We start from the raw sequence: 49,434 nt of genomic DNA, 5'->3' as shown, positions 1-49,434 counted from the left end.
CGGGGTCGTCCTCGCCGTGCCGGCCGCGGCCGCCGCGCGGCTGCTGGCCGCCGCCGCGCTCGCCGCCGCCGGCGAGCTGGCCGCCGTCGAGTACGCCTCGATGGCGATCGTCACCCTCGCCTTCCGCCGCGCGGACCTCGCCACGCTGCCGCGCGGCAGCGGCTTCCTGGTGCCTGCCGTCGACGGCCGCGTCATCAAGGCCGCCACCTTCACCAGCGGCAAGTGGGACTGGGCCGCCGCCGCCGACCCAGGCCTCTTCCTGCTGCGTGCCTCCGTCGGCCGCTACGGCGACGAGGGCCCGCTCGACTGGGACGACACCGACCTGGTGCGGGCGGCCCTCGACGACCTGGGCGAGGCCGCCGGGCTCACCGGCAAGCCGGTGGACAGCGTGGTGACCCGCTGGCACCAGGGCCTCCCGCAGTACACCGTGGGCCACGCCGACCGCGTCGCCCGGGTGCGCGGCTACCTCGCCGGGCTGCCGGCGCTGCGCCTCGCCGGCGCCTCCTACGACGGCGTCGGCATCCCCGCCTGCGTCGCCTCGGCGCAGCGGGCCGTCGCCGAACTGCTGCGCGGTGCCCCCGTGACCGGCCCGCCGGCGGAGGCGGGAGAATAGCGCCATGACTACCGCACCGGAGAAGTCCGCAGGCAAGCGCGCCAAGGAGCTCAACGACACCATCCGCTACACCCTCTGGTCGGTGTTCCGGCTGCGCGAGCCGCTGCCCGAGGACCGGGCGGGCCAGGCGGACGAGGTCACCGAGCTCTTCGAGCAGCTGGCCGCCAAGGACGTGGTGGTGCGCGGCACCTACGACGTCTCCGGGCTGCGCGCCGACGCCGACGTCATGATCTGGTGGCACGCCGAGACCTCGGACGCCCTCCAGGACGCCTACAACCGCTTCCGCCGCACCCGGCTCGGCCGGGCCCTCGAGCCGGTCTGGTCCAACATGGCGCTGCACCGGCCCGCCGAGTTCAACAAGTCGCACATCCCGGCGTTCCTGGCCGACGAGACGCCCCGCGACTACGTGAGCGTCTACCCCTTCGTCCGCTCCTACGACTGGTACCTGCTGCCCGACGAGGAGCGGCGCGAACTGCTGGCGGAGCACGGGAAGATGGCGCGCGGCTACCCGGACGTCAGGGCCAACACGGTCGCCTCGTTCTCGCTCGGCGACTACGAGTGGATCCTGGCCTTCGAGGCGGACGAGCTGCACCGGATCGTGGACCTGATGCGGCACCTGCGGGCCTCCAGGGCCCGCAAGCACGTCCGCGAGGAGATCCCCTTCTTCACCGGCCGCCGCAAGACCGTGGCCGAGCTGGTCGCCGACCTGGCCTGACCCGGCCGGGAGCCGCGGGTGGCGCGGCCGGCGGCTCAGCCACCGCCGCCGCAGCCGCCACCACAGCCTCCGCCGCCCCCGCACGAGCTGCCGCCCCCGCAGGAGCTGCCGCCGCCGCAGCTCGAACCCCCGCCGTCGCCGCCCCCGCTCGATCCGCCGTCACCGATGGTGGCGCCGGTGGCACCGCAGGCGTAGCCCCAGGAGTTACCGGAACCCGACGAGCCGGTGCCGGCCGGCAGCCCGGGCGCCGCGGCCGCCGCCATGAGCTGCGTCCGCAGCTCCAGCTCGTACAGGGCCACGAGGCCGCCCACCGCGACCAGTGGGGCGAGCGCCGTCGCGCCCGCGTGCGCCTTGCGGTACCGCGAAAGCGCCACGGTGCCGGGCGCGGGCAGCGTGTACCGGCCGGGGCCGAGCACCAGGCTCGTCATCAGCACCCCGGCGGCCACCACCAGCATCACGGCCATCCCGGCCGTCCCCGACGAGTCGGACGCCGCGAGCACCACGAGCACGACCAGCGTGGTCAGGAACCCGACCGCACCGAACCCGGCGGCGCTCCTGGCCGCCGTCCGCCACTTCCGCCGCTCGTTCGGGTGCAGCAGCAGCCCCCGTGCCACCAGGGCCTTGCCGATCGCCGCCACCGCGGCCGAGTCGGCGACCCCGCGCCTGACGGCCCGCAGCGGCGCCTCCCAGATGCCGCCGCACTGGGCCAACACCTCGCGCTCCAGGGCGTCGTCGGCGACCGGCTCCACGACGTGCAACGTGGTGCCGTCGACCAGGATCCGCTCCTTCTCGTACAGCGCGCACAGCACGGTGTCCGCCACCCTGCCGGGACCGCCGGCGAGGAACGCGGCCTCGTAGGGCGAGGCCAGCGACGGTTCGGCCGGCGCCGGCAGCGAGCCGAGCGCCCGGCCCCTGGCGAGCAGCAGCCGGGCCAACACCAGGGCCAGCACCGCGCTGGCCACCACTATGTAGACGATCATGGCAATCACCGCATTCTTCTGAGCAGTCGGCCGAGCCGCCCCCTGGGCTCGTCCGTGTGCTGGCGCAGCCACGCCTCGACGGCGCGCCTGGTCGCCGCGTCGGGCAACCGGCCGTCGGCCAGCAGGTGTCGGGCGAAGGCGACGGCGTCCTGCCGGTAGCCGCCGGTCATCGGCCGGGTGCGGACGTACGCCAGCACCGCGGGCCGATAGCCCTCGCCCAGGATCTCGGGCAGTTCCGGCGCCACCCGCGCCAACACCCCAGCCCGTTTGGCGGCCAGCGCGTCCCGTTGGACCCGCAGCCGCACCGCGTCGAAACCCTCGGGCACCGGCCCGCCGGCGGTGAGCGCGACCAGCAGCTCCTCCTGCCGGGCCGCCAACCGCCGTCTGGCGGCGTCGAGTTCGCCGGACTCGGGCGTCGACTCAACCATGCCGGACCCCCGACACCACCTCGCGGATGGCCGTCAGCTCGCCGGCGAACTCCGCCAACGGCCCGAAGTTCTCGTCCCGTTCGAGCAGCACCCCGGGCGGCTCCGTCCGCGCGCACAGCTCGCCGAGCACGTCGAGCACCGCGGGCGGCACCGGATGGGCGTGACTGTCGTGCCAGACGCCGTCCCGCTCGACGCCACCGGCCACGTGCACATAGGCCAGCGCGTCGAGCGGGATGCCGTCCAGTGCCGTGGCCGGGTCCTCCCCGCGGTTGACGTGATTGGTGTGCAGATTCGCGACGTCGATCAGCAGCCCGACCCCCGTACGGTCCACCAACTCGGTCAGGAACTGCCCCTCCGTCAACTCGTCACCCGGCCACCCGAAGAGCGCCGCGATGTTCTCCAACGCCAGCGGAACGGGCAGCGCGTCCTGGGCGATCCTCACGTTCTCGCACAGCACACGCAGCCCGTCGCGGGTGCGGGGCACGGGCAGCAGGTGCCCCGCCTCCACGGCCGGCGTCCCGGTCAGCGCCCCGCCCCCGCGGACGAAGGCGATGTGCTCGGTGACCAGCGGAGCGTCGAGCGTCTCCGCCAGCCACGCGAGCGACACCAACCGGCCGGGCGAGGGCCGCTCGGCGCCCCCGAGCCCGAGCGACACCCCGTGCGGCACCACCGTGATGCCGCGCCCGACGAGCCTTCGCAGGCTCTCCGGCAGATGGTCGGGGCAGACGTTCTCCGCGACCACCTCGACCCATTCGATACCTGGCAACTCCTCGACGACGGCCGCGATCTCCGGCCGCCATCCGATCCCCATCCCCAGTCGCGGCACGCTCTCCCCCTACGACCTCGGTTGCCGGAACCGTTCCTCGTGAACTTCGGTACTTCGGTACTCCGTGGCAGAGTTGTCTCCGGCCCCGGGGGTCGGGAATCCCTTTGGTCGATGTTCAGAGCTAGATCTGAGGTTTGGGCTCAGGAACGGGCCCGGATGTGGGATGAGGTGCTGGATGCGACTCGAGGGGGTCTCGCGGCGCTACGGCCGCCGTGGGCCCTGGGTGCTCAGCGGCGTCGACCTGGAGCTGCGCCCCGGCACACTCACCCGCGTCGACGGCGGCAACGGCTCGGGCAAGTCCACGCTGCTGCGCCTCGTCGCCGGCCTCGACGTGCCGAGCCAGGGCCGGATCACCGGCCGGCCGCGGCGCGTCGGCTACGTCCCCGAGCGGTTCCCGCCCGCGCTGCCGCTGACGGCCCACCGCTACCTCACCCTCCCCCAGCTAACGCTGGGAGGTGCCCCCATGGCCGGGTCCACGGCCTCGACGGGCGCCGCGCGGCCGCCGAGGGGGAGCGCTGGCTGGCGCTGCTCGGCGCGGCCGAGCACGCCGACACGCCCATGAGCGAGCTGTCCAAGGGCAGTTGCCAGAAGGTGGCCGTCGCCCAGGCGCTGCTCGCCGGGCCCGATCTGCTGGTCCTCGACGAGGCGTGGACCGGCCTCGACCGGACCGCGCGACGGGCCCTGGACGCGGCCGTCGAGGACCGGACCGCGGCCGGCGGCGCGGTGCTCTTCGTCGACCACGACCCCGGCAGGCTCGCCGGCGCCGGCGCCAGGGTGTGGCGGGTCGAGGGCGGCCGGCTCACCGACCCCGGGCGGTCGGCGGCCGCGGTGCTGATCGAGGCCGTGGGCCCGCCGGGCCACGAGCCGCCGCCCGGGCTGCCGGGCGAGCCGCGAACCCGCCGACTCCCGGACGGCGCCGTCCGGTTCGTCGTGCCGCCCGGCCACTCGGACGCGCTCCTCGCGGCGCTGCTCCGGGCGGAACCGGCCTGGCACATCCGGTCGCTGGAGTCCCGCCCGTGACCGTGCTGCTCGCCCTCGTCCGCTACCGGCTCGCCCTGGTGGTCCGCTCGCACCGCTGGCTCCCGCCGCTGCTGCTCTACGCGATGCTGCTGGTGATCGGCGTGCCGGCCGGCGACCCGGTGCTCGAATCGCTCGGCCTCGCCGCGGCGGCGCTGCTGCCGACGGCGGCCTGGCTGGTGCGGGTCGGCCAGGCGGCGGAGCCGCCGGCGGTCCGCGCCCGCGCGGTCGCGGCCGCCGGCCGCGCCAGGGTCAGGGTGGCCGGCGTGCTGACGGCGCTGACCAGCTCCGTGGCGCTGGGCGCCGGCGGCACGCTGCTGGTGCTGCTGATCGGCGACGCGCACGCGGCCGACCGCCACACCGCCCTGCCACTGGCGGCGGCCGCGGCGGCCGGCACGCTGGCGATGCTGACGTGCGCGCTGCTCGGCACGGCGCTCGGCGTGCTCTGCAACCGGCCGCTGCTGCGCAGCCCCGCCTGGTCGATCCCGGTCACCGCCCTCTCCGCGATCGCCCTCCTCGCGGGCGCCGCGTCGCCCGCGAACGCGGCGGTCAGCACGCTGATCGACGGGTCGCAACAGGGGGCGGTGGACTGGCCGTTGCTGCCGTGTGGTGGGGCGGGGGTGTTGTTGGGGGCGGCGACGGCGGTGGCATGCGCGACGCGGCGGGCGGACTGAGCGGTTTCCCCCACCCACCCGCCCTTTCTCGCGCTCCGCGCGGGGTGGCCTCGCGCGGGGGCCGCCGGCCAGGCGGCGCGGCCGCACTCTCCTGCGCCACCCGCCGCCCCGACCGAAGGTGCTTGGACGACAGCGTGGCGTACCCGGCGGCGTACCCTCTTCTGCAGGTGAACTCTCTCCGGATATTCCGGAGTTGAGATGATCTAGGGGATGGGGATCTTCATGGGGAGCGTGGCACGCATGCCGCTGGAGGGCGGGGGCGCGGTTCTGTTCGAGGCCGGGCCGGCGGAGCTGGGGGAGGCCGGGCTGGTGAAGGCCGGGCACGTCGCGGACGCGGTACGCGAGTTGCCGCGAACCCTCCAGAACGCACTGGCTCCCGTCCGGGAGACGGCCCGGGTCGTGCTGGAACAGTTGCGGGAGTCGGGCCCGACCGAGGTCGAGGTGGAGTTCGGGGTGGACCTGTCGGCCGAGGCGGGCGTCGTCGTCACCCGCGCCCAGTCCGCGTGCCACGTGAAGGTGCGCTTGTTGTGGAGCAGGGAGGAGGACATCGAGGGAACGCGCTAGAACCATGGACGATGGGGTGGGGATACCGAAAAGAAACACGCCTCGGGCGGGTGCTTCGACGCTGACCGAGGCGACGGCGCAGATCATGACGGCGGACGGCCGTGTGGTGGGGGCGGGTTTCCTGGTCGAGGAACAGTTGCTCGTCACGTGCGCGCACGTGGCCGAGGCGTGCGGGGCGGGTCCCGGAGGCACGCTCGAGGTGGCCTTTCCCGCCCTGCCGAGCGCGCCGCGCCGTCGAGGGCTGGTCCTGGCCGAGGGCTGGCGGTCGTCGGACGGCGACGACGTGGCCATGGTGGGTCTCACGGGTTGGCCGGTGGACGCGCCCGTGCTGCGGCTGGGCTCCGCAGCCGAAAGCTCCGGGCATCCGGTGATCACGTTCGGCTTTCCTGCGGACATGAACAAGCACGGCCGTTTCGGGCGCGGGACGGCTCTCCATCTCCTGCCACCCACGGAGGAGATGGGCAGGCGTCTGCAGCTGAGCGACGCGAACGACATCACCGTGGGGTTCAGCGGCTCCCCGGTCCTGGACCAGGTGACCGGCCTGGTGATCGGCATGGTGAAGGAGATCACCAGAGCGGACCCCATGGGTCGGGTCATGGACGTCACCGTGGCCACTCCCGCCGAGGAACTACGCGGGATCTGGCCGGCCCTCGTCGAGCGGCGGTTCTCCCCTTACCGGGGCATGGAGCCGTTCACCGCCGACGATGCCCGCTGGTTCCACGGGCGTGAGGCGGTGGTGGAGACGGTGCTGTCCACGTTGACCACTCAACGGCGGGCGCTGCTGCTGGGCCCGTCAGGGGCGGGGAAGTCCTCACTGATCCAGGCCGGCGTGCTGCCGGCTGTCGCCGGCGCCAAGCCGTCGGCCCCGCCCCGCGGCAGCCGATGGCTGCCGGTCGTCGCGCGGCCCCGCGGCAACCTGCTGGCCGAGCTGGAAAGAGCCGGCCTGCCGGGTGCGGCGGCCGACGGGATCGTGCCCGCCATGCGGCGCCGGCTCGCCGCCGAGCCCGACGGCGAGCATGTCCTGCTGGTCGTCGACCAGTTCGAGGAGTTGCTGGCGGCGCTCGACGCCCATCCGCCCGCGGCCGCGGGGAGCGGTCCCGTCGACGAGTTGCTGGCGGCGCTCGACGTCCCGGACCTGGCCAGTGTGATCCTGGTGATGCGTAACGACTTCTATCCCCGGCTCGCCGAACTCGCTCCGGGGCTGCTGGCGGCCATGGGGCCCGGCGTGGTGGACGTACCCGCCACCCTCAGCGTTCCCGAGCTCCGCGCCGTCATCCGCGAGCCGGCCAAGGCCGCGCGCGTCGAGTTCGAGGAGGGCCTACCCGAGCGGATCATCGATGACCTCCTGGGGAAAGCCCCCCTGGGCCAGACGGGGCATCAGGTGCCGGTGACGTCGCTTCCCGTGCTGGAGGTGACGCTCACCCAGCTGTGGGAAAAACGCAGCGACGCCTTGCTGACCCACAGTTCCTACCGCGGGATCGGTGGGGTGACCGGGAGCATGACCGCATGGTGCGGTGCTGCCCTGGCCGCCCTCTCCGAAGCGCAGCGCACGACAGCCCGGCAGGTTCTGACGGCACTCGTCCGGCCGGGAGGGCACAACACCCCGGCAACCCGCGTGCAGAGGTCTCTGGACGATCTCCGTGCCCTGGCCACCGAAGGCCCGTCGGCCCCCGGCGCGTTCGACGAGGTCCGCGCCGTCCTGACCAACAGCCGCATCGTCGTCACTCGCATCGAGGCCTCGGGACAGCCGGTGGCGGAGCTCATCCACGAGGCCCTCATCCGGGACTGGTTCACGTTACGAAAGTGGGTCGCTGCCGACCACGAGTTCCATAGCTGGCTGCATCGCGTCGGCGAACGACAGGCGCACTGGGCCAGGACCCGACATCCCGGTGATCTGCTGGACGGCAGCGACCTGGCTGCCGCACGTGACTGGACCAGGGCCCGTGGCCTCCCCCGCCACATCACGGCCTTCCTCGACGGAAGCCGGGAACGCCGGCGGCGTGCCGCTCGCATACGCCGCGGACTCGTCGCGGCGCTGGCCGGCGTCCTCGCGCTTGCTGTCCTCACCGTGGGGCTTGTCCTGTGGGAGTGGGGAAACGAGAACGAGGGACGCGGGCGAGTCGCCCTGTCCAAGGAACTGGCCGCCGAGTCCTCGCGCCTCTTCGAGAGTGACCCGGAGCTCGCCGCGCTTCTGGCTGTGCGGGCCTACCGGATCAGCGACACCCCCGAGGCCCGGCACAGTCTCCGTGTGGCCGCCGGACAGCCGATGAGAGACGTCATCAGTGGTTTCTCGGCACCCGTGTGGGCGGTCGCGTACAGCCCCGACGGGAGCATCCTGGCCGCGGGCGGCAACGACGACACGGTCCACCTGCTGGATGCCGTGACCGGGGACACCGTCCAGACCCTCACGGGGCACGAGAACAACGTGACGGATCTCGCGTTCAACCTGGACGGCACCACACTCGCCAGCAGCAGCGACGACGGGACGGTTCGCTTGTGGGACATGACCACCGGGGACAAAACCGTTCGCGTCCTGAGACACGCTGAGGGCCGTGACGTCGCTGGCTTTCAGCCCGGACGGCGACTCCCTCGCGACCAGCAGCGGCGGTACGGTTCGGCTGTGGGACACGGGCACCGGGGAGATCCTGCGCTCCTGGGACGGCCAACGGGGCAGGTGGGCCATGGAGTTCAGCCCTGACGGAACCATCCTGGCCACGGGCGACGAAGAGGGCGTGGTCCTGCTCACGGACGTGGCCACCGGCCGCACTCTTGACACTCTCAGTGATCATGAGGATACCGTGTGGTCGCTGGCCTTCAGCCCGGACGGCAGGACCCTGGCCACAGGGAGTGAGGACGGCACGGCTCGGCTGTGGGATGTGGCGAGCGGGCGGAGCACACGGAGCCTCGACGGCCGGGCTCTGTCGGTGGACTTCAACCCCGACGGCACCCAACTCGTGGTGGGCCACCCGGACAACACCGTCTCGCTGTGGGAGGTGGACACGGGCCGGGTTCGCGGCACGTTCACGGGCCACACCGACCAGGTCTGGTCCGCCGTGTTCAGCCCGGACGGCACCATGGTCGCCACCAGCGGCCGGGACGAGACGGTCCGCCTCTGGGACCCCACCGCCGTCGAGAGCCGAACTGTGCTGACCGACCACGAGGACACCGTGTGGTCCACCGCCTTCAGCCCCGACGGCACCTCCCTGGCCACCGCCAGCGAGGACGGCACGGCCCGAGTGTGGGACACGACATCGGGCGAGCTCGTCACCACCTTCGACCATCCGGGGCCGGTGAACGCGGTGTCGTTCAGTCCGGATGGCGCGACTCTCGCCACCGCCAGCGACGACGGCAGGGTTCGCCTGTGGGATCTCTCCACCGGCCGTGTCTTACGCACCATCGACGCCCACGACGATGTCGTCATGTCCGTCCTCTTCAGTCCGGATGGTGCCACCCTCGCCACCGCGAGCTTCGACAACACCGCAGCGGTCTGGGACGCCGACTCCGGGGGGCACATCCGGACCTTCAGAGGCCATGACGACAACCTGTGGTCCGTCGCGTTCGGCCCTGACGGTGCGACCCTCGCTACCGGTAGCGAGGATGGCACGGCCATCCTCTGGAACACCGACACCGGACGGCGGATCCACACTCTCACCGGCCATGACGACGACGTGTACTCCGTCGGGTTCAGCCCTGACGGCGCCACCCTCGCGACCGGGGGCGGCGATGGCACGGCCATCCTCTGGAACACCGACACCGGAGAGCGGATCGACACCCTTTCCGCCGACGCGGCGGCCATCAACGGGGTGGCATTCAGCTCCGACGGCGTCACGCTCGCCACCGCCAACTCGGACAGGCGCACGACTCTGTGGGACGTGCACACCGGTGAGCCCGTCGTCTCACTCGAAGGCCACAGCGAGGGCGTGGCAATGGTCGCCTTCAGTCCTGACGACAACACCCTGGCGACGAGCAGCTTCGACGCCACGACCGCGCTGTGGAGCCTTCCCCCCACTGCCCCGGAAGCGGCGATCGATCAGATCTGCGCAAGCGTCCACCGAGACCTCACCCCGGACGAACGCGCGACCTATTCCTCGAACGTCCTGACAGGGCCGGTCTGCCCCGACTGAGGACGCACCTCGGAGAAGGAGAAGCTCGCACGCCAACCGGAGCGCGCAAGATGGGGGTGGGTGCCCGACGGGTCAGGTGCGGAGCAGGGCGGCTCGGGCCTGTTTCGGGTCGAACGTGCCCGGGGGGTACTTCGGGTCCAGGTCGCGCAGGTGGTGAAGCAGCAGATGGCTGACCGCCCAGTTGCGGTACCACTTGTGGTCGGCGGGGACCACGTACCACGGTGCCGCGTCCGTCGAGCAGCGTTCCAGGACGGTGGTGTACGCCGTCCGGTAGTCCGGCCAGAGCGCCCGCTCGCGGACGTCGTTGGCGCTGAACTTCCAGTGCTTGTCGGGGCGGTCGAGCCGGCGGAGCAGTCGTTTGCGCTGTTCGCCGCGGCTGATGTGGAGGAAGACCTTGATCCAGGTGACGCCGTCGTCGGCGAGCGTCCGTTCCCAGTGGTTGATCTGCTTGTAGCGGCGCGACCAGACCGGCTCGGGCACCAGTTCGTGCACCCGGACCACCAGCACGTCCTCGTAGTGCGAGCGGTCGAAGATGCCGATCTCGCCGGCCTGTGGCAGTCCCTTGTCGATCCGCCACAGGAAGTGCTGCCGCTTCTCCTCCTCGCTCGGCGCCTTGAAGGCGCGGATCCGGCAGCCGGCCGGGTTGAGGTGGCTGATGACGTGCTTGACCGTGCCGCCCTTGCCCGCGGTGTCCATGCCCTGGAGCACGACCACCACCCGCCGTCGGTCGCCCTCGGAGGCGGCGGCGTAGAGCCGTTCCTGGAGGTCGCCCAGTTCCTTGCCCATGTCGGCGACCTCCCGGACGGCCTGGCTCTTCCTGCCGTCGAAGCCGGGGGTCGCGTCGGCCGGGAGGTGGGAGAGTTTCACATGATCGCCCGGCTGGATCGCCAGCAGGCCACGGACGTCGCTCGCCTTGTTCCCGTTGCTCGCCATGTTCCCCATGATTTGGCCGCGGGCGGCGGCCCGCCACCGGAGGGGGCGGGTCAGGCGGTCAGCCGTTCGCCGTCCCTGGCCAGCGAGGTGAGGCGGGAGATCGCCCGGAAGTACTTCTTGCGGTAGCCGCCGGCCAGCATCTCCTCGCTGAACAGCCGGTCGAACGGCACGCCGGCGGCCACCACCGGGATCTCCCGGTCGTAGAGCCGGTCGGCGAGCACCACGAGCCGCAGGGCGGTCGTCTGGTCGGGCACCGCGCGGACGCCCGTCAGGCAGACGGCCGTGACGCCCTCGCACAGCGCGCCGTACCGGCTGGGGTGCACCCGGGCGAGGTGGTCGAGGAGCCCGCCGAAGTCGTCGAGCGAGGCGCCGGGGTGGCGGTGGGCGAGCCGGGTGACCGCTGCCTCCTCGTGTGGGGCGGGCGGTGCCGGCAGGCCGCGGTGCCGGTAGTCCTCGCCGTCGATCCGCAGCGGGCGGAAGTGGGCGGCCAGGCCCTGGATCTCGCGCAGGAAGTCGGCCGAGGCGAAGCGGCCCTCGCCGAGCTTGCCCGGCAGCGTGTTGGAGGTGGCGGCGAGCGCCACGCCCTCGGTGACCAGCCTGCTCAGCAGCGAGGAGACCAGCACCGTGTCGCCCGGGTCGTCGAGCTCGAACTCGTCGATGCAGAGCAGCCGATGGTCCGAGAGGGTGCGCACGGTCCCCTGGAAGCCGAGGGCGCCGACCAGGTTGGTCAGCTCCACGAAGGTGCCGAACGCCTTGATCTCGGGCGCCGCCGGGACCGCGTGCCAGAGCGAGGCGAGCAGGTGGGTCTTGCCGACGCCGTAACCGCCGTCCAGGTAGACGCCGCGCGGCTCGGGCGCGCTGGGGCGCCGCTGGCGGCGCGGCCACAGGCCGCGCCGGCCCTCGCCGGTCGCGTGGGCGCCGCCGAGCCCGGACGCGAACTCGTCGAGCACCTTGACGGCTGACCGCTGCGACGGCTGGTTCGGGTCGGGTATGTAGTTGTCGAAGCGCACGGTGTCGAAGCGGGGCGGTGGCACCAGCTCGGCGACGAGGCGTTCGGCCGGGACGTACGGTTCGCGGGAGCACAGGGCCACGGGCCCGGCGTCGGGCCCGGATATCGGGCCGCCGCGCTGACCGGCGGATTGGCCGGCGGGGTCGCCGGTGGGGTCTGGGGTGGTGCTGGCTGACACAGTCTCCCACTGTAAACCGGGACGGCGGGTCGCCGCCGCGTCGTGTGCCACACTGCGCCCCATGCGACGCCTGTATCCCGGCCCCGAGTCCCCCCGTGAGCCCGATCGCGAGTGGGCGCTCGACGAGCTCGCGGAGGCGTACGTGTATCCGGCGGCCGCGGCGGCCGGCACGGGCTGGCTGCGGGCCAACATGGTGTCGTCGCTGGACGGCGCGGCACACCACGGCGGGCGGTCGAAGCCGCTGTCCAACGCCGCCGACATGCGGATCTTCGGGGTGCTGAGGGCCCTGGCCGACGTGGTGATCGTGGGCGCGGAGACCGTGCGCGAGGAGCGTTACCGGCCCGCGCGCCGGCGCGCGGAGTTCGCCGAGCGCCGGGCGGCGGCCGGGCAGACGACGGTGCCGGCCATCGCCGTGGTCAGCGCCAGCCTGCACCTGGACTTCTCGCTGCCGCTGTTCACCGAGCCCGAGGTGCCGACGCTGGTGATCACCGGCGCCATGGCCCCGCACGCCGGGCTGCGCGCCGCCAGGGAGGCCGGCGCCGAGGTGATCACGGCGGGTGACCAGGCGGGCGTCGACCCGCGCCGGATCAAGCCGGAGCTGGTCAGGCGCGGGCACACCAGGCTGCTGACCGAGGGCGGCCCCCGGCTGCTCGGCCAGCTGGCCGCGGCCGGCGTGGTCGACGAGCTGTGCCTGACCGTCTCGCCGCGGTTCACGGTGGGCACCGCGCCCCGGGTGATGAGCGGTCCTGAGATCCCGGATCCGGTCGACCTGGAGTTGACGGACCTGCTCGCCGAGTCCGGTTTCCTGTTCGGCCGCTACCGCAGGACCTGATCAGGGGCGTGCCGGCCGCCCGTCCGGCGCCGGATCCGCCGATCCGCGGACGATCTGCGGACGATCTGCGGAATGAGACGTTCCGCTTATCCTGAGGTGGGCAGACTCAACAGCGCACACCCCTCGTGCGACGCGGGCGACCGCACCGGGACCGCCGGCGGCCACGGGGATGACTTTCGCCGGGATGCGCGGGTCCCGGCCCCCGAAGAAGGGCGCTCACCGTGATCACGACAGTCCTGATGATCGAAAAGCCCATGGTGCCCACCGACGTTCAGCTCGTCACCACCCTGCACGGCGACGAGCAGCAGTCCTTCGTGGTGCTGATGCAGCCACGCGGCGACCAGGACCGGCTGCTCCGGGCCCTGGACGACGTCGCGCTCGGCGAACTCCGCGACGCCGTCCAGGAGGCCGACGTGCCCGAGGGCGAGGCGGCCGAGGGCCCGGCCGAGGCCGCGCTCGGCCACTCGCTCGACGCGCTGCGCGCCACCGGCGCCGAGGCCGTCGGCCGCCTGATCGACGACCATCCGCTCGACCTGCTGACCTCGGTGGTCGAGGAGACCGGCGCCGACGAGGTCATCGTGCTCACCGCCCCGCACTACGTGGAGGAACTGTTCCACCGCGACTGGGCCTCCCGGGCCCGGCACCGGGTCGGCGTGCCGGTGCTCAAGCTCTTCGCGCACGCCGAATGACCCCACGCGAACCCGCCTCGTCCGAACCCGCCTCGTCCGAACCCGCCTCGTCCGGTGCCACCGGACGACGCGGCGGACCGACCCGCCACGGCCAGGGTGCGACAATCGGGGGGCACGCCGCCCGTCAGGGAGACCAGGGAGACACACGCATGCCCGCTTCACCGGCACCGGGAACCTCGCCGGCATCGGATGAGGCCGTCCCGGCGATCCCGCCGACGATGGAACGGCCCCACTTCATCGGCATCGGCGGCGCCGGCATGTCGGGCATCGCCAAGATCCTCACCCGTCGCGGCGCCCTGGTCGCCGGCAGCGACTCCCGCGACTCCGAGACCGCCGCCGCGCTCCGCGACCTCGGCGCCCTGGTGCACGTCGGCCACGACGCGGCGCACCTCTCCGAGGCCGCCAGCTGCGTCGTCGTCTCCAGCGCCATCCGCGAGGACAACCCCGAGCTGGCCGAGGCCGCCAGGCGCGGCATCCCCGTCGTCCACCGCTCCGACGCGCTGGCCGCGCTGATGACCGGCCGCCGCACCCTCGCCGTGGCCGGCACCCACGGCAAGACCACCACCACCTCGATGCTGGCCGTCAGCCTCACCGCCCTCGGCCTCGACCCCTCGTACGCCATCGGCGGCGACCTGGACGCGCCGGGCTCCAACGCCGAGCACGGCGCCGGCGAGCTCTTCGTCGCCGAGGCCGACGAGAGCGACCGCAGCTTCCACCGCTACCGGCCCGAGGTCGCGATCATCCTCAACGTGGAGCTCGACCACCACGCCAACTACGCGTCGATGGACGAGATCTACGACTCCTTCGAGACCTTCGCCGACCGGGTGGTGCCCGGCGGCACCCTGGTCGTCAACGCCGACCAGGAGGGCGCCCGCAAGCTGACCGCCCGCCTCGCCGGCCGCGAGCAACTGCGCCTCGTCACCTACGGCGAGGCCGCGGACGCCACCGTGCGCGTGCTGCGGGTCGTCCCCGCCGGGCTGACCAGCACGGTCACCGTGCTGCTCGACGGGCGCGAGTTCACCTTCCGGGTCTCCGTGCCCGGCCGGCACTACGCCCACAACGCCGTCGCCGCGCTCGCCGCCGGCGTGGCCGCCGGCGTGCCGGCCGAGGAGCTGGCCCGCGCGCTCGGCGCGTACACCGGGGTCCGCCGCCGCCTCCAGCCCAAGGGCGAGGCGGGCGGCGTCCAGGTCGTCGACTCCTACGCCCACCACCCCACCGAGATGTCCGCCGACCTGGAGGCCATCCGCGGCGCGGCCCAGGACGGCGGCCGGATCCTGGTCGTCTTCCAGCCGCACCTCTTCAGCCGCACCCGCGAGCTGGCCCGGGAGATGGGCGACTCGCTGGCGCTGGCCGACGCCTGCCTGGTGCTCGACATCTATCCGGCCCGCGAGGACCCGATCCCCGGCGTCACCAGCCGGCTGATCATCGACGCCGCCCAGGCGGCCGGCGCCGACGCCCGCGCCGAGCACGACAAGGCCGCCGTCCCCGACGCCGTCGCGGGAATGGCCAGGCCGGGCGATCTCGTTCTCACCATGGGCGCGGGCGACGTCACCGACCTCGGCCCGCGGATCCTCGCCCGGCTCGCCGAGCACTGAAGGCACCGCCGACCCGACGACTCTTCGAAGGAGCACCCCATGGGATACAAGGTCGAGAAGTCCGACGAGGAGTGGCGCGCCCAGCTCTCTCCCGACGAGTACCAGGTGCTGCGCCAGGCCGGCACCGAGCGGGCCTTCACCGGCGAGTACACGGACACCAAGAGCATCGGCGTCTACAACTGCCGTGCCTGCGGCGCCGAGCTGTTCCGCTCGGCCACCAAGTTCGAGTCGCACTGCGGCTGGCCGTCCTTCTACGACCCGGCGAGCACGGACGCCGTCGAGACCCGCGAGGACCGCTCGCTGCCCGGCCGGCCCCGCACCGAGGTGCTCTGCGCCACCTGCGGCTCCCACCTGGGCCACGTCTTCGAGGGCGAGGGCTACGGCACGCCCACCGACCTGCGCTACTGCATCAACTCCATCGCCATCCGGCACGAGCCCGCGGAGTGAGCCGCGCGCGGTGCCCCGGCTTCACGCGCCCGGGCATCGCGCCCGTCACGCCCTGTGCGTTGTCATGTCCCCTCCGTAGGGTGTGAGGTGTTCTTCCCTCGCACTCCCGGAGGCCGAGATGAGACGCGGCAGAATCCTCGCCCTGACCACCATCGCTGTCCTCGCGGCCGGCATGACCACAGCCGGCGCCACCGTCGACCATGGCGGTACCGCCGACGCCGCCAAGCCCGAGGCGGCGCCGCTGGCCGCGCACGGCCAGTACATCGGCCCGCCCGAGAGCATCACCCCCGGCTCCTTCAGCTTCGCCTACGCCACCTGCCCGGCCGGGCAGGTGCCCACGGGGGGTGGCGGCGGAACCAGCAACGTCCACATCTACCTCACCGACTCTCACCCGACCCCCAACGGCTGGGTGGTCGGCGGCGTGAACACCGGCTCCCTCAACGAGTCGCTGACCGCTCACGTCGTCTGCACCGTCCCGTAAACCAGGCGGATCCGGCCACTCGCGAGGCGGCGGTGGCCCCTCCTCCGCATGGCCCGTTTCCCGCTTTCCCCTCACTGCTCCCTCACCTCACCTCGACAATGGACGGGATGGGCAACGGCCCGCCGCCCCGGGGCTGTTGAAACGTGTTCGGACCTGCTGGTTGCCGTATGGTCGAGGGCTCAGTACGTCGTTTGATCTTCACGGGGGAAAAGAGCGTGGCACGTTCGTCTGACTGGTCACCGGTGGACATGGACTCGGATCCGACGCCGGGAAGTCCGGACGACGTCCGTGAACTCGCCGACGGGCTCCAGACGTTCGCGGACGACGTGGGCGAGGCGCTGGGCCGGGTGCGGAGGATGGCGGACGACCGGGCGGTGATGGACTGGGCCGGCCTCTCGGCCGAGGCGTTCCGTTCGGAGTTCGACGGGGTGCCCGGCAACCTGGAGAAGCTCCAGACGTCGTACGACCTGGCCGCGCAGGCGTTGGGGACCTACTGGCCGAAGTTGGAGACGGCGCAGGGCATGGCCGACCGGGCGCTGGACCGGGCGATCGCGGCGCAGGCCGATCTGTCGTCCGCGCAGGGCGCGTTGTCGGAGGCGCAGGACTGGGTCTCCCGGGCCGGTGACGAGGCCGAGCGTCTCGAACGCGAGGGCGAACGCGACGACGTGGAGCCGCCGTCCGAGGCGGAGGTCCGGGCCGCGACCCGGGACGCGACGGCGGCGGGGGAGGCCGCGTCCTCGGCGCAGGGGCAGGTGAACTCCGCCGAGGAGGCGCTGTCCGCGGCCCGTGAACTGGCCAGGCAGGCACAGGAGATGCGCGAGGAGGCGGCCAGGGCCTGCTCGGACGACCTGGACGAGGCGTCCGACGCCGGTATCCAGAACCGCAGTTGGTGGGAGAACCTGATCCGCTGGCTCTCGGACGCCTGGGACACCCTGGTCGCCATCTGCAAGATCGTCGTCGCCGTGCTCGGCGTCATCGCCATGATCATCGGCGGCCCACTCGCCCTGATCGTGCTCGCCGCCGCCGTCGTGGTCCTCGCCGACACCCTCATCAAGTACGCCAACGGCGAAGGGACGTTGCTCGACGTCGCCTTCGCCGCCCTCGACTGCATCCCCGGCATGCGCGGCCTCACCACCCTCGGCGGCCTGGCCCGCATGGCACGCGGCGGCGCGGCCGCCGTGCGGAACGGGGTCGGCAGGATCAGCACGACCATTCGCGGATTCCGCGGCGCGCTGCGCCGGGAGTCCGTCCCGATGCTGGTCCGGGTCTGCCGGAACGACCCGATCGACATCGCCACCGGGGCGATGGTGATGTCGCAGAGCGACGTGGTGCTGGCCGGCGCGCTGCCCCTCGTGCTCGAGCGGTCCCACGTGTCGTCCTACCGGGCCGGCCGCTGGTTCGGCCCCTCCTGGACCTCCACCCTCGACCAGCGCCTGGAGATCCACGACCACGGCGTGCTCTACGCCTCCCCCGACGGCATGCTGCTGCGCTATCCGGTGCCACGCGCCGACGGCGACGTGTACCCCTTCGAGGGCCCCCGCTGGCCCCTGTCGTGGGACGGCACCCCGGGCGGCGACTTCCGCGTCACCATCCCCGAGGAGCGGCGAACCCTCCGTTTCGGCCTCTCCCCCGAGGCCCGCCCGCGCGACGCCGCCGACGTGGTGCCGCTGCTCCGCGTCGAGGACCGCAACGGCGACTCCTACGACGTCCGCTACCGGGACGGCGTGCCGACCGAGGTCAGCCACAGCGGCGGGTACCGGGTCGCCGTCGCCACCGCGGGCGGCCGGATAACCGCGCTCCACCTGCTCACCGGCGACGACGAGACACCCGTCACCCTGGTCAGGTACGGCTACGACGAGCACGGTCACCTCACCGAGGTCGTCAACTCCTCGGGGCTGCCGCTGCGCTTCGGCTACGACGACGAGGGCCGCATCACCGGCTGGCGCGACCGCAACGACTCGCACTACGGCTACGCGTACGACGAGCGCGGTCGCTGCGTGCGCACCGAGGGCGCGGACGGCTTCCTGAGCGGGGCGTTCGGCTACGACGACGAGCAGCGGGTCACCACCTACACGGACTCGCTCGGCGCGACGACGACCTTCCAGCTCAACGAGAACCTCCAACTGGTGCGCGAGACCGACCACCTGGGCGCGGTCACCCACCAGGAGTGGGACGCCGGCGACCGGCTGCTCGCCAGAACCGACCCCCTGGGGCGCACCACCACCTACGACTACGACGCGGCCGGGAACCTCGTCGGCGTGCTCCGCCCCGACGGGGTCCGCACCACCGCCGACTACGCCGAGGCGGGGCAGCCCTCGGTCCTTGTCGCGCCCGACGGCGGCGAGTGGCGGTACGAGTACGACGACCGGGGCAACCTCGTCTCCACGACCGACCCGGGCGGCGGCGTGACCGTCCACGCCTACAACTCCCGCGGCCACCTGGTCTCGATCACCGACCCCCACGGCGCCACGCGGACCTTCGATCCGGCGGCCTCCGGCCTCCCCACCGCCACGACGAACGCCCGAGGGGCCACCACCCGCTACGAACGGGACGCGTTCGGCCGGGTGACCGCGATCAGCGAGCCCGACGGCGGCGTGATCCGCTTCGCCTGGACCGTCGAGAACGGCCTCGCCGCACGCACCATGCAGGACGGCGCGACCGAGACCTGGGCCCACGACCCGGAGGGCAACGCGCTCTCCCACACCGCCGCCGACGGGGCCGTCACCCGCTTCGAGTACACGCACTTCGACCTGCCGTCCGCGCGCGTCGACCCCGACGGCACCCGCCTCGAGTTCGGCTACGACACCGAGCTGCGCCTGACCTCGGTCGGCAACTCCGCCGGCGAGACGTGGCAGTACGCCTACGACGCGGTGGGCCGGCTGGTGCGGGAGACCGACTTCGGCGGCGCCGCCACCGACTACGCGTACGACGTGGCCGGGCAACTCGTCGAACGCGTCAACGCCGTGGGGCAGACCGTCCGCTACGAGCGGGACATCGGCGGCCGCGTCGTGGGCCTCGACAAGGACGGCGCGCGCACCAGCTTCGTCCTCGACGGGGCCGGGCGCATCCTTCGGGCCGCCAACCCGGACGCCGAGATCGCCTTCGAGTTCGACGCCGCCGGCCGGATCACGGCCGAGAGCTGCGAAGGACGCGTCGTGGCCAGCGGCTACGACGGCGCCGGCCGGCGCACCACCCGCCGGACGCCGTCCGGGAACCTGGTCGCCTGGCAGTGGACCGCCGAGTCGGACAGCACCCCGGCGAGCGTGACCACTGCGGGACACACCATCGACTCCCGCTACGACCCGCTCGGCAGGGAGGTCGAACGCCGGCTCGGCTCGCCCGCCGTGCTCACGCAGCGGTGGGACGACAACCACCAGCTCGCCGCCCAGGCGCTGCTGGCCGCCGACCCGGACCAGCTGCGGGAACGCTCGTACGGCTACCACCCCAGTGGCCGGCTCTCGGTGATCGACGAGCCGGGCGTCGGACCGCTCCACCTCGGCTACAACGCCTCGGGCCGCGTGACGGAGGCCCGGGCCGCCGACTGGGTCGAGCAGTACGCCTACGACTCGGCGGGCAACATCCGGCACGCCAGCTGGCCACCGGCCTCGGAACACGACGAGGCCGCCCAGGGCGAGCACGCCTACGCGGGCTCGCTGCCCCGCCGGGCCGGCCGCACCGCCTACGAGTACGACGCGCAGGGACGGCTCGTCCGCCGCACCCAGCGGCTGCTCTCCGGCGGCAGCCGCACCTGGCTGTTCTCCTGGGACGCCGAGGACCGGCTGACCGAGGTCACCACGCCCGACAAGGCGCGGTGGCGCTACCTCTACGACCCGCTCGGGCGCCGCGTCGCCAAGCTGCGGCTCGACCAGGAAGGGGCGGTCACCGAGCGCACGGACTTCGCCTGGGACGGGACACACCTGGCGGAGGAGTCCCGCCAGACGACCGGCTCCGACGAGATCCACAGCACCACCTGGGTCTGGCAGCCGGGACTGCCGCGACCCGTGGCCCAGACCGAACGCACCACGCTGCGCGACGCCCCGCAGGACGAGATCGACGAGCGGTTCTACGCGATCGTCACCGACCTGGTCGGCAGCCCCACCGAACTGGTCGACGCCGAGGGGCGGGTCGCCTGGCGCCGCAGGTCCACCCTGTGGGGCAAGGACCGCCCGGGCACCGACCGCCCGACGCGCTGCCCCCTGCGGTTCCCCGGCCAGTACCTCGACGCCGAGAGCGGGCTGCACTACAACTTCTTCCGCTACTACGACCCGGACACCGCCCGCTACTGCTCGCCCGACCCGCTCGGCCTGCTGCCGGGGCCCAACCCGCACGGCTATGTGCACGACCCCCTCACCTGGATGGACCCGCTCGGCCTCTCCGGCTGCAACGAGCTGTTCTACCGGGCGATGTCGAAGAAGGAGTTCCAACGGCTCGGCCCCAACGGCGAGATCAACGTGCGCGGCGAGAACTTCGTCACCCGGAACCTGGAGTACGTCGAACAGCTGCGGAACCGGTTCCTCCGCCAGTCGGGCAGGAAGGGCGAGGCGTACTCCCACCTCGTCCAGTACGAGATGCAGCCCGGCACGTTCGACGCGCTCGTGCAGGCCGGTCGGGGGTCAGGCGACAACGTCCGCCAGATCCGGACCCAGTTCCCCGACCTGCCACTCGAGTTCGCCGACGAGATCGGCAGCAGCACGAACTTCGTGCACGTCAAACTCGAACTCGGCGGCCTGAACTTCGGGCTCCGTGAAGGATCGGTCGACGTCTTCAACTCGAATATCATCAGCCACACGGTGATGGATGTGGCGGGCAGGAAATGAGTTCGGGCGACGACGGCGACGGCGGGAACGGAATCCGGGACGACGACCGGGCGGCGGTGGAGCGGGTCGACCGCCTCCTCGGCGCCGGCTTCGTCGGGGACGAGCGGGCCGCCGAGGTCGTCGAGGCGGAGCCGGAGTCCGCCGCGCGGCTCGTCGACTGGCTGCGGGGGTTCGCCGCCGCGGGGGACTGGCCGCGGTTCGGCCGGTTCGTCCTGCTCGCCGCGTTCGTCAGGCCCCCGGGCCTCGGGCCCGTCGTCCGGGGGGTGCTGGAGCGCGCCCCCGAGGGCGTCAACCGGGGCGACCTGGTGGAGGTGCTCCGCGAGATCGGAGACCCGGAGGCCGTCCCCGTCCTGCTGCGCTACCTCGACGAGGTCTGGCCCCGCGAGGCGCCGTTCCACTCGACAGGACCGAAGATCGTCGAGGCCCTGGGCGCGATCGACACCGCCGACGCCCGGCGCGCCCTGCGCGACATCGCGACCGGCGACCGCCACCCCGCCCCGCTGCGCTGGTACGCCGCCGTCGAGTTGGACATCGAGGACGAACTCGGCTTCGACGAGGACGAGATGCTGGGCGGCCCGTGACCGGGCCGACCGGGACCGCCGCTCACTCGGTGGGCGGCGGTGGCCCCTCCTCGGCCTCGCCCATCTCCCGGTACCGCTTGTAGGCCGGACGCTGCATCAGGATCCGCTGCATCACATGGATCGCGTCCACCACGTCGGGGCGGTCCGACGGGTGGATCTCGGGCAGCGCGAAGAACGCCGCACCGGCCCGCGCCACCAGCAGCCAGCAGTCGGCCTCCTCCTCCGTGAACCCGAGCGCCAACACCCGGCGCCGGTCCCGGAGTTCGGCCTCGGTCCAGTCCGCTCCACCGGGCTCGGTACGGGCCGCCTGCGCGGCGGGCGCGGCGGCGGCCCCCAGCGCTCCGGCACCCGCCAACGTGGCGGCACCCCGAACCGCGGTGCGTCGTGTGATCGGTGTCATGCGCGCAACCATGCCAGCTCGGCGCGTGTCGCGGAACTCGTTGGCACCCGAAATGATCGCCGCCCACAATGGCCGCCATGTGGAGCCACCTTCCCGCCCTTCCCGCCTTCCTCGGCGCCTGCACGCTGGTCGCGCTCTCGCCCGGGCCCAGCACCGTGCTGATCATCCGCAACTCGCTCCGCGGCCGCCGGTCCGGGATGCTGACCGTGTTGGGCAACGAGAGCGGCATCTTCCTCTGGGGCGTCTTCGCGGCCCTCGGCCTGACGGCGGTGCTCCAGGCCTCGGAGCTGGCCTACGACGTCATGCGGATGGTGGGCGCGGCGGTGCTGCTCGCCTTCGGCGTCCAGGCCATCCGCGCCGCGCGCCGCCAGGACGGCGCCTCCCTCGCCGACCAGGCCGCCGCGCCGGACGCCGCCGGGTCCGGCTGGCGCGACTACCGCTCGGGGCTGCTGCTCAACCTCGCCAACCCCAAGGCCGGCATCTTCGCCATGGCCTTCCTCCCGCAGTTCGTCCCCGAGGGCGCCTCCCACCTGCCGGCGATGCTCACCCTGGCCGCCGTCTGGGCCGGCTACGAGACCGGCTACTACGCCACCTACGTCTGGGGCGTCCGCCGCCTGCGCCACGTGCTGAGCCGCCCCGGCGTCCGCCGCCGCCTCGACCAGGCCTCCGGCGGCATCCTGATCGCCCTCGGCGTCCGGCTGGCCGTGGAACGCTGACCGGTGGTCGGCTCTGCGGGTGCGACGTTGGGCCCATCCCCACCGGCGTGTCGTGGGCGCAACGTCGCAGGAGATCGGCGGAACTACTCCTCCACCTTCGGCACCGGGTCCACCCACTCCACGCGGGTCGACTCCCCGGTGAACCGCCCCCACAGCGCGGCGGCCCGCTCGGCGCTCCCGACGAACGCCACCCGTCGGCCGCCGCCGGCCCCCACCGCGAGCACGTCCCCCTGCGGATCGGCCAACCCCCAGGCCGCCACGGCGGCGTTGGGCACGCCATCGCTCTCGAACTCGCAAACCACCGCGAACCGACTCGGCGCGGTCTCCCGCACGAGCGCCCGCACCTCCTCGGCGAACGTTTCGGGCGCGACGTCAAGAAGGGGCCGCTGAGCAGGGGAGTTGGCGTCCTGAGTGGACATGATGGATGCTCCGATCTGTACGCGGGGTGACCGTGTCATCATCGACGGTAGGTGCCAATCCTGATCCCGATCAAGGCTGGCACCCGACTTCATGCCAACGGGTGGTGCGTCGCGCGCATGGGCGAAATGTGTGATCGGTGAGGGGTGCCATGGGACGCAGGGTGAACATCACGAGTCGACAGGCGCGACTTGGGAGCGAGTTGCGCAACCTCCGAGAAGCCGCGGGGTTGTCCACGCGGGAGGTTTCGCTTGGTCTTAAGATCGACGCCACCAAGATCTCCCACATCGAGGCCGGGCGCACGGGACTGAGCGCGTCGCGGCTCCGTCTGATGGCCGCGTACTACGGATGCGAGGACGCCGCTCTGATTGACGCCTTGGCCGCCATGACGGGCGACCGGCCCCGCAACTGGTGGGAGGACTTCCGTGGCGACCTGGGGCAGTCTGCCCTCAACCTCGCCGAACTAGAGCACCACGCGGTGGAGTTGCGCACCATCCAAGGCGCCTACATTCCCGGACTCCTACAGACCGAGGCCTACATGCGGGGCGTGATGTCGTATCCGCTGCCGTATCCGACGAAGCCCGACCTCGACATCATGGTCGCGTTCCGCCTGCGCCGCCAACGGATCCTGGATCGCCTTCCGACGCTCCCCTTCCGGGCCGTAATCCATGAGGCAGCCCTACGCACTCATGTCGCGGACCGCGCGGCTACACGCGAACAGTTGGACTCCATCCTGGCGGACTCGGAGCGCGACAACGTCGCGATCCGTGTGGTGCCGTTCCAGGCCTACCACTTCGGCGCCGGAGGTACGTCCATCCTCCACGCGCGCGGCCCGGTGCCTCGGCTCGACACGGTGACCATCGACGCACTGACCGGTACTGTGTGGCTGGACGATGAAAGCCAACTCGCTGAGTTTCGAGCTTTGTTGGACAAGGTCAACAGTTCGGCGCTGTCCGTGACCGAGTCACGGTCGCTCATCACTCGGCTGATCCGAGAGCTGTGAGAGGCGGAACGATGACCGTGCACGCGTCGTGGCAGAAATCCTCCTTCTCCGGGATGGGGCCGGACAACGACTGCTTGGAGGTGGCCGCCAGGGACGGCGGTTTGCTCCTTCGTGAGGGCGAAGCCCCAGGCGATGTGTTGACCACGAATGCTCGTCGGTTCGCGGGCCTACTCAGGGCAACCCGCAACGGGACGGCGGAGATATGGGCCGACCGTCAGGAAACCGTTTGATCGCGGAGCAGCGTGAGCACACTCCAGACCAAGCGCCCATCCTGGCATGGCGCCTGGCAACTCAACTCACGAGCCGCACTGGTACTCGGGAATGAGGTCGAGGGCCGCAGCCATGTAGGGCTCGATGAGATCGGACAGCACGCGCGCGGACTCCTCCTCGTCTTCGGGATACTCGGCACGCAGGACAACCATGAAAGAACTGATCATGTTCTCCGGGGGGCAAGGCACTTGAGCCATGGCTACACCGGGCCAGACCACGGCGTTGTAATCACCCGGAACCGGCTCGCCTTCGTGCATCTCGACGGGGAGATCGAGATAGTTGATGAAGGTCTGGAAGTCCTCGGCCCCCCTGGTCCGGGAGTAGACGACCTCGTCTCCGTCGACGGTCAGCTGACACTCATGACCGACGGGAGTGCTACGCATATCTGTGAATGACGATTCCGTCTCTAGTTCCGTCCCATTCGGAAACAGCGGATCGTACAGCTCATCGGCTATCTCCAGGCCGCACAGATCGTCCGGCAACGCGTACTCTCTGCCGTTCGGCCCGCCGCATGCCAGAGTCATCCCTGCCACGGCCGACAGAGCGACCATCTTCTTGAGTGCAGAGCCCATGGCGTTCTGAGCCACCCTGCTTTCTCGCGTCACTGAGGGGGCTCCCATTCAATCATTGAACCGAAATCGCCTCGCACGCCAATGGTCACGGCGTTCCAAAGGCCATTGAGCGTATCGTCGTTATGCCCTTGACCTGCAGTGGAGGCATTGACCGCGCCGCGGGCCGCATCCAATGCTGCATTGTATCCAGCCGTGTAATCGGCGCTCGCGTCTGTGGCGTACTGCTCAGCGTTGTCGCGCCGCAAGGTGTCGAACACGGTATCAGTTACGAATCCGACACCGAATTCAACTGCCGGGCCGGCGGCCGGATATCTTTCGGCCACTCGCCCCACTGCCTCGTCGAGAACGACACCAGTCCACTCCTGTACCATGTCGAGGTTACTGTTGAACGCCTCGTCGGACGCGAGTCCCGCCTCGTAGACGGCATTCGCACGGGCCTCGCTCATGAGTCCCGCTATCACCGTACCAGGAACAACTGCTTGCTGAAGCCGGGCCGTCACATCCAAATCGGCCTCTGAGGCGTTAATCTCGTAATTCACAACAGCCGCCGTGTAAGCCTGCTGCGCACCGGTGACGACCCCGTAAGCTTCCGGATCCCTGCCCAGTTGTGAAAGGAATTCGGCGAGGCGCATACTCCCGAGGTCGGCGCTGATCGCTGGCGCGGGCTCCAACCTCATCTGATCGCCGATCGAATACTGGAAGTCTGCCATGTAGGCCGCTGTCATGCGCGCCAGCTCCGGCCGCATGAAGCCGAAATCACCGCCGTTGCTGATCCGACCGGTGTTGGTGGAGAACTCCTCCATCGCGTCGTGCATGATCCGGGCCCCGGCCTCCGTGCGCTCCAGGCCGGTGGCAGAAGGCGAGGCGCCGGCCGGGACTCCGGTGGTCGCGGACTGGAGGGCCGCGGCGAAGCCGGTGCCGGAGTCGTCGCCTCGGGCGATCGTCGAGGACGTACCGGGACCGGCCATCTCCAGGTGTTCCCAGGAGCGTTCGTTCAGCAGGTACTCCAGGCGGTCGTTCCCGCCGGCCGGGTCCAGGTAGGCCGCGGCTACGTTCGGCTGGCGGCTCATCGCGTCCAGCGCGGTGTCCATGGGGTCGAGCGCGAGCCACGCCAGGTCGTCGTCATCGAGCCCGTCGGGTCCCGTGGCGTGGGCGCGTAGTCGCCACAGCCCCGGGTCTGCGGTCTCGGCCGCGCGGATGTCGTCGGCAAGGTCGTGAAGGAACCGCTGTGCGTACTCGTCGTCGGCCCGGTCGGGCCCTGACTCCATGAGGGTGGCCAGGAGTTGGTAGCCGCGCACGGCCTGGGCGGTGACACCGTTGACGGCGTACTGCGCCGTACCCGACTCCCGCAGGCCGGACATGAAGCGGGTGTAGAACTGTCCATCCGGCGTCCGTGACCACTGGCCCCACTCCGAGGAGCCGGGCTCCAGCGTCGGGACGCGGGTGGCCGTGGCCAGGGCCGTGGCCATGTGGTCCTGGAGGTGGGTGTAGTTCAGCCGGGTCACGGCGTCGCCGTCGCCGGTCAGCTGAGAACCGATCTGGGCGGTCATCCGCAGCAGGCCGTCAGCGCCGAGGTCGTCCAGGAGGAGCCGGGTGAACTCTGGGTCGTCGTCGTTGAGCTCCACCAACTGGCGCAGCTCGGCCAGCACCGACGCCGACAGTTCGTCGCCGGCCGCCACCCTGCCGGCGAGTTCGGCGGCTCGCTCCGCCAGCACCTGGTCGGCGTCGTCCGAGGTTCCGCCGTTGAAGATCCCGGCACGCCGTGCGTCCCGGCCCTCGACCACCTGTTCAAGGGCCAGCCGTAGGTTGCGGTCAGCTTCCTCGAACAAGCCGAGCAGGCGTGACGCCTCGGCCTGCAGTTCGTACCTGGCCTCGGCCCGCTGGTCCGCCAGTTCCGGGATGTTGGACCGGTCGAGCGCGTCGGCGATCCGCCCGTGCCCGTCGACCACGAACCCGGCCTCGCGCACGTCGATCGCCAACCGTACCACCTGTGCCCGCAGCCGCGTGAGCTCGGCGTATCCGTCCCGGAAGAGCCCGGCCAGCGCCCGTGCCTCGGCCTCGGCTGCGCCGAACTCGCCCTCGGTGTTGGAGAACCGCTGGCTCGCCGCGTCCGCCGCCTCACCCGCCCAGACGCTGCCGGTCCGGGAGACACACGCCACCCGCTGCGCGTAGTCGACCTTCACCTCGGCGAGTTCACCGGCCGCCGCGTCGAACGCCTCAGCCGCCGACTCCAAGCCGGTCAGCTCCTGCCTTACGATCTCGCTGAACGTCGGCACGGTGGCTCACTCGAACCCGAGGAGCCGCGTGGGCGCGATGCCGTCCGTGGCCTGTCGCATCTGGTACCCGGCCTCCGCGTCCACGCCCTGGAACCCCGAGGCCACCTCGCGCAGCAAGCCGGCCTCCGCCTCCAACTGTTCGTCCAGGGCGCGCACCTTGCCGACCCAGCGCTCCAGCACCGTCCGCGCCCCCTCCGCCGTCTCGAATCCCGCCAACCGGGCGGTCACCCTGGATACTTCCTCTTTCGGTCCAAGGCCGGCCCGCAACGTGCGCGGCCGTACCTCCTCCGTCAGATAGCCGGCGGCGGCGCGCTTCGCCTGCCAGTCCGCCGCCAATGTTCCGTTCGGCCCGGCGCCCCCGCCCTCGTTCGAGTTCAACCGCGTGCGCGCCGACTCCTCACGAGCCCGTGCCTGCAGCTCCGCCCACTCCTCGCGAAACGAGCCCATGTGCGTCATCCTCCCCCTCGTTCGCGCCCCCAGGTAGACCGTAACGAGCCGGCACCGAGGGTAACAAGCCCTGGACGGCCGTGGTCAGGACCTCGGCAGCGCCCTGAGGCTAGGGTTGGTATGGCCAGGGTGGGCGTCGCTTCGGGAAGGGGCGGGTGTGGTGGTGGGCGAGTTCGAGCACTACGCGCACGAGCAGTTGGTCGCGATGCTGGCGGGTGGGGACCCCGAGCTGTTGGCGGCGCGAGCGGACGAGTTGGTGGCGATGGCCGACGCGTTCAAGGGCGCGAACGCGGACGTCTTCCACCGGATGGCGCAGGTGGAATGGCAGGGGGAGGGGGCTGACGCCTTCCGGGCGTGGGGGCGGCACCTGTTGGACGAGTCCGCGGTGCTGGTCGACTACGCGCACACCGTCGGCAGGGCCATGGGGGACGCGGGTGAGGCGTTGCGGGTGGCCAAGTCGGCGATGCCGCCGGTGCCGGAGCGCCCGGTTCCGCTCGTTGGGGGCGCGGTTCACTCGGTGGGCGAGGAGTTGGAGCGGCAGGAGGCCATGCGCGTGCTGGAGCAGCTGTCGTCCAGCTACCGCACGGTGGCCGACGACATGGCGAAGGCGCCGGAACCAAGTTTTCGACAGTTGAGCGGGGTCGACAATCCCCTTGAGGGGAACGTCCCCGGTGGGTCGGCCGGGAGCTTTGGGCCTGGCGAAGCGCAGCCTGGGTTGAGGGAGTCTTTCACCGTGGCCGCTCCGGGAGGCGGCTTCCAGACGAGCGAGGGCCATGAGTCGTCGACTGTGTCTCGCAGTGGCTATCCAGTCGATGACGGGCTCGGTGCTGGTCTGATCGCGCCCCAGGGCAACGCGGTGGACGGTCGGGTGGGAACGTCGCTTGACTCGATCACCCCCGTGGCGGATCGTCCCTTGCCGGTCCGGGAGCCGGACTTTCCCCCCGCTGTGGAGGGACGAGGGCTCGCGGGCAGTCAAGGAAGTGAGTTGCCCGGTCGGGCGCCGGCAACGATTCCGGGGCAGCTACCCCAGCGTTCCGGCGCCCCACGACCGGGCGTGCCCGGCGTGCCTCAGCCATCTGGCGGCAGCCAGACGCCTCAAGCCGCGCGGTCTCTGGTGCCCCCGTCGCAGGACGCGTACCCGGCGGGGCGTCCCAGCGGGGCTGGGACGACAGGTCCTGGTGGACAAGGGCCCGTCGGTCGCCCACCCATGCAGGGCGGTGCGGGAGCCTGGGGGAACGGGGTGCCACCGAGAGCGCAGCCGCCCGGCGCGGTCATCGGCGGTGTCCGACGGCCTCCGGCCAGCGCCAGTCGCGGCCTGCCACCCAACACGTCGATAGGTACGCAAACGCCGTTCGCCTACCGGGACCCCGCCACAGGGCTCGTCTCCGGCCCCGGAGGTGTGCCGGTGATGAGGCATCCCGGCGAAGCGGGCAACCGTCCGACACCGGGTGAACAGCGGATCAACTCTTCGCGGGTAGGGGGTCGTTCACCCCGGTGGAAGCGACGGCGTGACGGGCGTGACGATGTACAGGACAGGAACGGTTGAACAGATGACAGACGCCAACGGAGCGCCCGCACACCGACGTTGGGCCAGGTGCGCGTGGGCGCTGGCCGCGGTGCTCGGGAGTCATGGGTTGCTGACGCCAGGCGCGGTGGCCGATGAGTCTATGGGCCCGTGGTATCTGGACGCCTCGCGGGCCGAGGAGATCTGGGAACGTTCCCGGGGCGAGGGCGTCACGGTGGCGGTCATCGACAGTGGGGTCGATACGTCCGTTCCCGAACTGCAGGGTCGGCTGTTGGAAGGCACGGATCTGACCTGGGAGGCGGAGGGGGCGGACGCCGACCGTGATGGCCACGGCACGGCCATTGCCTCTCTCATCGCGGGCTCCGGGGCTGATGGCGGCGTGCGGGGGCTTGCGCCGGAAGCCACGATTCTCCCCATCCGCGTCGTGCCGACAATCAACGAGACTAACTTCGACTTCGACGTGGAACAACGAATGGTGGACGCGGTCGCCTACGCGGTCCAGTCCGGTGCCCGGATCCTCAACATCTCGCTCGGCATGGAAGAGGTGGGGTATGCCGAGGAGGAGCTCGACATGGCATTGGCCGCTGCGGCACGGGAGGACGTCCTGATCTTCGCGTCGGCGGGCAATCGTGGTGACGAGGACAACATTGCCAGGTACCCGGGCAACCGCGAGGGCGTCGTCGGCGTCGCAGCCGTGGATCCCGACGGAGGCCACGCGGCGTACTCCACTTACGGGCCGCATGTGGCCATCGCCGCTCCCGGCACCGATATTCCCACGCGGTGCGAGCCCGGCAGCTCGCAGCTGTGCCTTACCGAGGGCACCAGCTACGCCTCCGCTCTTGCCTCCGCGTCGGCCGCCCTGATCTGGTCCGCGCATCCCGACTGGACCAAGAACCAGGTGTTGCGCGCGCTGATCGGGACCGCTGCCGGTGGCGGGGAGCGGGACGAGTACGTCGGGTACGGCATGATCCAGCCGGCTCGGGTGATCGTGGACGGGGAGGGGGATCCGGGGGACCCGGATGTCAATCCGTTGTTCGAGGAGTACGAGGCATCGATCCAACCGCCGGTGTCGGCGGAGCCGAGTCCGGCCGAGGAGGAGGGCGGGCAGGGGGAGTCCGCGCCGCAGGACGACGGGGGGAAGACGGACGCGGTGGAGGACGAGGCCGAGGAAGGCGTGGCCGTGGCGGACGAGGGCGGGAGTGGGGGCTCCGGGACGTGGGCCGTCGTGGGGGTCGTCGGCGCGGCCGTGGTGATCGGTGGGGCGGCCCTTGCGGCGGCGAACCGCCGGCGGCGTCAGCGGCTGGGGACCGTCTACGCCGGGCGGCCTCATGACGGAGTCGGCGACGCCTGACCGCCCCGCCGCAGGACCGCCGCCGACTCCGGCGGAAGGAGGAGGCGGCCGGCCACGTCGGGCGGCGGGAGTTCGTGGGTGGCCGCGAGCGGGGTGAAGCGGCCGGGGCCGAGGAGGGCGGTGGTCTCGGCCGTGGGGGAGACGTTGATCGCGGTGGTCAGCGGGCCGGCGTGCAGGACGAGCCAGCCGGCGTCCTCGTCGTGGTCGACGGAGACGTCCGCGAGCCGCAGGTCCGCCGGGAGGTGGGCGTGGCGGAGGGCGATCAGCCGGCGGTGCCAGTCGAGGAGCGGCGGCGTGCTGCCGTCCGGCGGCCAGTCCAGGCAGGAGCGGTCCCTGGTGGCCGGGTCCTGGGGGTCGGGGATCTCCTCCTCCGCCCACCCGTGGGCGCCGAACTCCCGGCGCCGGCCGGTGCGCACCGCCTCGGCGAGAGCGGGGTCCTGATGGTCGGTGAAGTACTGCCACGGCGTGGTCGCGCCCCACTCCTCGCCCATGAACAGCATCGGCGTGAACGGACCACAGAGGACCAGCGCCGCCGCCAGCGCGGCGCGGGACGAGCCGGCGAGGGCGGCCAGCCGGTCGCCGAACGCGCGGTTGCCGATCTGGTCGTGGGTCTGGGCGTAGCCCAACAGTCGCCGGGTCCTGGTGGCGGCCCGGTCGAGCGGGCTGCCGTGATCCCGGCCGCGGAACGACGAGTAGCCGCCGTCGTGGAAGAAACCGCCGGTCAGCGTGCGCGCCAGCGCGGTCAGCGGCGCCTTGCCGAAGTCGGCGTAGTAGCCCTGCGCCTCACCCGTCAGCGTGGCGTGCAGCGCGTGGTGGAAGTCGTCGCTCCACTGCGCGTGCAACCCGTGGCCGCCCCGCTCGCGCGGGGCCGTGGTGCGCGGGTCGTTCTGGTCCGACTCGGCGATCAGGAACAGCGGCCGACCCGTCTCGGCGGCCAACGCGTCGACCGCGGCCGAGAGTTCGGCGAGGAAGTGCGGGGTCGAGTCGTCGGCGAGCGCGTGCACCGCGTCGAGCCGCAGCCCGTCGAGCCGGAAGTCGCGCAGGAACGTCAGCGCGGAGCCGACGAAGTACGCCCGCACCTCGGCGGCCTCGGGACCGTCCAGGTTGACCGCCGCGCCCCACGGCGTGTGGTGCCGCTCCGTGAAGTACGGGCCGAACTCCGGCAGCCGGTTGCCCGACGGGCCCAGGTGGTTGTGGACCACGTCGAGCACCACCCCGAGCCCGTGGCCGTGCGCCGCGTCGACGAAGCGCTGCAGCGCCTCGGGGCCGCCGTACGGCTCGTGCACCGCCCACGGCGCCACCCCGTCGTAGCCCCAGCCGTGCCGGCCGGGGAACGGGCAGACCGGCATCAGCTCGACATGGCTGACGCCGAGATCGGCGAGGCGCGGCAGCCGGCCGATCGCCGCGTCGAGCGTGCCCTCGGGCGTGAAGGTGCCAATGTGCGTCTCGTAGAGCACCGCGCCCGGCAGCCCGCGGCCCGGCCAGCGGTGACGCCACCGGTGCGCGGCCAGGTCCACGACGGCGCTCAGTCCATCGGGCCCGTCCGGCAACCGCCGGCCACGCGGGTCGGGCAGCGGCTCGCCGCCGTCCAACGCGAAGCCGTAGCGGTCGCCAGGCGCCGCCGGCGCCTCGCCCCGCCACCAGCCACCGGCCTCCGCACGCAGGGCGACCGGTGGCCGGCCCGGCATCCGCAGCGTGACCTCCCGCACCCGTGGTGCCCACACCTCGAACAGCATGGGCACCATGCTCGGGGGCCGGACGGCGCGAAGACCAGACCGCGCGCCGACGGGGACCCGACTACGTCATGACGCGGGCTCAGCGCCAGGCGCCGACAGGCAGTACCGGTGCTGGGTCACCGGATAGCCCGCCCGGGCGAAGGCCGCCGCCATCGGCGCGTTCCCGACGTCGGTCGCCGCCGCGATCCGCTGGGCGCCCTCGGCGGCCAACTGGCGGGTGCACGCCACCAGTAGGTCGTGGCCGTAGCCGTGGCCCCGCTGTTCGGGCACCACCCCGACGAAGCCCACGCAGGGCCCGTTCGGGTTGCGCGCCGGCACCTGGATGCCGACCAGATCGCCCGCGGGCGTGTACGCGAGGCGCCACCAGTCCCGCGGCGAGGGACACCAGTGGAAGAAGTCCAGCTCCTGGCGGGCGGCCAGCTCCACGCCGCCGCGCTCGATGGCGCGCCGCGCGTGCGCGTCGAGGGTCTTCGAGTGCACCTGGCGGAGCACGTCGAGGATGACGTCGTCGTCGGGCTCGGGCCGGAAGACCAGCCGGCCAGGGTCGTCGGGCAGCCCCGCCTCCGGCGTCCAGACGTAGCGGAAGCGCTCCACCAGCGGCTGGTAGCCGGCATCGGTGGCCGCGCCGATCCGCGCCCCGCCGGCCGCCCTGGCCGGCGGGTGCTCGCGCCAGCCGGGCGGCAGGATCAGCTCGTACTCGGCGCGGAGCGGGACCATGCGCAGCAGTTGGACGGCCGCCGCCCGGTCGGTGAAGTCGAACCAGTCGAGGGCGACCGGCTCCGTGTCGTCGGGGCCGCCCCAGAACGCGGCCCTGGCGACGACCTTTCCGCCGCGCTCGGCAACCCAGGTCCAGTCGGGGCGGTACTCGCCGCCGGCGGCGACCGTGTCGTAGCCGTTCGACGGCGGGGGGAGAAGCACGCGGCCGACCAGGCCGCGATCGTCGAGGGAGTCGTCGAGCGAGAGGAAGACGGTGCGCGCCTCGCCTTCGGCGAGCGCGCGGATGACCAGATCGGTCATGGGTGTCGGGTCCTTCCGGAGGGCTTGGAACGCGCCTTCGGATCAGCCCGGGAAACGCCCGACGGGACGACGAGGGCTGGGGAGGCGCGGGGTCGTGACGAGTGACATGACGACGCCTCCCTTCTCTGTCCGGTACGGGTCGGGCGTGAGAGGACCGTAGACCGGCCGGGCGAACCGTGTCCACCGCTTTTCCCGGCGGCGGGGGTGCGGCCGGCGGGTGGACACGGGTACGCGGGGTCGCCGACAATTTCGCCATGTCATCAGTCGAGTTCGGCGCGCCGTCCCCGCGGATATCCGACGCGGACCGGGAGCGTGCCCTCGATGTGCTCCGCGAGAGCGCGGTGGAGGGCCGGGTCTCCCAGGACACCTTCGAACGACGGATCGAGCAGGTGCTCTCCGCGCGACGGCTCGACGAGCTCTACGCCGCGCTCAGCGACCTGCCGTACCGTCAGCCACCGCGGGCCCGCGCCATGGGCTCTGACGGCTGGCTGCTGACACAGGTCACCAAGGTCGCCGCGTTCCGGCAGCGGCTGCGCCTCGCCTGGGACGCGGAGCGGCTGCCGCAACTGCTGCTGCCCGCGCCGGGGCCCGGGTCGCTGACCATCGGCCGGGAGCGGGGATCCGGGCTGCGGCTGAGCGACTTCAGCGTCTCGCGCCACCACGCGCGGCTGTTCAGCTCGCCCACCGGCTGGCTGCTCCACGACCTCGGCTCGGTGAACGGCACCTGGGTCAACGGCCGCCGGCTCACCGGCGGCTTCCCGGTGCGGCCCGGCGACCAGGTGCGGTTCGGGGCCGTGTCGTTCGTGCTGGTCGCGCGCGAGCCGCGCTGAGCGCGGCGCGGTCGACGGCTCCTCTTGCTCATCTTCCCCCCTCTTCCCGAGCCGGCCTGCCGCCCGAGCGGGGGCTGGGAGGTGGGACGGCAGGCCGGAGTATCAGGGGGTGTGCCGTGGGCCGCGCTGTGGGAGCGCTCCCAAAACGGACCGTAGCGCCGTGGTCGTTCGTCTGTAAAGGGCCGTGACGAGGTGAAGAGAAATCGATTGCGGCGGCCCGGGGCCCGGTACAGCCTGCGGGAATGATCGAGTTGCGGGAGTTGGGCGAGAACGACTGGCGGATCTGGCGCGAGGTGCGGCTGGCGGCGCTGGCGGAGGCGCCGCACGCGTTCCGCACGCGGCTGGCGGAGTGGCAGGGGGACGGCGACCGGGAGGAGCGCTGGCGGGCGCGGCTCGCGATCCCGGGAGCCGTCGACTTCGTGGCCGTGGTGGACGGGAGGCCGGCCGGGATGGCGAGCGGCGTGCCGGAGGGCACGGGCGCGCGGGTCATCTCGGTCTGGGTCGCCACGGCGGCGCGGGGCCGTGGCGTCGGGGACCTGCTGCTCGACGCGGTCGAGCGGTGGGCGGTACTCGGCGGCGTCGAGGAGTTGCGCCTCGGCGTCTTCTCGGGCAGCGAGCACGCGCTCGCGCTCTACCGGCGGCGCGGCTTCCTGGACGCCGGCGAGATGGGCGATCCACTGCCGGACGGCCGTCGCGAGGTGGCGCTGGCCAAGCGGCTGACCTGCTGATCCGAGGCCCCTCCGGCGCCCGCGCCGTCCCCCGTCTCCGCCGTTCAAGAAACGTTCAAGGTTCGTCCAAGTCCCGCGTCGCATCCTGGAACAGCCGGTTCAGCCGGTGGCGAGATCGAGGGGGAGGGGGTGAGGTTGAGGGTGAGGGTGGATCCGAGGAGGACATGGCTGTCAGTGGCATGCTGGCCGTGGTCTCTCCCTTCATCCCCGCGGCCGGGGCGGCACCAGGCGCCCGCCGCTCGGCTCGTCGACCGCTGAGCGGAAAAGGGGGTGGGGGAAACGTGGCCGGCGGGGGAGTGGGGGGACACTCGTGTCCCGCCGGCCACGGGGCGCCCTGGCGGGCGGAGCCCGGTCCGAAACACCGGTGGGCGGCGCGACCGCGGTGGCGAGCGGGGACTCTCCTGACGCGGCACGTGAGGCGGCCCCGGCTCCGCGGGGGAAACCGGGGCCGGGGCCGAAGGACTGCTCGGGTGCGGGCGTCGGCGGGCGTCCGGCCGACGACTATTCCATCCGCCAGCGCTGGAAGCTGAGGTTGTTACAGGGGAAGGCGCGCAGCCCGAGGTTGCTGTCGTCGACGCAGGCGCCGGTCTCGCGGTTCTGGAAGGCGTAGGTGCCGTCGCCGTAGTCCCACAGGTACCACTGCTGGAAGCTCAGCCCGTTGCACCCGAAGTGCCGCAGGCCGGCGATGCTGTCGTCGACGCACAGACCCGTGTTGTCGTTGCGCAGTTCCCAGGTCGTGCTCGAGGCGCCACTGATCCAGAAGTCCTGGAAGGTGAGGCCGTTGCAGGGGAAGGCGCGCAGCCCGAGGTTGCTGTCGTCCAGGCAGGCACCGGTCTCCGAGTTCCTCAGGGTGGTGCCGGCGGCGGCCGTCAGGTCGCCGGCCTCGACCAGGACGGCGCCGGGCGCCGGGGGGCGGGGCGAGGGCGGAGCGGCCGCGGCAGCGGTCGCGGTGCCGGCGAGAACGCACAGCAGTGCGGTGGCCGCGGCGAGCATGCCGTACAGGGGCCTTGCCAAGACCCTGCGAATCATTGCGCCTCCTGGTGGGAGCGGGAGAACCTGCCGAGTGGCCCCTTGACGCGGGTATCGCTGTCACCGACCTGACGTCCGGCGCGTTGTTCGCGAGGAGCGCCTCCGAGTGTCCCGGGCCACGACCCCGCGCGCCTCAGCGTGGCGTGCGGGGTTGCTTGGCATCGGGCGCGAGCTCGGCGACCCCGGTCGGCGTCCGGGATCCGGCGGCCGCGGACGTCGCCGGGCATGCGCGACAGTGCGGGTGGCACTTGGCGGAGTCGGCCTCGTCGGACATCACGTCTCGGTCCAGGTGTACTCGAAGACCGGCAGCTCGAAGCCCTGGTCGAAGCGGGCGGTGCGGGCGTCCGTGCGGCGGCCGCCCTGGCGTTCGTAGAAGGCGATGGCCGGGGCGTTGGCGCGCAGCACCTCCAGGTAGAGGGGCCGGCCCGGGTGTTCGGCGGCCGCCCAGTCGAGGGCGCGGCGCAGCAGGCGCCGGCCGATGCCGGTGCGGACGTGGCCCGGGTGGGCGTGCAGGTTGTCGAGGAGGACGCGACCGTCCGTGCTGGGGACGAGGTAGGCGAAGCCGGTCAGCTCGCCCGCGTTCTCGTCCTCGGCGACGAGGAGACCCGCGGCCGACGGGTCGTCGGTGAGTCGTTTCCGCCACACGGCGAGTCGGTCGTCGAGCAGCGGACCGTTCAGGTAGTCGTCGGGCAGGATGCCGGCGTAGGCGGCGCGCCAACTGTCGGCGTGGAGCACCGCGATCCGGTCGGCGTCATGCCGGGTGCCTGGGCGTATGCGCATGGCGTCGAGCCTCGCTCATGGCGCGGGAGTTGTCACGACCGCGCCCAGCGGGCCGGAACCGGCGGATGGGGCGGGCCGTCTCAGCGGCATGACCGACAGCGTGGGGAAGAGACGTGCGGGGTGGGCCGGGGTGTTGGCGGTCCTGGTGACGGGCTGTGGTGGGGGCGGGGGCGGGGGTGCGGCGGTTCCCGAGTGGGAGGAGCCGGCGGCGTACCGGTACGTGCTGGAGTCGACCTGCGGGGAGACGCTGACCGGCACGTTCGAGATCGCCGTGGCGGAGGGGGAGGTGGCCGAGGTGACCGATCCCGGCGGCTTCTACGATCCGGGCGACCTGTCGCCGGAGATGGGGATGACCATCGGCCAGCTGCGGGAGTTGGTGGCGGAGGCCGAGGACGAGGGGGCGGATCGACTGGACGTCGAGTACGCGGCGGACGACGAGGGGCGGCCGACGCGGATCGCCGTCGACTACGACGAGGTGGCCCTGGACGACGAGTTGTGCTACGCCGTCAGGGACTACGCGCCCGGTTCCTGAGCGGCGAGGACCGCCGCGCCGGCGGTGGCCGGTGAGGCCGTGCCGCAGGAGGTCTGCGCCGCCGGGGCGGACGTTCGCGGGTTCTTCGCCGACCGTGGATGGCCTGCGGGTACGTCGGCCGCTACGCCTGGGAACCCGGCCCGCGGAGGCGGACCGCCTGGCCGGGGCACGGTGCGCACCGTGCCCCGGCCATCCCCACCCCGGGTCGTCGGTTTCCCCCTGAGGACCGACGCGTCCCACTGTGCCAGGGGGGCGGTGTGGTGTCGTTGACCGTCGGTGCACGTTTCCTTGACCGTCCGTCTACCCGGGCTCGATTCGGCTTCCACGGCGGCCCGCCGCCGGTGGTTTCCGGGCGTCGTGCCGTACGCGGCGTCGGGGTGGCTGGAGAAGCCCCGGCGCAGGGCGAGGTGGTGGATGGTCAGGGCGCGCGGCTCGGGGTCGGCGGGATCCCGGTGCGCGCCGGCCGGGCGGCGGCGACGGATCTCGGCCGCGATCGTGGTGCCGTCCGCCTGGACGAGGTGGTGGAGGTAGCCGGCTGAGAGGTGGTGCGCCGCCGCGATGTCCCGGGGGACAGCCCGGGTTGGTGGGCGTTCCGCTCGATGAAGGCCCGCACCCGCAGTCGCAGGGCGCGTTGCCGGGTGTCGGGGGGCAAGCGCCGCTCGGCCTCCAGGGCGTTGGCCAGCAGCGCGGGCGAGCAGGTCGGCGGCGAGCAGGCCGCCGTACCCGGCACGGCTGGAGTGGGGGAGTTCGACTGCCCGGTCGATGGCGTCCTGCCCGAGGGGCAGCGTCCGCTTCGGCATCTCGAGCCCGATGCCGCGCTGGTGGTCGGAGTCGCCCCCGGCCCGGACGTCGACCGGACGGGACAGGTCGATGACGCTGAGGCTGCCCGGCTCGTGACGGGACGCGCCGCGATCGCGCGCGACGTCCAACCGGCCCTCGGTCCGCGGGGAGACGTTGAGGCGCTCCGGGGCTGAGTGCCGGATACTACGCTCTCGCCCCGTTCTCCCCTGGGCGCACGCCCGTCACACCCGCCCCTCGGCGCGCACCAGCAGGGCGACGGGGGACGTGCCGAGGAGGTCGGTCAGCGGGATCGCGCCCTCGGCCCGGCGGCCGGTGTCCGCGTTGCGCCAGGTGCCGGGCGGCAGCGGGAGCCGGGTGTCGTGCCAGCCGCCGGCCGTGGCGAGGCGGTGCGGGAGCCGGGTGACGACCGTGACGGCGCGGTCGGCGCGGGCGAAGGCCAGGCAGTGGTCGGCCGCCCGGCCCTCGGCGGCCAGCGGCCGGTAGTGGCCCGCTGGCCCGAACCACTCGGGGTGGTCGCGGCGCAACCGGAGCGCGGCGGTGGTGAGGCGCAGCTTCTCGGTGTGCGGTTCGCCGTCTGCGGCCTCGGGGGGGCGGCGGTTGTCGGGGTCGACGAGGGCGCGGTAGTGGCCCTCGGTGCCGCGGTAGACGTCCGGCACGCCCGGCATGGTGAGGTGCAGCAGCGTGGCGCCGAGCACGTCGGCGCGGATCTCCTGGGCCAGCCGGCGGGCGAACTCGGCCAGGGCGGTGGCGGGTTCGCCGCAGGGGCCGGCGAGCACGAAGCGTTCCAGGGCCCGTTCGCAGTCGGCGTCCGGCTCGGTCCAGGTGGTGGCGAGGGCGGCCTCGCGGGCCGCCTTGAGCACGGCGGGCAGCAGCCGTTCCGGGTCGGGGACGCCGAGGGCGAACGCCGTCTGCCAGGCCGTCCAGGCGAGGTGGCGGTCGGGGGCCGGGGCGCCGGCGCGTGCCGTCTCGTCCGTCAATCGTGCGACCAACTCGGCCCAGTCGGACGGATGTTCCGCCAGGGTGGCGAGCGCGGCCCGGGCGTCGCCGCTGCGCTTCGTGTCGTGGGTGGAGAGCACCGTGCCGGTCAGCGGCCAGTCCCGCTGGACGCGCTCGCAGTGGGCGTGGAAGGCGGCCGGCGGCAGCGCCGGCGCGTCGGGGACGCCGCCCACCTCGGCGGCCGAGAGCAGCGGGGCGAAGCGGTAACCGGCCGTGTCCTCCACGGCCTTGGCGCGCAGCGCGGAGGAGACCTGGGCGAACCTGACCCGGAAGTCGGCCGCCGCCGCGTCCGCGCCGAGCCGGCCGAGCGCCAGGTCGCGGACGGTCGTCACCGCCGCCGACTCCTCGGGCACGGTGAACGCCAGGGACGCCTCCTCGGCCGCCGCGGTCAGCATCGCCTCGTCCTCGGGGCGCGCCGGCCCCTCGCCCGGCACATAGGGTCGGTACACCGGCAGTCGCACCAGCGTCTCGACCAGCGCGGCGCGCAGCGCCCAGGGCGCGTGGTCGCGCAGCCGCAGCCGGGGGTCGGCGAGGCAGGCGGTCTCGGCGGCCCGCGCGAGGCGCGCCGTCTCGGCGGCCAGCTCGTGGCCGATCATCCGGTACCCGGCCCGCCGCACGGTCGGCGCCCACTCGCCGCCCTCGTCAGCCGGCACGCCGGTGAACTTCCGGTAGCGGTCGAGTAGTCGGGCGTGGCCCTCGGGGTCGACGAACACCGCGTCGACGTGCCGCAGCGCGTCGTAGCCGGTGGTGCCGGCGACGGGCCAGGTGGCCGGCAGCCGCTCGTCGGCGCCGAGGATCTTCTCGGCGACGATCCAGGCGTCGCCGCTCGCCTCCCGCAGCCGCGCCAGGTAGCCGCCGGGATCGGCGAGCCCGTCCGGGTGGTCGACGCGGAGTCCTTCCACCACCCCTTCGGCCAGCAGCCGCAACACCGTGCCGTGGGTGGCCGCGAAGACCTCGGGGTCCTCGACGCGCACCCCGATCAGCTCCGAGACGGCGAAGAACCGGCGGTAGTTGAGCTCGGTGCGGGCCAGCCGCCACCAGCCGAGCCGGTAGTGCTGGGCGGCCAGCAGCTCGGGCAGCGGCAGTCGCTCGGTGCCGGTGCGGAGCGGGAAGCGGTGGTCCCAGTAGCGCAGCGCGCCGTCCGTCACCTTCAGCCGGTCGAGCTCGGTCTCCAGCGGGCCGCCGAGCACCGGGAGCAGCACCCTGCCGTGCCCCGCTGGCCAGTCGATGTCGAACCAGCGCGCGAACCGGGAGCCGGGGCCGTCCCGCAGCACCTCCCACAGCGGCCGGTTGAGCAGGGTGTCGGCCGGCACCGCCATGTGGTTGGGCACGATGTCCAGCACCAGGCCGAGGCCGGCGGCGCGGGCGGCCGCCGCCAGCCGACGCAGTCCCGCCTCCCCGCCCAGCTCGGAGCGGACGGTGTCGTGGTCCGTGACGTCGTAGCCGTGCGGGGACCCGGGCACCGCGTCGAGCACCGGGGAGAGATGGAGGTGCGAGACGCCGAGCGAGGCGACGTGCGGAACGAGCTCGGTGGCCGCCGCGAACGTGAAATCGGGGGACAGCTGGAGCCGGTAGGTTGACGTGGGCGCCCGGCGCGCGGGGAGCGTCATGGCCTCCCCCTGCCCCGACGGCCGGACGCGCACGCCCGCCTGATCCCGGCGCGGGCTGCGCGCGCGGTGGGCGCCGCAGTAGGCTTCCTTGATCCAAGGCAGGGGCGGAAGGCGGGACAGGTGAGCTCTTCGGGGCTGGAATTGCCTCCGGGAAACGGAGGCGAGACCGCCGAGGCGCCGACCGGGGCGGTGCCGGTGCCGCGTCCGGTGGAGATCGGTGCCGATCTGGACTGGAGCGCCGAGGACTGGTCGGAGGTGCGCACCCGGGTCGAGCGCGCCGGCCGCGCGTACGTCTGGCTGAACCTGGTGGAGCAGCGGCTGCGCTCCGTGGTGGCCGCGGTGCTCCGCCCGGTGTACGAGCCGGTGCACGGCGAGGAGTGGGAGGTGGCCGCTGCCGGGCCCACCGGGCAGGAGTGGGTGCAGCGGGCGGCCGCCCTGCGTGAGGTGAGCCGCCGCAAGGGGCACCTGCTCGATCCCGCCGATGACACCGTACTCGCCTTCCTGACCCTGCCTCAGCTGCGTGAACTCATGGTGCAGCACTGGCCCTGCTTCGCGCCGTATTTGGACAACCGGCGCGAGGTGGAGCTCACCCTCGACGAGCTGGAGGTGGCGCGCAGCGCCGTCAGCCGCAACCGGGGGATGAGCCGGGCCGTGCTGGAGCAGGCCGAGCGGGCCTGCGCCAGGCTGCTGCGGCTGCTGGACTCCGGCGGGCCGCCGTCGGACGGGCGGCTGCCGGCCGACGCGGTGGAGCGCCTGGTGGGGGAGCGGTTCACGGACGTGGCCGGGGTGCACCCCGACCGGGTGCGGCTCCAGCGGCAGCTGCCGGCCGAGGACCTGTTCTCCGGGGCCCGCCGGCTCGACGCGCTGGGCATAGGGCTCGGGCTGCTGGTGCAGAACTTCCCGGGGCGGCGGCTCTTCCGGCTCGCCGAGTCAGGCTGCCGGGTGCGGCTGCTGTTCCTCAACCCGGCCAGCGGCGCCATGCGGCGGCGGGAGCGGGAGCTCGGCCTCAAGCGCGGCGAGCTGGGCCGCACGGTGGAGACCAACATCCTGCATGTGCGGCGGGTGCGCAGCAAGGTGCGCGACCCCGAGGCGTTCGAGATCCGGGTCTTCGACGACACGCCGCGGTTCAGCGCCTACTTCGTGGACGCGGACGGCCCCGACGGGGTGGCCGTGGTCCAGTCGTACCTGCGGCGCAGCCGGGGCATGGAGACCCCGGTGATGGTGCTGCGCCGGGCCGGGCGGGACATAGTGCAGCGGGACGATCCCCTGGCGGACGGCGAGCTGAGCCTGTTCGAGACCTACCGCGAGGAGTTCGAGTGGTCGTGGGAGGACTCGCGGCCCGTCTCGTAGCGGGAGGGAACACTTTCGGCCGATATGACGCGCGTCATGTCGGTGTCGGTGTCGCCTTCGCCTTCGCCTTCGCCTTCGCCTTCGCCGTCACGCGGACCGGTACCGGACCAGCTCGGGGAAGGCCAGCGCGACGCCGAGCACCGCGCCGGCCGCCAGCAGACCTCCGCCGGTGATCGCCCAGGTGGTGCCGGCCGTCGCCCCCACCAGGCCGTGCGCGAGGACGGCCAGCCACGGCCCACCGGCCGAGACCACCGTGTCCAGGCCCTGCAACCGGCCGCGCAACTCGTCCGGCACGCACGCCTGGAGCATGGTGGCGCGGAACACGCTCAACAGCATCAGCGCCCCGCCGGCCGCGAGCAGGCAGCAGGTCGCCGCCCAGAGCCGGCCGGTCAGGCCGAACGCGGCGACGGCAAGACCCCAGACGCAGACGGCGGCCACATAGACCAGGCCGTGCCTGGTCAGCCGGGTGAACGTGCCCGAGCAGAGGCCGGCCAGCACCGCGCCGGCCGAGAGGGAGGCGCTGAGCACGCCGAGCGCGAGGCCGCCGCCCTCGGGGTCGCCGAACGTCTGCTGCGACACCTCGGCGAAGAGCGCCGCCGGGTTGCCGAAGACCATCGCGACCAGGTCGGCGAGGTAGAGGGCGATCAGCACCCGGTGGCCCGACAGGTAACGGACGCCGGCGGCGAGGCGGGGGCCCGGCCGCCGGTCCGCCGGCGGGAGCGGCGGCAGCCGCCAGACCGCGTGCACCATGGCGAGCAGCGCGAACGCGTCCAGCAGGTAGAGCGGCGCCACGCCCGTGACGGGCAGCAGCGCGCCGGCGAGCAACGGCCCGGCCACCGGGCCGAACCACCGGACGGTGGCGTCCAACGAGTTGGCCGCCGCCCGTAGTTCGGGCTCCACCAGGCGGGGCACCACGGTGCGGCGCGCCACGGTGTTGGCGCCGAGGCAGCCCTGGAGCAGCGCGAGCAGGACGAAGAGCACCGCGACGGAGTCGAGCCCCGCGGCCGCCTGCGCCCACAGCAACAGCCCCGCCAGCGCCAGGCCGCCGTTGGTGGCGAGCAGCAGCCGCCGCAGGTCGAGCGTGTCGGCCAACACCCCGCCCCACAGCGCCGCCAGCACCAGCGGGCCGAGCCCGGCCACGGCGGAGAGCCCGATCCAGGCCGAGGAGCCGGTGGTCTGGTAGATCTGCAACGGCACCGCCATCGCGGTGATGCCGGCGCCGGTCGCGGTCACCGCGCCGGAGATCCAGAGCCTGCGGAACGCCGGGTCGCGGAGCGGCCGCAGGTCGGCGCCGAAGCGGCGCCGGCCGTCGAACGCGCCCGCGGTCGCGCTCAGGGTCAGTCCACGAGGCGGTGGAGGAGGAAGAACCCGCCGTAGGCCGGGCGGCCTTCGCGGCGGGTGTCGTCGCTGACAATGTACTCGTCGAGGAGGGCCACCAGGCGGGTGTTGAACTCCGCCAGCTCCTCGGGGGAGAGATGGAGCATGAACCTGGCCATCTCGGCGATGGACTCGGGACCCGACTCGCGCAGCTCCTCCTGGAACGCGAGGAGCGGCACGAGCCGCGCGTCCTCCGCGTCCGCCTTGGCGAGCGGGTAGTTGAGCCACCAGGACCGGCCGGTCGAGCGGTAGGGCTTCTCCAACGCGCCGCTGCCGCCGGTGCGGACGGGGGCCGGCTCGAGGAAGCCCGCCTCGGTCAACTGCCGCACGTGGTACAGCACGGTGCCCGGATCACGCTGCAGCCGGTCGGCCAACTGCTTGTTGGTCATCTCGCGCTGCCCGCACAGCCGGAGGATGCGGGCCCGCAGCGGATGCGCGAGCGCCTTGGCCTCGCGCACGGTCGCGTCCTGTCGCAACCGCGGGCCGGTCGCCGCCTCTTCGCCCATGTCGGAAGGGTAGCTCAACGAGGGGGCTGATTGAGAATTCCCCATCGATGTGGGATTCTCCATCGGTGGTGAACGAAATCACTCCGGACGCGGGCACCGCCCCCGTCGCTCCCGTGGCCCCCGTCGCCGCGCGGCCCCCACTAGGCGCCGCCTACTGGCGGCTGTTGACCTCCTCGGCGTTCTCCAACCTCGCCGACGGCGTGCTGAAGATCGTGCTGCCGCTGGTGGCCATCCAGCACACCAGGTCCCCGACGCTGATCGCCGGCCTCGCGCTGGCGCTCAGCCTGCCCTGGCTGCTGTTCGCCCTCCAGGCCGGCGCGCTCGCCGACCGCGTCGACCGCCGCCGCGCCATGCTGTTCGCCAACTGCCTGCGCACGCTGCTGATGGCGACGCTGACGCTGACCGCGGCCCTGGACGTCGGCTCCATCTGGCTGCTGTACGCGGTCGCGTTCTGCGTTGGCGTGGCCGAGACGGTCTACGACACCTCGGCCCAGTCGATCGTGCCGCAGCTCGTCCACCGCGACCAGCTGGCGCGGGCCAACGGCCGGCTGTACGGCACCGAGTTGACCGCCAACCAGTTCGTCGGCCCGGCGCTGGCCGGGCTGTTGGTCGCCGCCGGCGCGATCGCCGCCTTCGCCGTGCCGACCGCGCTGTGGGCGCTGGCGGTGGCCGCCCTGGTGCTGGTCCCCGGGACCTTCAGGACCGAACGGAAGACCCCCGCCACCACGATGCGGGCCGACATAGCCGAGGGCCTGCGCTACCTGTGGAACCACCGACTGCTGCGGACGCTCGCCGCCATGGTCGGCGTCAGCAACTTCGCCTTCAACGCGGCGTTCGCGGTTCTGGTGCTGTACGCGGTCGGGCCCTCCTCGGCGATGGGGCTCTCGGAGGGCGCGTTCGGCCTGCTGATGACGACGATGGCGATCGGCAGCCTGCTCGGCTCCTTCGCCGCCGAGTGGATGGAACGACGCCTCGGCCGGGCCAGGACGCTGACGTTGACGATTCTCACCAGCACGCTCTCCTTCGGGATCCCGTCGCTGACGGCCAACCCGTACCTGGTCGGCGCGGGCTTCGCGGTCACGGGCGCCGGCATCGTGGTCTGGAACGTGATCACGGTCTCGCTGCGGCAGCGGATCGTCCCCAACGAACTGCTCGGCCGGCTCAACAGCGGCTACCGGCTGATTGCCTGGGGCACGATGCCGCTGGGCGCGGCGGCCGGTGGGGCGTTGGCGCAGTTCGCCGGCGTGCGGGTGGTTTTTGTGGCGGCGACGGTGGTGGTGTTGGGGACGTTGGTGGGGATGCGGGTGGTGACGGACGAGCGGATTCGCGCGGCGGAGGGGTGAGGGGGTTTCCCCCCACCCACCCGCCCTTTGTTCCGCGCTGCGCGCGGGAGGGCGCGGCCGGCGCGCCGGTGGCCCGGCGGCGAAGCCGCCGTGGGCCCCTGGCTCGCGCGGGGTTTTCCCCCACCCGCCCGCCCTTTGTTCGCGCTTCGCGCGGGGGGCCTCGCGGCCCCGGGCCCGCGGGCTGGCGGCCCGGCGGCGTAGCCGCCGTGGGCCGGGCGGCCGGGGTGTTTCCCCGCCCGCCCGCCCTTTCCTTCCGCGCTTCGCGCGGGGTGGGCCTGCGGGCTGGCTTGCCTGGCGGGTATGGCCGCCGTGGGCCTGACGGCCACCGGCCCGTCCCTTTCCTCGCGCTCCGCGCGGGGCCGGCCGAGGGCCTGCCAGCCCTTCATGCGCGCTTCGCGCGGGTGAGCCGGCGGCTCGGCACGGGCCCAACGCGGCGGCTCCACCGCCGGCCCTGCCGGCCCTGCCGGCGGTGGAGCCGCCGCAGGTCGGGGGCCGTGAGGCCCCTCCCGCGCGGAGCGCGGACGAAGCGCGGGTGGGTGGGGGACTCCGGCCGTCGTCCAGTGCCGGTCGGCGCCGCAGGCTATTGGGTACAGTGTACGAAGTTACCCCGCGTCCGAGAGGGATACCCGCGTGTCCGCAGCGAAGCAGCAACACCCCACCGAGGCCGACGGTCACACCGTGATCCAGGTCCGCGGTGCCCGGGAGAACAATCTGCGGGACGTCTCGCTCGACATACCGAAGCGGCGGCTCACCGTGTTCACCGGGGTCTCCGGCTCCGGGAAGTCCTCGCTGGTCTTCGGGACGATAGCCGCCGAGTCGCAGCGGTTGATCAACGAGACGTACACGGCGTTCATCCAGTCGTTCATGCCGAGCCAGTCCCGGCCCGACGTGGACGGTCTTTACAACCTCAGCGCCGCCATCGTCGTCGACCAGGAGCGGATGGGGGCCAACTCGCGTTCCACCGTGGGCACCGCGACCGACGCCTACACCATGCTGCGGATCGTCTTCTCCCGGCTCGGCGCCCCGTACGTCGGCACCGCCACGCACTTCAGCTTCAACAGCCCCGAGGGCATGTGCCAGAAGTGCGAGGGGCTCGGCCAGGTCACCGACGTCGACGTCGACCAACTCGTCGACCGGGAACGGTCGCTCAACGAGGGCGCGATCACCGTGCCCAACTTCACCGTCGACTCCTGGTACTGGCAGGTGATGGCCAACTCGGGGCTCTACGACCCGGACACCCCGCTGCGCGACTTCACCGAGCGCGAGTGGCAGGACTTCCTCCACAAGGAGCCCACCAAGCTCAAGATCGGTACCACCAACGTCAGCTACGAGGGACTGGTCGGCAAGATCAAGCGGCTCTGGCTCGGCAAGGAGCGCGAGTCCATGCAGGCGCACATCCGCGCCTTCGTCGACCGGGCCGTGGTCTTCACCGACTGCCCCGCCTGCGGCGGCAGCCGGCTCGCCCAGGCCGCGCTCGCCTCACGGATCAACGGGCGGAACATCGCCGAGTGTTCGGCCATGCAGATCAGCGACCTCGCCGAGTTCGTCCGCGGCATCACCGACCCCGCGGTCGCCCCGCTGCTGGCCAACCTCCGTCAACTCCTCGACTCGCTGGTCGAGATCGGCCTCGGCTACCTCAGCCTCGACCGGTCGTCCGCCACGCTCTCCGGCGGCGAGGCGCAGCGCGTCAAGATGGTCCGCCATCTCGGCTCCTCGCTCACCGACGTCACGTACGTCTTCGACGAGCCGACGACCGGGCTGCACCCGCACGACATCCAGCGGATGAACGGGCTGCTGCTGCGGCTGCGCGACAAGGGCAACACCGTACTCGTCGTGGAGCACAAGCCGGAGGTCGTCGCCATCGCCGACCACGTCGTCGACCTCGGCCCCGGCGCCGGCGAGGACGGCGGTCGGATCTGCTACACCGGCGACGTCGCCGGGCTCGCCGCCGGCGACACCCTCACCGGCCGCCACCTGGGGCACCGGGCGCCGCTGCGCGAGAAGGTCCGCACCTCGGTCGGGCACCTCGCCATCAAGGGCGCCGACCTGCACAACCTCAAGGGCGTCGACGTGGAGGTGCCGCTGGGCGTGCTCACCGCCGTCACCGGGGTCGCGGGATCGGGCAAGAGCTCGCTGATCCACGGCTACCTGGCCACCAGGGACGGGGTGGCCGTCGCCGACCAGTCGCCGATCCGCGGCTCGCGGCGCAGCAACCCGGCCACCTACACCGGGGTCCTCGACCCGATCCGCAAGGCGTTCGCCAAGGCCAACGGCGTCAAGCCCGCGCTGTTCAGCGCCAACTCCGAGGGCGCCTGCCCCAACTGCGCAGGCATCGGGCTCGTCTACACCGACCTGGCGATGATGGCCGGGGTGGCGTCCGTCTGCGAGCGGTGCGAGGGGAAGCGGTTCACGCCCGAGGTCCTGGCGTACACGCTGCGCGGCCGGAACATCAGCGAGGTGCTCGCGATGTCGGTCACCGAGGCGCACGCCTTCTTCACCGAGGCGCAGCCGCGCGCCGTCCTGACCCGGATGGCCGACGTCGGCCTCGGCTACCTGCGGCTCGGCCAGCCGCTCAACACCCTCTCGGGCGGTGAGCGGCAACGCCTCAAGCTGGCCATCCAGATGGCCGAGCGGTCCTCCGTCTACGTGCTCGACGAGCCGACCACCGGCCTCCACATGGCCGACGTCGACAAGCTGCTCGCGCTCCTCGACCGGCTGGTGGACGCCGGCGACACGGTCGTCGTCATCGAGCACCACCAGGCCGTGATGGCGCACGCCGACTGGATCATCGACCTCGGCCCGGGCGGCGGCCACGACGGCGGGCAGGTCGTCTTCACCGGCACCCCGGCCCAACTCGTCGCGGACGGCAGCACGTTGACCGGGCGGCATCTGCGCGCCTATATGACGGATTGATCTCAACCGCCCGCGACCGCATGCCGGGTTGTCATCATCGTCGACCGTGGAATACCAGGACTGCGTCGACCTGATCGCCCGGTTGCAGGCCCACAAGCCGGCGGGTTCGAAACGGCCGGGCGGGAACGTGCCGGAGGTGCTGGCGGCCCTCGGCCGGCCGCAGTTGGCGCTGCGCGGCGCCATGGTCGTCGGCACCAACGGCAAGGGCTCGACCGCCGCGTTCGCCGTCTCGGCGCTGACGGCCGCCGGCGTGCGGGTGGGCAGCATGCCGAGCCCGCACCTCCAGGAGCCGCGGGAGCGGATCAGGGTGGACGGGGTGCCGGTGTCGCGGGCCGGGTACGCGGCGGCGTTCGACGAGGTGTTGGCGGCGGCCGACCGGGCCGGCGTGGTGCTCAGCTCCTCCGGGATCTACGTGACCACGGCCGCCGCGTACTTCCGGCGCGCCGGCGTCGAGTTGGTCGTCGCCGAGGCCGGCATCGGCGGACGTCACGCGGTGGTGCGGTACCTGGGGCTCGGCGTCACGGCCGTCACGGGCGTCGCGCTCGACCACACCGACCGCCTTGGCGGTTCGCTCGCGCTGATCGCCCGCGCCAAGGTCGGCGCGGTGGCGGACGGCGACCACGTGCTGCTCGGCCGGCTGCCGGCCGAGGCGGCCGAGGCCGCGGACGCGGCGCTGGCCGAGCGGTCCGGGCTGACGGTGTGGCGGATGGGCGCCGAGCTCGACCACCGGCCGTCGGTGGGTACGGGGTCGGTGGTCGATGTCGTCACGCCGGGCGGCGGGCGTGGGGGGCTGGTGTGCCCGTTGCCCGGCGCGCACCAGCACCACAATCTGACGCTCGGGGTGGCCGTGCTCGACGCGTTGGCCGAGCGGGGCGACGTCGGGCGGCCGGACGAGGCGCTGTTGCGCGAGCGGATCGCGGCCACGCGGTGGCCCGGACGGCTCGAACTGGTCGCCCCTGCCACCCTTGCTGGTTGGACCGGCCGGGTGCTGCTCGACGGCGCGACCAACCCGCAGGGCGTCGCGACCGTCGCCCCCGAACTCCGCCGGCTGGCCGGCGCGGCGCGGCCCGCGGTGGTCTTCGCGGCGGTGCGGGGCAAGGACGTGGCGGGGATGCTGGCGCCGCTGCCGGACGACTGGCCGCTGGTCCTCACCAGGACGGACGCGCACGACGCGGCCGAACCGGCCGCGCTGCGGGCGGCGCTGGGCCCGGAGCGGCGGCCGACGGCCGCCGTCGTGCCGGGCGTGGCGGCGGCGCTGCGGCACGGGGCGGGCCTTGCCGGCCCGGGTGGGCTGGTCGTCGTGCTCGGCTCGCACCGGCTGGTCGGGCTGGCGCGGGGGGTGTTGGGCCTGCCGCCGGGGTGACGGCGTCGGGGGCCGGGGGTTTCCCCCCCCCCCCCCCCCCCCT

The 49,434-nt window shown here is 72.8% G+C and carries 39 protein-coding genes and 4 pseudogenes; 27 read left to right on the top strand and 16 right to left on the bottom strand.

What is annotated here, in order from left to right:
• Together ACYVPE_RS24100 and hemQ are read left to right on the top strand one after the other, a co-directional pair.
• Positions 1 to 613, top strand: a pseudogene (locus ACYVPE_RS24100) (protoporphyrinogen oxidase); the annotation flags it as partial.
• A gap of 4 nt (positions 614 to 617) precedes the next feature.
• A complete protein-coding gene (gene hemQ, locus ACYVPE_RS24095; protein ID WP_461035779.1) occupies positions 618 to 1,328 on the top strand; it encodes a hydrogen peroxide-dependent heme synthase in 711 nt (236 codons plus the stop codon).
• A 35-nt stretch (positions 1,329 to 1,363) separates the two neighbouring features.
• On the opposite strand, the gene ACYVPE_RS24090 is transcribed toward hemQ, so the two are convergent.
• Together ACYVPE_RS24090 and ACYVPE_RS24085 are read right to left on the bottom strand one after the other, a co-directional pair.
• Positions 1,364 to 2,308, bottom strand: coding sequence for a TIGR04222 domain-containing membrane protein (locus tag ACYVPE_RS24090; RefSeq protein ID WP_461035778.1), 945 nt, complete (start codon positions 2,306 to 2,308; stop codon positions 1,364 to 1,366).
• Between the two features lie 5 nt (positions 2,309 to 2,313).
• Positions 2,314 to 3,547: pseudogene (locus ACYVPE_RS24085) on the bottom strand (MbnB/TglH/ChrH family RiPP precursor modification enzyme).
• A gap of 190 nt (positions 3,548 to 3,737) precedes the next feature.
• On the opposite strand from ACYVPE_RS24085, the pseudogene ACYVPE_RS24080 reads away from it, so the two are divergent.
• The 5 genes and pseudogenes from ACYVPE_RS24080 to ACYVPE_RS24060 all read left to right on the top strand — a co-directional run bounded on the left by ACYVPE_RS24080 (position 3,738) and on the right by ACYVPE_RS24060 (position 9,941).
• Positions 3,738 to 4,582: pseudogene (locus ACYVPE_RS24080) on the top strand (ABC transporter ATP-binding protein).
• Entirely contained in the window at positions 4,579 to 5,253 is a 675-nt protein-coding gene (locus ACYVPE_RS24075; protein ID WP_461035777.1) for an ABC transporter, read from the top strand. The pseudogene ACYVPE_RS24080 and the gene ACYVPE_RS24075 overlap by 4 nt, the downstream one beginning before the upstream one ends.
• A gap of 210 nt (positions 5,254 to 5,463) precedes the next feature.
• Entirely contained in the window at positions 5,464 to 5,817 is a 354-nt protein-coding gene (locus ACYVPE_RS24070; RefSeq protein WP_461035776.1) for a CU044_2847 family protein, read from the top strand.
• Between the two features lie 4 nt (positions 5,818 to 5,821).
• Positions 5,822 to 8,308: pseudogene (locus tag ACYVPE_RS24065) on the top strand (nSTAND1 domain-containing NTPase); the annotation flags it as partial.
• A gap of 190 nt (positions 8,309 to 8,498) precedes the next feature.
• Positions 8,499 to 9,941 carry a WD40 domain-containing protein gene (locus tag ACYVPE_RS24060; RefSeq protein WP_461035780.1) on the top strand — a complete coding sequence of 481 codons (1,443 nt, stop codon included), beginning with the start codon at positions 8,499 to 8,501 and terminating at the stop codon, positions 9,939 to 9,941.
• Between the two features lie 72 nt (positions 9,942 to 10,013).
• On the opposite strand, the gene ACYVPE_RS24055 is transcribed toward ACYVPE_RS24060, so the two are convergent.
• Together ACYVPE_RS24055 and zapE are read right to left on the bottom strand one after the other, a co-directional pair.
• Entirely contained in the window at positions 10,014 to 10,874 is an 861-nt protein-coding gene (locus ACYVPE_RS24055) for a PPK2 family polyphosphate kinase (RefSeq protein WP_461035775.1), read from the bottom strand.
• 50 nt (positions 10,875 to 10,924) lie between these two features.
• On the bottom strand, positions 10,925 to 12,061 hold the full coding sequence (gene zapE, locus ACYVPE_RS24050; protein WP_461035774.1) for a cell division protein ZapE: 1,137 nt from the start codon (positions 12,059 to 12,061) through the stop codon (positions 10,925 to 10,927).
• Between the two features lie 61 nt (positions 12,062 to 12,122).
• Here zapE and ACYVPE_RS24045 point away from each other — a divergent pair, with 61 nt between their 5' ends.
• From ACYVPE_RS24045 to ACYVPE_RS24015, 7 genes are all read left to right on the top strand, one after another.
• Complete coding sequence (locus ACYVPE_RS24045; protein WP_461035773.1) at positions 12,123 to 12,893, top strand: pyrimidine reductase family protein; 771 nt, start codon at positions 12,123 to 12,125, stop codon at positions 12,891 to 12,893.
• 221 nt (positions 12,894 to 13,114) lie between these two features.
• Positions 13,115 to 13,582, top strand: a complete 468-nt coding sequence (locus ACYVPE_RS24040; RefSeq protein WP_461035772.1) for an indole-3-glycerol phosphate synthase — start codon at positions 13,115 to 13,117, stop codon at positions 13,580 to 13,582.
• Between the two features lie 218 nt (positions 13,583 to 13,800).
• Entirely contained in the window at positions 13,801 to 15,177 is a 1,377-nt protein-coding gene (gene murC, locus ACYVPE_RS24035) for a UDP-N-acetylmuramate--L-alanine ligase (RefSeq protein ID WP_461035771.1), read from the top strand.
• 39 nt (positions 15,178 to 15,216) lie between these two features.
• Positions 15,217 to 15,624 carry a peptide-methionine (R)-S-oxide reductase MsrB gene (gene msrB / locus ACYVPE_RS24030; protein ID WP_461035770.1) on the top strand — a complete coding sequence of 136 codons (408 nt, stop codon included), beginning with the start codon at positions 15,217 to 15,219 and terminating at the stop codon, positions 15,622 to 15,624.
• Positions 15,625 to 15,742: 118 nt separating this feature from the next.
• Positions 15,743 to 16,105 carry a hypothetical protein gene (locus ACYVPE_RS24025; RefSeq protein WP_461035769.1) on the top strand — a complete coding sequence of 121 codons (363 nt, stop codon included), beginning with the start codon at positions 15,743 to 15,745 and terminating at the stop codon, positions 16,103 to 16,105.
• A gap of 215 nt (positions 16,106 to 16,320) precedes the next feature.
• The gene (locus tag ACYVPE_RS24020; RefSeq protein WP_461035768.1) at positions 16,321 to 20,922 is read left to right on the top strand and encodes a DUF6531 domain-containing protein; all 4,602 of its coding nucleotides are present in this window, start codon (positions 16,321 to 16,323) and stop codon (positions 20,920 to 20,922) included.
• Positions 20,919 to 21,503 carry a HEAT repeat domain-containing protein gene (locus tag ACYVPE_RS24015; RefSeq protein ID WP_461035767.1) on the top strand — a complete coding sequence of 195 codons (585 nt, stop codon included), beginning with the start codon at positions 20,919 to 20,921 and terminating at the stop codon, positions 21,501 to 21,503. The genes ACYVPE_RS24020 and ACYVPE_RS24015 overlap by 4 nt, the downstream gene beginning before the upstream one ends.
• Before the next feature lie 22 nt (positions 21,504 to 21,525).
• On the opposite strand, the gene ACYVPE_RS24010 is transcribed toward ACYVPE_RS24015, so the two are convergent.
• Positions 21,526 to 21,903, bottom strand: coding sequence for a hypothetical protein (locus ACYVPE_RS24010; RefSeq protein ID WP_461035766.1), 378 nt, complete (start codon positions 21,901 to 21,903; stop codon positions 21,526 to 21,528).
• A gap of 77 nt (positions 21,904 to 21,980) precedes the next feature.
• On the opposite strand from ACYVPE_RS24010, the gene ACYVPE_RS24005 reads away from it, so the two are divergent.
• Positions 21,981 to 22,619, top strand: a complete 639-nt coding sequence (locus tag ACYVPE_RS24005; RefSeq protein WP_461035765.1) for a LysE family translocator — start codon at positions 21,981 to 21,983, stop codon at positions 22,617 to 22,619.
• 83 nt (positions 22,620 to 22,702) lie between these two features.
• On the opposite strand, the gene ACYVPE_RS24000 is transcribed toward ACYVPE_RS24005, so the two are convergent.
• Positions 22,703 to 23,038 carry a hypothetical protein gene (locus tag ACYVPE_RS24000; protein WP_461035764.1) on the bottom strand — a complete coding sequence of 112 codons (336 nt, stop codon included), beginning with the start codon at positions 23,036 to 23,038 and terminating at the stop codon, positions 22,703 to 22,705.
• 149 nt (positions 23,039 to 23,187) lie between these two features.
• Between ACYVPE_RS24000 and ACYVPE_RS23995 the strand changes: the two genes are divergently transcribed.
• Complete coding sequence (locus tag ACYVPE_RS23995; RefSeq protein WP_461035763.1) at positions 23,188 to 24,039, top strand: helix-turn-helix domain-containing protein; 852 nt, start codon at positions 23,188 to 23,190, stop codon at positions 24,037 to 24,039.
• Positions 24,040 to 24,050: 11 nt separating this feature from the next.
• Positions 24,051 to 24,269 carry a DUF397 domain-containing protein gene (locus tag ACYVPE_RS23990; RefSeq protein ID WP_461035762.1) on the top strand — a complete coding sequence of 73 codons (219 nt, stop codon included), beginning with the start codon at positions 24,051 to 24,053 and terminating at the stop codon, positions 24,267 to 24,269.
• Between the two features lie 66 nt (positions 24,270 to 24,335).
• On the opposite strand, the gene ACYVPE_RS23985 is transcribed toward ACYVPE_RS23990, so the two are convergent.
• The 3 genes from ACYVPE_RS23985 to ACYVPE_RS23975 are packed head-to-tail and all read right to left on the bottom strand — an operon-like array spanning position 24,336 to position 27,604.
• Positions 24,336 to 24,896, bottom strand: coding sequence for a hypothetical protein (locus ACYVPE_RS23985; RefSeq protein ID WP_461035761.1), 561 nt, complete (start codon positions 24,894 to 24,896; stop codon positions 24,336 to 24,338).
• A 14-nt stretch (positions 24,897 to 24,910) separates the two neighbouring features.
• The gene (locus ACYVPE_RS23980) at positions 24,911 to 27,157 is read right to left on the bottom strand and encodes a hypothetical protein (RefSeq protein ID WP_461035760.1); all 2,247 of its coding nucleotides are present in this window, start codon (positions 27,155 to 27,157) and stop codon (positions 24,911 to 24,913) included.
• Positions 27,158 to 27,163: 6 nt separating this feature from the next.
• Entirely contained in the window at positions 27,164 to 27,604 is a 441-nt protein-coding gene (locus ACYVPE_RS23975) for a hypothetical protein (RefSeq protein WP_461035759.1), read from the bottom strand.
• A gap of 1,634 nt (positions 27,605 to 29,238) precedes the next feature.
• Here ACYVPE_RS23975 and ACYVPE_RS23970 point away from each other — a divergent pair.
• A complete protein-coding gene (locus ACYVPE_RS23970; protein WP_461035758.1) occupies positions 29,239 to 30,480 on the top strand; it encodes a S8 family serine peptidase in 1,242 nt (413 codons plus the stop codon).
• Here ACYVPE_RS23970 and treZ read toward each other — a convergent pair.
• Both treZ and ACYVPE_RS23960 read right to left on the bottom strand, forming a co-directional pair.
• On the bottom strand, positions 30,456 to 32,216 hold the full coding sequence (gene treZ, locus ACYVPE_RS23965) for a malto-oligosyltrehalose trehalohydrolase (protein ID WP_461035757.1): 1,761 nt from the start codon (positions 32,214 to 32,216) through the stop codon (positions 30,456 to 30,458). The two genes, ACYVPE_RS23970 and treZ, sit on opposite strands and share 25 nt — an antisense overlap.
• Before the next feature lie 66 nt (positions 32,217 to 32,282).
• Entirely contained in the window at positions 32,283 to 33,233 is a 951-nt protein-coding gene (locus ACYVPE_RS23960; protein ID WP_461035756.1) for a GNAT family N-acetyltransferase, read from the bottom strand.
• A gap of 254 nt (positions 33,234 to 33,487) precedes the next feature.
• On the opposite strand from ACYVPE_RS23960, the gene ACYVPE_RS23955 reads away from it, so the two are divergent.
• Both ACYVPE_RS23955 and ACYVPE_RS23950 read left to right on the top strand, forming a co-directional pair.
• Positions 33,488 to 34,063 (top strand): FHA domain-containing protein, encoded by a 576-nt coding sequence (locus tag ACYVPE_RS23955; RefSeq protein WP_461035755.1) that lies wholly within the window; start codon positions 33,488 to 33,490, stop codon positions 34,061 to 34,063.
• Between the two features lie 242 nt (positions 34,064 to 34,305).
• Positions 34,306 to 34,791: a GNAT family N-acetyltransferase gene (locus ACYVPE_RS23950; RefSeq protein WP_461035754.1), complete on the top strand. Its 486-nt coding sequence runs from the start codon at positions 34,306 to 34,308 to the stop codon at positions 34,789 to 34,791.
• 501 nt (positions 34,792 to 35,292) lie between these two features.
• Here the strand turns inward: ACYVPE_RS23950 and ACYVPE_RS23945 are convergent.
• Both ACYVPE_RS23945 and ACYVPE_RS23940 read right to left on the bottom strand, forming a co-directional pair.
• A complete protein-coding gene (locus ACYVPE_RS23945; protein ID WP_461035753.1) occupies positions 35,293 to 35,805 on the bottom strand; it encodes an RICIN domain-containing protein in 513 nt (170 codons plus the stop codon).
• A gap of 288 nt (positions 35,806 to 36,093) precedes the next feature.
• Entirely contained in the window at positions 36,094 to 36,600 is a 507-nt protein-coding gene (locus ACYVPE_RS23940; RefSeq protein WP_461035752.1) for a GNAT family N-acetyltransferase, read from the bottom strand.
• 88 nt (positions 36,601 to 36,688) lie between these two features.
• Here ACYVPE_RS23940 and ACYVPE_RS23935 point away from each other — a divergent pair, with 88 nt between their 5' ends.
• The 3 genes from ACYVPE_RS23935 to ACYVPE_RS23925 all read left to right on the top strand — a co-directional run bounded on the left by ACYVPE_RS23935 (position 36,689) and on the right by ACYVPE_RS23925 (position 38,106).
• Positions 36,689 to 37,132, top strand: coding sequence for a DUF6174 domain-containing protein (locus tag ACYVPE_RS23935; RefSeq protein WP_461035751.1), 444 nt, complete (start codon positions 36,689 to 36,691; stop codon positions 37,130 to 37,132).
• Between the two features lie 377 nt (positions 37,133 to 37,509).
• Complete coding sequence (locus tag ACYVPE_RS23930) at positions 37,510 to 37,671, top strand: hypothetical protein (RefSeq protein ID WP_461035750.1); 162 nt, start codon at positions 37,510 to 37,512, stop codon at positions 37,669 to 37,671.
• A 135-nt stretch (positions 37,672 to 37,806) separates the two neighbouring features.
• Positions 37,807 to 38,106, top strand: a complete 300-nt coding sequence (locus ACYVPE_RS23925; protein ID WP_461035749.1) for a hypothetical protein — start codon at positions 37,807 to 37,809, stop codon at positions 38,104 to 38,106.
• A 48-nt stretch (positions 38,107 to 38,154) separates the two neighbouring features.
• Here the strand turns inward: ACYVPE_RS23925 and treY are convergent, their stop codons facing one another.
• A complete protein-coding gene (gene treY / locus ACYVPE_RS23920; RefSeq protein WP_461035748.1) occupies positions 38,155 to 40,539 on the bottom strand; it encodes a malto-oligosyltrehalose synthase in 2,385 nt (794 codons plus the stop codon).
• A 120-nt stretch (positions 40,540 to 40,659) separates the two neighbouring features.
• On the opposite strand from treY, the gene ACYVPE_RS23915 reads away from it, so the two are divergent.
• A complete protein-coding gene (locus ACYVPE_RS23915) occupies positions 40,660 to 41,889 on the top strand; it encodes an SAV2148 family HEPN domain-containing protein (RefSeq protein ID WP_461035747.1) in 1,230 nt (409 codons plus the stop codon).
• A gap of 87 nt (positions 41,890 to 41,976) precedes the next feature.
• Here the strand turns inward: ACYVPE_RS23915 and ACYVPE_RS23910 are convergent, their stop codons facing one another.
• Complete coding sequence (locus ACYVPE_RS23910) at positions 41,977 to 43,122, bottom strand: MFS transporter (protein WP_461035746.1); 1,146 nt, start codon at positions 43,120 to 43,122, stop codon at positions 41,977 to 41,979.
• A gap of 104 nt (positions 43,123 to 43,226) precedes the next feature.
• The gene (locus tag ACYVPE_RS23905; RefSeq protein ID WP_461035745.1) at positions 43,227 to 43,772 is read right to left on the bottom strand and encodes an ArsR/SmtB family transcription factor; all 546 of its coding nucleotides are present in this window, start codon (positions 43,770 to 43,772) and stop codon (positions 43,227 to 43,229) included.
• A gap of 65 nt (positions 43,773 to 43,837) precedes the next feature.
• Between ACYVPE_RS23905 and ACYVPE_RS23900 the strand changes: the two genes are divergently transcribed.
• From ACYVPE_RS23900 to ACYVPE_RS23890, 3 genes are all read left to right on the top strand, one after another.
• Entirely contained in the window at positions 43,838 to 45,115 is a 1,278-nt protein-coding gene (locus ACYVPE_RS23900) for an MFS transporter (protein ID WP_461035744.1), read from the top strand.
• A gap of 630 nt (positions 45,116 to 45,745) precedes the next feature.
• The gene (locus ACYVPE_RS23895) at positions 45,746 to 48,028 is read left to right on the top strand and encodes an ATP-binding cassette domain-containing protein (RefSeq protein WP_461035743.1); all 2,283 of its coding nucleotides are present in this window, start codon (positions 45,746 to 45,748) and stop codon (positions 48,026 to 48,028) included.
• A 46-nt stretch (positions 48,029 to 48,074) separates the two neighbouring features.
• Entirely contained in the window at positions 48,075 to 49,391 is a 1,317-nt protein-coding gene (locus ACYVPE_RS23890) for a bifunctional folylpolyglutamate synthase/dihydrofolate synthase (protein ID WP_461035742.1), read from the top strand.
• Positions 49,392 to 49,434: the final 43 nt, after the last annotated feature.

Source organism: Streptomyces mayteni (genome assembly GCF_054783955.1).
The sequence above is the reverse complement of the archived record's forward strand: the minus strand, read 5'-3'. Positions and strand labels throughout refer to the sequence as shown.

What these genes read in the sequence shown, in the direction of transcription:
- ACYVPE_RS23955 (WP_461035755.1), top strand. Translation starts at nt 33,488, where the DNA reads ATGTCATCAGTCGAGTTCGGCGCGCCGTCCCCGCGGATATCCGACGCG.
- ACYVPE_RS23935 (WP_461035751.1), top strand. Translation starts at nt 36,689, where the DNA reads ATGACCGACAGCGTGGGGAAGAGACGTGCGGGGTGGGCCGGGGTGTTG.
- ACYVPE_RS24055 (WP_461035775.1), bottom strand. Translation starts at nt 10,874, where the DNA reads ATGGCGAGCAACGGGAACAAGGCGAGCGACGTCCGTGGCCTGCTGGCG.
- ACYVPE_RS24015 (WP_461035767.1), top strand. Translation starts at nt 20,919, where the DNA reads ATGAGTTCGGGCGACGACGGCGACGGCGGGAACGGAATCCGGGACGAC.
- murC (WP_461035771.1), top strand. Translation starts at nt 13,801, where the DNA reads ATGGAACGGCCCCACTTCATCGGCATCGGCGGCGCCGGCATGTCGGGC.
- ACYVPE_RS23940 (WP_461035752.1), bottom strand. Translation starts at nt 36,600, where the DNA reads ATGCGCATACGCCCAGGCACCCGGCATGACGCCGACCGGATCGCGGTG.
- treY (WP_461035748.1), bottom strand. Translation starts at nt 40,539, where the DNA reads ATGACGCTCCCCGCGCGCCGGGCGCCCACGTCAACCTACCGGCTCCAG.
- ACYVPE_RS24025 (WP_461035769.1), top strand. Translation starts at nt 15,743, where the DNA reads ATGAGACGCGGCAGAATCCTCGCCCTGACCACCATCGCTGTCCTCGCG.
- ACYVPE_RS23960 (WP_461035756.1), bottom strand. Translation starts at nt 33,233, where the DNA reads ATGACCGATCTGGTCATCCGCGCGCTCGCCGAAGGCGAGGCGCGCACC.
- ACYVPE_RS24060 (WP_461035780.1), top strand. Translation starts at nt 8,499, where the DNA reads ATGGAGTTCAGCCCTGACGGAACCATCCTGGCCACGGGCGACGAAGAG.
- ACYVPE_RS23950 (WP_461035754.1), top strand. Translation starts at nt 34,306, where the DNA reads ATGATCGAGTTGCGGGAGTTGGGCGAGAACGACTGGCGGATCTGGCGC.
- ACYVPE_RS23975 (WP_461035759.1), bottom strand. Translation starts at nt 27,604, where the DNA reads ATGGGCTCGTTTCGCGAGGAGTGGGCGGAGCTGCAGGCACGGGCTCGT.
- hemQ (WP_461035779.1), top strand. Translation starts at nt 618, where the DNA reads ATGACTACCGCACCGGAGAAGTCCGCAGGCAAGCGCGCCAAGGAGCTC.
- ACYVPE_RS24000 (WP_461035764.1), bottom strand. Translation starts at nt 23,038, where the DNA reads ATGTCCACTCAGGACGCCAACTCCCCTGCTCAGCGGCCCCTTCTTGAC.
- ACYVPE_RS24090 (WP_461035778.1), bottom strand. Translation starts at nt 2,308, where the DNA reads ATGATCGTCTACATAGTGGTGGCCAGCGCGGTGCTGGCCCTGGTGTTG.
- ACYVPE_RS23990 (WP_461035762.1), top strand. Translation starts at nt 24,051, where the DNA reads ATGACCGTGCACGCGTCGTGGCAGAAATCCTCCTTCTCCGGGATGGGG.
- ACYVPE_RS24070 (WP_461035776.1), top strand. Translation starts at nt 5,464, where the DNA reads ATGGGGATCTTCATGGGGAGCGTGGCACGCATGCCGCTGGAGGGCGGG.
- ACYVPE_RS23905 (WP_461035745.1), bottom strand. Translation starts at nt 43,772, where the DNA reads ATGGGCGAAGAGGCGGCGACCGGCCCGCGGTTGCGACAGGACGCGACC.
- ACYVPE_RS24005 (WP_461035765.1), top strand. Translation starts at nt 21,981, where the DNA reads ATGTGGAGCCACCTTCCCGCCCTTCCCGCCTTCCTCGGCGCCTGCACG.
- msrB (WP_461035770.1), top strand. Translation starts at nt 15,217, where the DNA reads ATGGGATACAAGGTCGAGAAGTCCGACGAGGAGTGGCGCGCCCAGCTC.
- ACYVPE_RS24010 (WP_461035766.1), bottom strand. Translation starts at nt 21,903, where the DNA reads ATGACACCGATCACACGACGCACCGCGGTTCGGGGTGCCGCCACGTTG.
- treZ (WP_461035757.1), bottom strand. Translation starts at nt 32,216, where the DNA reads ATGCTGTTCGAGGTGTGGGCACCACGGGTGCGGGAGGTCACGCTGCGG.
- ACYVPE_RS24045 (WP_461035773.1), top strand. Translation starts at nt 12,123, where the DNA reads ATGCGACGCCTGTATCCCGGCCCCGAGTCCCCCCGTGAGCCCGATCGC.
- ACYVPE_RS23995 (WP_461035763.1), top strand. Translation starts at nt 23,188, where the DNA reads ATGGGACGCAGGGTGAACATCACGAGTCGACAGGCGCGACTTGGGAGC.